Annotated in this window: 55 protein-coding genes, 1 tRNA gene and 6 pseudogenes; 39 read left to right on the forward strand and 23 right to left on the reverse strand. The window is 43.5% G+C overall.

What is annotated here, in order from left to right; translation table 11 throughout:
• Positions 1–103: 103 nt before the first annotated feature.
• The 9 genes from rpmH to F6K38_RS01765 all read left to right on the forward strand — a co-directional run bounded on the left by rpmH (position 104) and on the right by F6K38_RS01765 (position 7,211).
• Positions 104–241 (forward strand): 50S ribosomal protein L34, encoded by a 138-nt coding sequence (rpmH, locus tag F6K38_RS01725; RefSeq protein ID WP_044494288.1) that lies wholly within the window; start codon positions 104–106, stop codon positions 239–241.
• 127 nt (positions 242–368) lie between these two features.
• A complete protein-coding gene (gene rnpA / locus F6K38_RS01730) occupies positions 369–776 on the forward strand; it encodes a ribonuclease P protein component (RefSeq protein ID WP_009148776.1) in 408 nt (135 codons plus the stop codon).
• Positions 766–1,161 (forward strand): PH domain-containing protein, encoded by a 396-nt coding sequence (locus F6K38_RS01735; RefSeq protein WP_009148774.1) that lies wholly within the window; start codon positions 766–768, stop codon positions 1,159–1,161. Before rnpA ends, F6K38_RS01735 begins: the two co-directional genes overlap by 11 nt.
• Before the next feature lie 208 nt (positions 1,162–1,369).
• The gene (yidC, locus tag F6K38_RS01740; protein WP_009148772.1) at positions 1,370–2,539 is read left to right on the forward strand and encodes a membrane protein insertase YidC; all 1,170 of its coding nucleotides are present in this window, start codon (positions 1,370–1,372) and stop codon (positions 2,537–2,539) included.
• 12 nt (positions 2,540–2,551) lie between these two features.
• Positions 2,552–3,046, forward strand: coding sequence for a Jag family protein (locus F6K38_RS01745; RefSeq protein ID WP_009148770.1), 495 nt, complete (start codon positions 2,552–2,554; stop codon positions 3,044–3,046).
• 316 nt (positions 3,047–3,362) lie between these two features.
• Positions 3,363–3,878 carry a YceD family protein gene (locus F6K38_RS01750; protein ID WP_009148766.1) on the forward strand — a complete coding sequence of 172 codons (516 nt, stop codon included), beginning with the start codon at positions 3,363–3,365 and terminating at the stop codon, positions 3,876–3,878.
• 447 nt (positions 3,879–4,325) lie between these two features.
• Positions 4,326–5,840, forward strand: coding sequence for a Ycf46 family AAA ATPase (locus tag F6K38_RS01755; RefSeq protein WP_009148765.1), 1,515 nt, complete (start codon positions 4,326–4,328; stop codon positions 5,838–5,840).
• Positions 5,841–6,366: 526 nt separating this feature from the next.
• Positions 6,367–6,834: an SH3 domain-containing protein gene (locus F6K38_RS01760; RefSeq protein ID WP_009148763.1), complete on the forward strand. Its 468-nt coding sequence runs from the start codon at positions 6,367–6,369 to the stop codon at positions 6,832–6,834.
• A gap of 200 nt (positions 6,835–7,034) precedes the next feature.
• Positions 7,035–7,211: a hypothetical protein gene (locus F6K38_RS01765; protein ID WP_009148761.1), complete on the forward strand. Its 177-nt coding sequence runs from the start codon at positions 7,035–7,037 to the stop codon at positions 7,209–7,211.
• 56 nt (positions 7,212–7,267) lie between these two features.
• Here the strand turns inward: F6K38_RS01765 and F6K38_RS01770 are convergent, their stop codons facing one another.
• Complete coding sequence (locus F6K38_RS01770; protein ID WP_009148759.1) at positions 7,268–8,149, reverse strand: SH3 domain-containing protein; 882 nt, start codon at positions 8,147–8,149, stop codon at positions 7,268–7,270.
• 183 nt (positions 8,150–8,332) lie between these two features.
• Here F6K38_RS01770 and F6K38_RS01775 point away from each other — a divergent pair, with 183 nt between their 5' ends.
• Positions 8,333–9,514 carry a peptidoglycan-binding domain-containing protein gene (locus tag F6K38_RS01775; protein WP_009148757.1) on the forward strand — a complete coding sequence of 394 codons (1,182 nt, stop codon included), beginning with the start codon at positions 8,333–8,335 and terminating at the stop codon, positions 9,512–9,514.
• 213 nt (positions 9,515–9,727) lie between these two features.
• Here F6K38_RS01775 and sigC read toward each other — a convergent pair whose 3' ends face one another.
• Positions 9,728–10,981 (reverse strand): RNA polymerase sigma factor SigC, encoded by a 1,254-nt coding sequence (gene sigC, locus F6K38_RS01780; RefSeq protein ID WP_009148755.1) that lies wholly within the window; start codon positions 10,979–10,981, stop codon positions 9,728–9,730.
• Positions 10,982–11,698: 717 nt separating this feature from the next.
• Between sigC and F6K38_RS01785 the strand changes: the two genes are divergently transcribed.
• Positions 11,699–11,914 carry a hypothetical protein gene (locus tag F6K38_RS01785; RefSeq protein ID WP_044494286.1) on the forward strand — a complete coding sequence of 72 codons (216 nt, stop codon included), beginning with the start codon at positions 11,699–11,701 and terminating at the stop codon, positions 11,912–11,914.
• Here F6K38_RS01785 and F6K38_RS01790 read toward each other — a convergent pair.
• Both F6K38_RS01790 and lipA read right to left on the reverse strand, forming a co-directional pair.
• The gene (locus F6K38_RS01790) at positions 11,891–12,802 is read right to left on the reverse strand and encodes an NAD(P)H-dependent glycerol-3-phosphate dehydrogenase (RefSeq protein WP_009148753.1); all 912 of its coding nucleotides are present in this window, start codon (positions 12,800–12,802) and stop codon (positions 11,891–11,893) included. The two genes, F6K38_RS01785 and F6K38_RS01790, sit on opposite strands and share 24 nt — an antisense overlap.
• Positions 12,803–12,850: 48 nt before the next feature.
• On the reverse strand, positions 12,851–13,720 hold the full coding sequence (gene lipA / locus F6K38_RS01795) for a lipoyl synthase (RefSeq protein WP_287249877.1): 870 nt from the start codon (positions 13,718–13,720) through the stop codon (positions 12,851–12,853).
• A gap of 131 nt (positions 13,721–13,851) precedes the next feature.
• On the opposite strand from lipA, the gene F6K38_RS01800 reads away from it, so the two are divergent.
• Positions 13,852–13,925, forward strand: a tRNA-Pro gene (locus F6K38_RS01800).
• 182 nt (positions 13,926–14,107) lie between these two features.
• On the opposite strand, the gene tsaD is transcribed toward F6K38_RS01800, so the two are convergent.
• Positions 14,108–15,169, reverse strand: coding sequence for a tRNA (adenosine(37)-N6)-threonylcarbamoyltransferase complex transferase subunit TsaD (tsaD, locus tag F6K38_RS01805; RefSeq protein WP_009148750.1), 1,062 nt, complete (start codon positions 15,167–15,169; stop codon positions 14,108–14,110).
• Positions 15,170–15,320: 151 nt separating this feature from the next.
• On the opposite strand from tsaD, the gene F6K38_RS01810 reads away from it, so the two are divergent.
• The 4 genes from F6K38_RS01810 (at position 15,321) to F6K38_RS01825 (ending at position 19,855) form a co-directional block, all read left to right on the forward strand.
• Entirely contained in the window at positions 15,321–15,815 is a 495-nt protein-coding gene (locus tag F6K38_RS01810) for a photosystem I reaction centre subunit III (protein WP_009148748.1), read from the forward strand.
• Between the two features lie 162 nt (positions 15,816–15,977).
• Positions 15,978–16,103, forward strand: a complete 126-nt coding sequence (psaJ, locus tag F6K38_RS01815) for a photosystem I reaction center subunit IX (protein ID WP_009148746.1) — start codon at positions 15,978–15,980, stop codon at positions 16,101–16,103.
• A gap of 1,184 nt (positions 16,104–17,287) precedes the next feature.
• A complete protein-coding gene (purH, locus tag F6K38_RS01820; protein ID WP_287249894.1) occupies positions 17,288–18,829 on the forward strand; it encodes a bifunctional phosphoribosylaminoimidazolecarboxamide formyltransferase/IMP cyclohydrolase in 1,542 nt (513 codons plus the stop codon).
• Between the two features lie 207 nt (positions 18,830–19,036).
• Positions 19,037–19,855, forward strand: a complete 819-nt coding sequence (locus tag F6K38_RS01825) for a squalene/phytoene synthase family protein (protein ID WP_009148740.1) — start codon at positions 19,037–19,039, stop codon at positions 19,853–19,855.
• 243 nt (positions 19,856–20,098) lie between these two features.
• Here F6K38_RS01825 and F6K38_RS01830 read toward each other — a convergent pair whose 3' ends face one another.
• Positions 20,099–20,245, reverse strand: a complete 147-nt coding sequence (locus tag F6K38_RS01830) for a CAB/ELIP/HLIP family chlorophyll-binding protein (protein ID WP_287249872.1) — start codon at positions 20,243–20,245, stop codon at positions 20,099–20,101.
• Positions 20,246–20,317: 72 nt separating this feature from the next.
• Positions 20,318–20,632, reverse strand: a complete 315-nt coding sequence (locus F6K38_RS01835; RefSeq protein ID WP_287249870.1) for a hypothetical protein — start codon at positions 20,630–20,632, stop codon at positions 20,318–20,320.
• A 121-nt stretch (positions 20,633–20,753) separates the two neighbouring features.
• On the opposite strand from F6K38_RS01835, the pseudogene F6K38_RS43980 reads away from it, so the two are divergent.
• Both F6K38_RS43980 and F6K38_RS01845 read left to right on the forward strand, forming a co-directional pair.
• Positions 20,754–20,933 (forward strand): annotated as a pseudogene (locus F6K38_RS43980) (PQQ-dependent sugar dehydrogenase); the annotation flags it as partial.
• Positions 20,934–21,304: 371 nt separating this feature from the next.
• The gene (locus F6K38_RS01845) at positions 21,305–22,318 is read left to right on the forward strand and encodes an IS701 family transposase (RefSeq protein ID WP_287355963.1); all 1,014 of its coding nucleotides are present in this window, start codon (positions 21,305–21,307) and stop codon (positions 22,316–22,318) included.
• 33 nt (positions 22,319–22,351) lie between these two features.
• Here the strand turns inward: F6K38_RS01845 and F6K38_RS01850 are convergent, their stop codons facing one another.
• The 6 genes from F6K38_RS01850 to F6K38_RS01875 all read right to left on the reverse strand — a co-directional run bounded on the left by F6K38_RS01850 (position 22,352) and on the right by F6K38_RS01875 (position 27,049).
• Positions 22,352–22,636, reverse strand: coding sequence for a hypothetical protein (locus F6K38_RS01850; RefSeq protein ID WP_287249866.1), 285 nt, complete (start codon positions 22,634–22,636; stop codon positions 22,352–22,354).
• Between the two features lie 368 nt (positions 22,637–23,004).
• Positions 23,005–23,202 (reverse strand): hypothetical protein, encoded by a 198-nt coding sequence (locus F6K38_RS01855; RefSeq protein ID WP_287255437.1) that lies wholly within the window; start codon positions 23,200–23,202, stop codon positions 23,005–23,007.
• Positions 23,203–23,334: 132 nt separating this feature from the next.
• On the reverse strand, positions 23,335–23,838 hold the full coding sequence (locus tag F6K38_RS01860; protein WP_287255435.1) for a hypothetical protein: 504 nt from the start codon (positions 23,836–23,838) through the stop codon (positions 23,335–23,337).
• 14 nt (positions 23,839–23,852) lie between these two features.
• A complete protein-coding gene (locus F6K38_RS01865) occupies positions 23,853–24,851 on the reverse strand; it encodes a multicopper oxidase domain-containing protein (protein ID WP_287355965.1) in 999 nt (332 codons plus the stop codon).
• A 298-nt stretch (positions 24,852–25,149) separates the two neighbouring features.
• Complete coding sequence (locus tag F6K38_RS01870) at positions 25,150–26,496, reverse strand: tetratricopeptide repeat protein (RefSeq protein ID WP_287355967.1); 1,347 nt, start codon at positions 26,494–26,496, stop codon at positions 25,150–25,152.
• 271 nt (positions 26,497–26,767) lie between these two features.
• A complete protein-coding gene (locus F6K38_RS01875) occupies positions 26,768–27,049 on the reverse strand; it encodes a hypothetical protein (RefSeq protein ID WP_287267792.1) in 282 nt (93 codons plus the stop codon).
• 644 nt (positions 27,050–27,693) lie between these two features.
• On the opposite strand from F6K38_RS01875, the gene F6K38_RS01880 reads away from it, so the two are divergent.
• Together F6K38_RS01880 and pyk are read left to right on the forward strand one after the other, a co-directional pair.
• On the forward strand, positions 27,694–29,070 hold the full coding sequence (locus F6K38_RS01880; RefSeq protein WP_008184685.1) for a PQQ-dependent sugar dehydrogenase: 1,377 nt from the start codon (positions 27,694–27,696) through the stop codon (positions 29,068–29,070).
• A gap of 276 nt (positions 29,071–29,346) precedes the next feature.
• On the forward strand, positions 29,347–31,128 hold the full coding sequence (gene pyk / locus F6K38_RS01885) for a pyruvate kinase (RefSeq protein ID WP_008184687.1): 1,782 nt from the start codon (positions 29,347–29,349) through the stop codon (positions 31,126–31,128).
• Positions 31,129–31,527: 399 nt separating this feature from the next.
• Here the strand turns inward: pyk and F6K38_RS01890 are convergent, their stop codons facing one another.
• A complete protein-coding gene (locus F6K38_RS01890) occupies positions 31,528–32,193 on the reverse strand; it encodes a hypothetical protein (RefSeq protein WP_008184689.1) in 666 nt (221 codons plus the stop codon).
• 1,295 nt (positions 32,194–33,488) lie between these two features.
• Here F6K38_RS01890 and acpP point away from each other — a divergent pair.
• The 3 genes from acpP to tkt all read left to right on the forward strand — a co-directional run bounded on the left by acpP (position 33,489) and on the right by tkt (position 37,452).
• The gene (gene acpP, locus F6K38_RS01895) at positions 33,489–33,752 is read left to right on the forward strand and encodes an acyl carrier protein (RefSeq protein WP_131827125.1); all 264 of its coding nucleotides are present in this window, start codon (positions 33,489–33,491) and stop codon (positions 33,750–33,752) included.
• Positions 33,753–33,815: 63 nt separating this feature from the next.
• Positions 33,816–35,066, forward strand: coding sequence for a beta-ketoacyl-ACP synthase II (gene fabF, locus F6K38_RS01900; RefSeq protein ID WP_044493297.1), 1,251 nt, complete (start codon positions 33,816–33,818; stop codon positions 35,064–35,066).
• 379 nt (positions 35,067–35,445) lie between these two features.
• On the forward strand, positions 35,446–37,452 hold the full coding sequence (gene tkt / locus F6K38_RS01905; protein ID WP_008184696.1) for a transketolase: 2,007 nt from the start codon (positions 35,446–35,448) through the stop codon (positions 37,450–37,452).
• Positions 37,453–37,509: 57 nt separating this feature from the next.
• Here the strand turns inward: tkt and F6K38_RS01910 are convergent, their stop codons facing one another.
• Both F6K38_RS01910 and F6K38_RS01915 read right to left on the reverse strand, forming a co-directional pair.
• The gene (locus F6K38_RS01910; RefSeq protein ID WP_287355969.1) at positions 37,510–37,635 is read right to left on the reverse strand and encodes a hypothetical protein; all 126 of its coding nucleotides are present in this window, start codon (positions 37,633–37,635) and stop codon (positions 37,510–37,512) included.
• A gap of 281 nt (positions 37,636–37,916) precedes the next feature.
• On the reverse strand, positions 37,917–38,144 hold the full coding sequence (locus F6K38_RS01915) for a hypothetical protein (RefSeq protein WP_131827124.1): 228 nt from the start codon (positions 38,142–38,144) through the stop codon (positions 37,917–37,919).
• A 601-nt stretch (positions 38,145–38,745) separates the two neighbouring features.
• Between F6K38_RS01915 and sds the strand changes: the two genes are divergently transcribed.
• The 3 genes and pseudogenes from sds to F6K38_RS01930 form a co-directional block, all read left to right on the forward strand.
• On the forward strand, positions 38,746–39,717 hold the full coding sequence (sds, locus tag F6K38_RS01920) for a solanesyl diphosphate synthase (protein ID WP_008184698.1): 972 nt from the start codon (positions 38,746–38,748) through the stop codon (positions 39,715–39,717).
• A 1,033-nt stretch (positions 39,718–40,750) separates the two neighbouring features.
• A pseudogene (locus F6K38_RS01925) lies at positions 40,751–41,299 on the forward strand (reverse transcriptase N-terminal domain-containing protein); the annotation flags it as partial.
• Between the two features lie 429 nt (positions 41,300–41,728).
• Positions 41,729–42,091: pseudogene (locus tag F6K38_RS01930) on the forward strand (hypothetical protein); the annotation flags it as partial.
• 24 nt (positions 42,092–42,115) lie between these two features.
• Here F6K38_RS01930 and F6K38_RS01935 read toward each other — a convergent pair.
• Positions 42,116–42,277: a hypothetical protein gene (locus tag F6K38_RS01935; protein WP_267872037.1), complete on the reverse strand. Its 162-nt coding sequence runs from the start codon at positions 42,275–42,277 to the stop codon at positions 42,116–42,118.
• Positions 42,278–42,679: 402 nt separating this feature from the next.
• Positions 42,680–42,769: pseudogene (locus F6K38_RS01940) on the reverse strand (transposase-like zinc-binding domain-containing protein); the annotation flags it as partial.
• Positions 42,770–43,903: 1,134 nt separating this feature from the next.
• Between F6K38_RS01940 and F6K38_RS01945 the strand changes: the two are divergent.
• The 5 genes from F6K38_RS01945 to F6K38_RS01965 all read left to right on the forward strand — a co-directional run bounded on the left by F6K38_RS01945 (position 43,904) and on the right by F6K38_RS01965 (position 48,281).
• Positions 43,904–45,271, forward strand: a complete 1,368-nt coding sequence (locus tag F6K38_RS01945; protein WP_008184713.1) for a hypothetical protein — start codon at positions 43,904–43,906, stop codon at positions 45,269–45,271.
• 607 nt (positions 45,272–45,878) lie between these two features.
• Positions 45,879–46,169: a DUF2499 domain-containing protein gene (locus F6K38_RS01950; protein WP_008184715.1), complete on the forward strand. Its 291-nt coding sequence runs from the start codon at positions 45,879–45,881 to the stop codon at positions 46,167–46,169.
• A gap of 196 nt (positions 46,170–46,365) precedes the next feature.
• Entirely contained in the window at positions 46,366–46,695 is a 330-nt protein-coding gene (locus tag F6K38_RS01955; protein WP_008184717.1) for a DUF3593 domain-containing protein, read from the forward strand.
• Between the two features lie 19 nt (positions 46,696–46,714).
• Positions 46,715–46,891 (forward strand): hypothetical protein, encoded by a 177-nt coding sequence (locus F6K38_RS01960; RefSeq protein ID WP_154659801.1) that lies wholly within the window; start codon positions 46,715–46,717, stop codon positions 46,889–46,891.
• A gap of 160 nt (positions 46,892–47,051) precedes the next feature.
• Complete coding sequence (locus tag F6K38_RS01965; RefSeq protein ID WP_008184719.1) at positions 47,052–48,281, forward strand: serine/threonine-protein kinase; 1,230 nt, start codon at positions 47,052–47,054, stop codon at positions 48,279–48,281.
• Between the two features lie 314 nt (positions 48,282–48,595).
• Here the strand turns inward: F6K38_RS01965 and F6K38_RS01970 are convergent, their stop codons facing one another.
• Positions 48,596–49,555: an OB-fold nucleic acid binding domain-containing protein gene (locus tag F6K38_RS01970; protein ID WP_287355970.1), complete on the reverse strand. Its 960-nt coding sequence runs from the start codon at positions 49,553–49,555 to the stop codon at positions 48,596–48,598.
• 600 nt (positions 49,556–50,155) lie between these two features.
• Between F6K38_RS01970 and F6K38_RS43985 the strand changes: the two are divergent.
• Both F6K38_RS43985 and F6K38_RS43990 read left to right on the forward strand, forming a co-directional pair.
• Positions 50,156–50,455 (forward strand): annotated as a pseudogene (locus F6K38_RS43985) (IS701 family transposase); the annotation flags it as partial.
• Positions 50,456–50,858: 403 nt separating this feature from the next.
• Positions 50,859–51,138, forward strand: a pseudogene (locus tag F6K38_RS43990) (IS701 family transposase); the annotation flags it as partial.
• A 289-nt stretch (positions 51,139–51,427) separates the two neighbouring features.
• On the opposite strand, the gene F6K38_RS01980 reads toward F6K38_RS43990, so the two are convergent.
• Positions 51,428–51,682, reverse strand: coding sequence for a hypothetical protein (locus F6K38_RS01980; protein WP_287314589.1), 255 nt, complete (start codon positions 51,680–51,682; stop codon positions 51,428–51,430).
• 259 nt (positions 51,683–51,941) lie between these two features.
• Positions 51,942–52,202, reverse strand: coding sequence for a hypothetical protein (locus F6K38_RS01985; protein WP_287298616.1), 261 nt, complete (start codon positions 52,200–52,202; stop codon positions 51,942–51,944).
• 1,073 nt (positions 52,203–53,275) lie between these two features.
• On the opposite strand from F6K38_RS01985, the gene F6K38_RS43180 reads away from it, so the two are divergent.
• The 5 genes from F6K38_RS43180 (at position 53,276) to F6K38_RS43185 (ending at position 54,610) form a co-directional block, all read left to right on the forward strand.
• Complete coding sequence (locus F6K38_RS43180; protein ID WP_161603132.1) at positions 53,276–53,458, forward strand: transposase DNA-binding-containing protein; 183 nt, start codon at positions 53,276–53,278, stop codon at positions 53,456–53,458.
• Between the two features lie 138 nt (positions 53,459–53,596).
• Positions 53,597–53,845 (forward strand): hypothetical protein, encoded by a 249-nt coding sequence (locus F6K38_RS01990; protein ID WP_008180813.1) that lies wholly within the window; start codon positions 53,597–53,599, stop codon positions 53,843–53,845.
• Between the two features lie 134 nt (positions 53,846–53,979).
• Positions 53,980–54,303 (forward strand): hypothetical protein, encoded by a 324-nt coding sequence (locus tag F6K38_RS01995; RefSeq protein ID WP_287296002.1) that lies wholly within the window; start codon positions 53,980–53,982, stop codon positions 54,301–54,303.
• Complete coding sequence (locus F6K38_RS02000) at positions 54,303–54,506, forward strand: hypothetical protein (RefSeq protein ID WP_287296000.1); 204 nt, start codon at positions 54,303–54,305, stop codon at positions 54,504–54,506. The genes F6K38_RS01995 and F6K38_RS02000 overlap by 1 nt, the downstream gene beginning before the upstream one ends.
• Positions 54,503–54,610 carry a hypothetical protein gene (locus tag F6K38_RS43185; protein WP_353737160.1) on the forward strand — a complete coding sequence of 36 codons (108 nt, stop codon included), beginning with the start codon at positions 54,503–54,505 and terminating at the stop codon, positions 54,608–54,610. Before F6K38_RS02000 ends, F6K38_RS43185 begins: the two co-directional genes overlap by 4 nt.
• A gap of 392 nt (positions 54,611–55,002) precedes the next feature.
• Here the strand turns inward: F6K38_RS43185 and F6K38_RS02005 are convergent, their stop codons facing one another.
• Positions 55,003–55,191, reverse strand: a complete 189-nt coding sequence (locus F6K38_RS02005; RefSeq protein WP_008180807.1) for a CAB/ELIP/HLIP family chlorophyll-binding protein — start codon at positions 55,189–55,191, stop codon at positions 55,003–55,005.
• Positions 55,188–56,189: a succinate dehydrogenase/fumarate reductase iron-sulfur subunit gene (locus F6K38_RS02010; protein WP_044492440.1), complete on the reverse strand. Its 1,002-nt coding sequence runs from the start codon at positions 56,187–56,189 to the stop codon at positions 55,188–55,190. Before F6K38_RS02010 ends, F6K38_RS02005 begins: the two co-directional genes overlap by 4 nt.
• 408 nt (positions 56,190–56,597) lie before the next feature.
• Here F6K38_RS02010 and F6K38_RS02015 point away from each other — a divergent pair, with 408 nt between their 5' ends.
• Positions 56,598–57,017 carry an AbrB family transcriptional regulator gene (locus tag F6K38_RS02015; protein ID WP_008180804.1) on the forward strand — a complete coding sequence of 140 codons (420 nt, stop codon included), beginning with the start codon at positions 56,598–56,600 and terminating at the stop codon, positions 57,015–57,017.
• Positions 57,018–57,671 lie beyond the last annotated feature (654 nt).

Consider the following 57,671-nt stretch of genomic DNA (forward strand, 5'->3'; position numbering starts at 1 on the left):
TTGCCTTGATAGATCACCCCTTGACATGGTATGATCAACAATCAGCTATAGTTGGCAATCAATCCTTTATAGTATTCGTACATAGTATTCCTCCAGCAAACCCATGACTCAACGCACTCTAGGCGGGACCAACCGTAAGCAAAAAAGAAAATCCGGTTTTCGTGCCCGGATGCGCACCAAAGATGGTCGCAATGTGATTAGAGCTCGCAGAAGCAAGGGACGGCGTCGTCTCTCGGTCTAGTCATCTAAGCATTGATGCCGACCTGCTGCAAGTGAAAGGTAAAAGGTTAAGAAACAGCCATTTCCCGTGGCTCTTCTGCCTTTATCCTGCTCAAGGAATTGACAAAATCAAGGATTAAAGTTAAGTATTGGGATTGCCTCAAGCCAATCGACTTAAGCACTGGCGAGATTTTAAGACAGTTTATCGCTGGGGTATTCGTCGTTCAGGGCGTTACCTAACATTACGGGGTTTACAACAGAGTACTATTGCCCCGATTGCCAAAGAAACCATTGCGCCAGAAAAATCCCTACCAGACAATCCCCCTCCCTCTCGTCTTGGCATCTCCATCAGCCAAAAAGTCAGTAAGAAAGCAGTTGTTAGAAATCGGATTAAGCGGCAAATTCGATCCGCCCTCAGGCAATTATTACCACGCCTATCCCCCGGTTGGAAACTAGTATTTATAGTAAAACCAGAAGCCAGAGAGTGCGAATATGCACAACTTTTGAGAGAATTAGAAAAGTTGTTGGTAAAAGCAGAGGTGTTGGATGGGCATTAGAGAAGATGTATTTTATGAGGGTGGTCCTCACCGGGGAGATCTGATCATTAGCATATTGTTGGCATTTACGATTATATTCATACCTCTAACCGTAGCTGCTATTGTCCGGGCTCTATGGCTACGGTATCGGATTACCAGCCGCCGGATATCAATAACTGGGGGTTGGCGGGGACGCGATCGCTCAGATGTGATCTATTCTGAAGTTTCAAAGATTGCCACAGTTCCCCGTGGTATAGGAACTTGGGGAGATATTGTCGTTACCCTAAAAGATGGTAGCCGTTTGGAAATGCGGGCAATACCCCGCTTTAGAGAAATTTACGACTACATTGCCGAACGAGCAGCAGACAAAACAGGCAAAGCGGTTAGTGCCATCAAAATGATGTAGACAGAACATTGAAAAGAAAACCTTGACATCGGTCACTTGCCCTGATCTAGTCTTCCCTTTCCTACATCTGGCCACCTAAATCGGCTAAACTGCTTGATGTAATTAGATCTACCTGATAAATGTCGGAAACCCGAACCGCATAGGGACGGAGATTAGTTACATTAGACACAGAAAACTTTACAATAGCGCCTAGGTTAACGTCAAACGAATGGACTTTGGTATCGGATTTATCTCCAACAACATCATGCTGCCAATCCTGGATTTCTTTTACGGGATTGTGCCTAGCTATGGTTTAGCCATAATAGCCTTGACCCTGGTAATTCGCTTTGCCCTCTTCCCTCTTAATGCTGGCTCCATTCGCAACATGAGGCGCATGAAAGTCACCCAACCCCTGATGAAGAAGGAGCAAGAAGCAATAAAAGAGCGCTACAAGGATGACCCGGCTAAACAGCAGGAAGAAATGAGTAAGCTGTTCCAAAAGTTTGGCAACCCCCTAGCCGGTTGTTTGCCACTGTTGGTACAAATGCCGGTTCTGTTTGCCCTATTTGCGACCTTGCGGGGATCACCTTTTGCAAACATTAACTACGACGTCAACTTACAAATTTTTCCCCAAGAACAGCTGGAATATATCCAGCCTAAAGTCTTTACCACCAAACCCCAAAATATTTACATTACCGATGGCTTACATGAACCAGTCATCGCCCTACTTCCGGCAGGAAATAAGCTGGTAGTTGGGGAAAAAACCAGAGTAGAGTTTCAAACTGTTGAAGGTCAACCCTTAAACCAACTAATTGCTCAGCATCCAGAAACCGATATCAGTCCCACTTGGCAAATAGTCAACGGAGAGGACCGCTTACGTATTCTTGAGGACGGTACACTAGAAGCCCTGATGCCTGGAGAGGTAAAGCTTCAGGGAACCTTACCGGGAATAGCTGCAAACAAAGGCTTTCTATTTATTGATGCTTTAGGAAGAGTGGGTGCTTTTGATGACGATGGCACTATCCACTGGGATATCGTAGGGATGATTCTCTTCTTTGGGATCAGTTTGTACGTCAACCAGCTGTTGTCTGGTTCAGGTGCAGGTTCCGGGCAAGCCGGTGACCAGCAAAAGGCAGTGAATCAGATTACTCCAGTATTGTTTTCTGGCATGTTCTTATTCTTTCCCCTGCCAGCTGGGGTATTGATGTATATTGTTGTAGCTAATATATTTCAAACTATCCAGACTTTCATTCTATCGAGAGAACCTCTGCCAGAGAATTTGCAAGAAATAGTTGAGCAGCAGGAAAAAGAGGCAAAAAGACAAGCAGCTAAGTCTGGAGAGGGTCGAGAGGCATTACCTTTTGAGCCCAAGCGTTCAAAGAAAAAGGCATCAAGTTAGCATCAAGTTAGTATGATAAATCAACATCAGGAGCGTGGTAAAGAGTGGTTAGAAGAACTCCTGCGATTATCTCGATTGCCCGCCAGTATAGAGGTAGCTGATGGTGAAGCTCCTCTAGGAGAGCGACCCAGCTACTGGTTGACAATCGATAATAGTCAACTGACCTCGAAAGACACTCAAACTTTAATTGGTCGGGAAGGGGAAGTTATCGATTCTATCCAGTACTTAGCAAATTCCCTCCTTAACTTGGGTCATGATGAGCAGGAACAAGCCGTTTACGTCATCGATATAGATAGCTATCGAGCCAGACGGCAAGTGGAACTTCAAGCGATCGCTGAACACGCTGCGATGAAAGTCCGTCAGACCGGGAAAGAATTTGAATTGAAATCCCTATCGGCAGCAGAGCGGCGTCAAGTCCATACCCTATTCAAGGCTTTTGAGGATCTAGAAACTCTGAGTCGAGGGCAAGAGCCAGACCGACGACTGGTGGTGCGTCGCAGGTATTGACAGATTCAGGATTTTCACCCTCTCACGGCTGATTGTACTTGGGATTATTCCCACCACCTGGCTAACATAATGCATTAACTCTATATAACAATTTAAGTCTATAAATGGTCGCTTTTTGCTGAGTCAGGACTTACGCGCTTAAGTGGATTTAGCCCCCCTAGCCCCCCAATATTGGGGGGTAATGATGTCAAAGTCCCCCGAGCGAGGGATTGCTCGCTCGGGGGATTTAGGGGGCAAATGGGTAAGTCCTATGAGTGTTTGAGAAGCTCAAGGTTAACCATCAACGCTTAACAGTCAACTGCAAAGGATAAGCATTATGGAGGCTATATATATTCCTGAGTTGCTCAAATTACCAGAGCAAAGAGAAGTAACTCCGGTCAATCAATTCTTGGTGGATTTACCGACACTGACCCCAGTTCGAGGTCAAGTGCAAGTGGCTCATCAAGGCAATTACCTGGAGGTCTGTGCTCAAGCAGAAACGATCATTACCTTGACTTGTCACCGCTGCTTAAAACAGTACAACCACCGCCTAAGCATCGATACATCCGAATTAGTTTGGTTAGCTTCCTCAGCTGACCAACTCTCGGATGAATCCCTAGAGCAGGAGATAACGTGGGATGATTTACAAGAAACCCTTCCAGCTCAGGGGTATTTTTATCCAGACACTTGGTTATACGAACAACTATGTCTGGCAATTCCGCCACGGCAGCTGTGTGACCAAGAATGTATAGGTATCCAGATTAACGATAACAGTGAAGCACAGTTACGGGATCAACTACGGGATCAACGTTGGGGCGCTCTAGAATCCCTGAAGAGAAAACTTCCTGGATAGTGAGTTGCCTGGTAGTATAATGCTGAAGGGGAAATCGGTCAGAGAGTTACTAGCAGCAGAGCCGTTATCCAAGTTTCTTGGAAATAAAAATGCTATGTTCAAAGTTTAATTATTTTTTTATAGTATTTATTGTTTGAGTAATTGGCTCTTATATAAAAATCCGTGTAGGAATTGTCATAATTTTTGACGCTATATTCCCGTCTTGATGCAGTCGCTCATGGGGGGAACCACGGCAGTCGCTCATGGTTTGAAGTTACCGTAAGACAGTTGAGCCTTAATCAATAAGTTTTAACCCTTTTTTGCATAACCTACCAACCATAAAGGCTCAACTGTCTAAGGTTTCGTCTCCGGGGGACCCCCAAGACCGCGCTGCCTCCCCAAGACCGCGCTGCATCGCTACTCCCTGCTCCCTGTTCCCTATTCCCTGTTCCCTGTTCCCTTTGCTATATGAATTTCAATGACGAGTTTGAGCTTCTGCTACGTGCTCGCTATCCTTTGTTATATATTCCCACTCTAGAAGAAGAGCGAGTAGAAACAGCGATCAAGCAATCAGCTAAACGTTTGGGTAATCGTGGTGTCTATATCTGGGATTTTGTAGATGGTTACCAGGGAAACCCTAATGATATCGGCTTTGGACGCCGCAACCCCTTACAAGCCTTAGAATTTGTAGATAGAATTGGCGAAAGTGCTGCTGCCATCTTTGTATTAAGAGATTTTCACCGATTCTTAGAAGATGTATCAGTTGCTCGTAAACTCAGAAATCTGGCACGTACCCTCAAATCCCAGCCTAAGAATATAGTTATCGTTACCCCCCAAGTGTCGGTTCCCTCGGATTTAACCGAAGTCCTGACAGTGCTCGAATTCCCCTTACCAACCGCATCGGAAATTAAAGCTGAGGTGAAACGTTTGTTGGGGGCAACCGGACAAACCCTAACTGAAAAAATCATTGATGAGCTGGTGCGGTCGGCTCTTGGTCTTTCCTTAGAAAGGATTCGTCGGGTCCTAGCTCGTGGGATTGCCTCTAATAATGCCATCCAACCTTCAGATGTGGAACTAATTTTAGAAGAAAAGCGTCAATCCATTAGGCAAACCCAGATCCTAGAGTTCTACCCAACCCAAGAAAAAATTTCCGACATCGGTGGCTTAGACAACCTTAAAGACTGGCTACTGCGACGGGGTGGAGCATTTACAGAACAGGCGCGACAATACGGGTTACCTCATCCTCGAGGATTACTATTAGCGGGGATTCAAGGAACTGGGAAATCCTTAACTGCAAAAGCGATCGCAAACCACTGGCACCTACCCCTGCTACGTTTAGATGTCGGTCGTCTATTTGGTGGCTTAGTAGGGGAATCAGAATCCCGTACTAGGCAGATGATTCAGCTAGCCGAAGCTCTCGCGCCCTGCATCCTCTGGATTGATGAAATTGACAAAGCCTTCTCTGGTTTATCCTCTAAAGGGGATGCTGGCACAACCAGTCGTGTCTTTGGTACCTTTATTAGCTGGTTAGCTGAGAAAAAATCCCCAGTGTTTGTGGTCGCTACTGCCAACAATATCCAAGCCTTACCCCCAGAAATGCTTCGTAAGGGTCGATTTGACGAAATCTTTTTTGTTGGTTTGCCCAACCAGGAAGAACGTCGTGCTATTTTTGACCTACACCTATCCCGGCTGCGACCTCATAATCTTAATAGTTACGCTTTAGACCGATTAGCCTACGAAACCCCTGATTTTTCTGGGGCAGAAATTGAGCAGACCCTGATCGAAGCCATGCACATCGGCTTTAGCCAAAACCGAGACTTCACCACAGATGATATTCTCGAAGCCGCTAGCCAAATTATCCCCTTAGCACGCACAGCCCAAGAGCAAATCCAATTCTTACAGGATTGGGCAGCTGCCGGAAAAGCTCGCATGGCTTCTCGCAATAGCCCCTTAAATGATCGCATTCAGCGCCAACTCCAGTAAGTAATCATATATAGTAGTAGTTCTCAATTGGGTGAGCTACTTCATCCTGGGTTAATGGGAGTAGGGAGTAGGGAGTAGGGAGTAGGGAGTAGGGAGTAGGGAGTAGGGAGTAGGGAGTAGCGCTAATAAAATTGACTTGACCTAATAAGTATCAGAAACCCTATAGATTATTTAGATTAATTGAAACTAGATTAATTGTAAATTATATCATGAACTTTTGCTAGAACACCCTAACAACCTGTTAACCTTGGCCAATAGGCACGCGCGTCGCGTTCAACCTTTAACCTGTTAACCTTGACCTTTCGGTCACGCGATCGCGTTCAACCTGTTAACCTTGGCCAATAGGCACGCGCGTCGCGTTCAACCTTGGCCAATAGGCACGCGCGTCGCGTTCAACCTGTTAACCTTCAACCTTTCAACCTAACAACCTCCAACCTTCAGCGTTCAACCTGTTAACCTTCAACCTTTCAACCTTGACCTTTCGGTCACGCGATCGCGTTCAACCTTTATCTTTGAATACTTTCCCATGAATCTTTCCAAGATAGCTCAGTTTATCATTGGTTTTATTCTCGGCATTGGCATCTTAGCAGGTGCTGCTGTTGGTACAGTTTATTACTTCTTTACTAAACTAGCAGTTGAGCCTGAAAAACCAGTTTTTGCTGAGGAGCGACCCAAGAAGTCACCATCACCAAAAGCTCAACCGACCAGTTCATCTGGGCAGTCTAAACCAGCAACTACTCCCAAACCCATTCCTAGTCCTAGTCCTTTACCAAAACTGGAACCGGGTGCTTATCGAGCCAGTGTTACCTGGCCACAGGGGTTGATTCTTCGGGACTCCCCTAGCCTGAACGCTCAACGCATAGGTGGTATTGGCTACAATCAGACCCTGATCATCCTCGGATACAGTGATGATAAGCGATGGCAGAGAGTACGCTTGCCTGGTAGTGACCAAAAAGGTTGGGTTAAAGCAGGTAATGTCAAAAAAATAAACTAATAGTTTCGAGCAACACTCAACACTCAATACTTAACAAGTATTGTTTTTGTTAAGAAAAATAGCTAAATATTAATCTTGATTGCAATATTGCCGATCTAGCTTTAATGCCAGAATCCAGAATGATAGGGTGATGAAACTAACTTTTAACACCATCAAAAAAGTTAAATTTCTGGTTAACTTAATTTCTGGCTAACACGTTTATGTACAACAAAAATACCAATAAAGATCTTTTGGGTGCTGCTGTGACTGCTGCTTTGGGTGCCGGGATTGTCACCTCTTTTGCTGTCAGCCAAGGTCAACACCCAATGATTGCTATAGGAATTACTGCTATGGCTGGCTTAGTTGGTGCCTTGTTACATCAGGCTGACTTAGTATAAATAAAAGTCCTATGATAAGTAATTAACAACTTGCTAGTTATGTGTTTTCTGGTGGGCTAATTGGAACAAACCACAAGATTCTGATCACCCGTAGCAGGAAACCCGTTAGACATCCATCCATTAACAGGATAAGTTATTCTTGCCCACTCGCGCCCTTGGGAGTCCTTGCGAAATTGGTCTTGACGGGAACCGTTGATCAGTTGTACTTCCACTCCATAGGAGACAAGACCTAGTCGAGAAGAGTTAATATTCGGTCCTCTACGGACAGCTATACCATCATTACCTTTATATATAACTTCGCGACAGAGAGATGGTGTTGGATTAGAGCGTACTATTACTCTGTCCTGACAGAACTTTAGATCTTTGGCTCGGACAAATCCAGGAACGGGGGAGTTGATCGCGATCCAACCATTTTTCCTAACCTTGTTTTCGGCCAGAATAACTTCTTCATTAGGCTCTAAGGTTCTGATTGGTTCGATTGATGGCTGTTTGTAGATAAACATTGACTTAGCAGCTTGGCGGCAGAGAGATAGTGTTTGAGTAGGGGTTACTCCTCCTATCCCCGGCGGACAGAACTTGAGATTTTGGGCTTGGACAAATCCACTAATGGGGAAGTTGATCGCAATCCAACCATCTTGGCTAACCTTGTTTTCGGCCAGAATAACTTGTTCATCAGCCTCTAAGGCTCTCATTAGGTTAGAGGTTGATCGCTGTTTGTAGATAAACGTTGACTCAGCAGCGGCGCGACATTTACCCATCAATCCCTGAGCCAGTTGAAATTTCCCTTGAGTCTGAGCTTGGGTTGGTTTGGCCGAGGGGATGCTGTTGGCGGAATTGGTGCTCGGAATTACGGTAGCCCTAGCCCCTACTCCCCCTAAATTGCTCAAGACTAAAGCTAGGAGGGGGACAAATGTACTCCAGTGACGAATAGTGCTCATGATTTAAAACTATTGCGTTATGGTTAGAGAGGAGAATTGCTCTGTTTTGATAAGAGTCTTGCTCTATAACTACATGCTTTAATATCCGATTACGTAAAATTTCTGAGATTATGTTGTCCGAAACATTACCAATGCTCTACTGTCATTTGTTAAACTAACGGTAACAGTTTCCTTGGAAAAATCATGGAGACCCTTGCCTATCTTCATCTTGCCTTAAGCGAAGAAGAACTAGCAGATACTCCTGCAGTTTTGAAGGAGTCAATTCAAAAATTGTTTCAGTGGCTCAAGGAGTATAAGCTAGTTGCTTACCATCGGATTTATTTACTGTTGCTAATTGCCATACTTAGCATTGTGGGGATGGCAGAAGAAGCCCTAGCCCAAAGGGTGCTGCGGGAAGGTCGTAGGGGAGCTGATGTAACAGAGGTTCAGCGTCGTTTGCGAGAACTCGGGTATTTCAATCGGCAACCAACTGGCTATTTTGGTTCAATTACTAAAAATGCTGTGATTCGGTTCCAACGAAAAAAGGGGCTTCCTGCTGATGGGGAAGTCGGACCACGAACCAGAGCAAAACTCTTTCCATCACAAACCAGAGCAGCACCATCCCGTAGGAATGTTACTCAATCTGGACTCAGACGAGGGTCTCGTGGATCAGCGGTTACGGAAGTGCAGCGACAGTTGAGACAACTGGGGTATTTCAATGCCGACCCAACCGGTTACTTTGGTCCAGTTACAGAACAAGCAGTGATTGAATTCCAAACAGACTATGGTCTCAGGGCGGATGGGATTGTGGGATCACAAACTAGAGCAGAACTATCTAATGCTTTAGTTACTCAATCACAACCGTTTGGATTACCGCCTGATCAGATCCCTCTTCCTCCTGCTGACTTTAACAGTCAACAACCCATAGCATTTGGTACTCCTATTCGTCGCAGTGAACTACGACCAGGCGATCGCGGCCCAGAGGTTAGACGGCTTCAGGAAGAGTTGAGATCTCGAGGGTTTAATCCTGGTGCTATTGATGGGAGATATGGCGAAGAAACTGAGGATGCAGTGTTTAAATTTCAGATACGTAATAATAATCTACTTCCAACCGGGATAGCTGATTTACAAACCCTGCAAGCATTGGGACTTATTAATATAAATCCTGAAGCTGAGAAGAATCGCTATGTGGTGGTGATCCCCATTCCTAATGATAATGTGCTAAGTGAAGTGCGAAATCAGATGAAGCTGACTGGTGGTATTATATCTGACGATGATCGAGGCCGTTATTTTAATGCTGGAGCTTTTTCTAGCCGTAGTGAAGCGGAAAGTCGTTCCCATGAATTGCGATCGCAAGGATTTGATGCCCGGGTAGCCTATTTTTAAGTAAGCTCAAGTCTACTAACAAATAAAAAGTCTACTAACAAATAAATAAATCGGGGTGCTCCCTCAGGTATTGATAAATTCAATAAATTTTGAACAACTAGAACCCTAGGACAAGGGATAGCTAGGGTGATAGCTAGGATAGGATTGGCAAGAAGCCCACACTTCCCTAATCGGTAAGTTAATCGGAAAGTGTGGGAATATGTCACCAAGGGATTAGCTCAAAGCTTCCAGGTAATCCCGAACTCGGTTACGGCGCTTGGGTTGCCGCAACTTTTGTAAAGCTTTAGCTTCGATTTGGCGTACCCGCTCGCGAGATAAATCCAAAGCGCGACCAATCTCAGCTAGAGAGTAAGGCTGGTTATCTCCCAAGCCAAACCGCATCCGAATCACATCCCGTTCACGGTTGGTTAGATCGGCTAGGAGTTGCTGTAAATCCCGTTGTAAGGCTTCTCGCATCAACACTTCTTCTGGAGAAGTTTCCTCAGTTTCGAGTAAATCTCCTAGTTCGGTGTCTCGTTCCTTACCAACTTTAATTTCCAAAGAAACAGAGCGGGGTACTCGTAGTAATACTTCTCGTACCTGAGCCGCAGTCATTTCTAATTCCACAGCAATATCGTCAATGGTTGCTGTGCGCCCACGTTCTTGGGAAATCTTCCGTTGGGCTTTTTTGATTTTATTGAGCTTCTCAGTAATGTGAACTGGCAGGCGAATGGTACGGCTTTGGGTAGCGATCGCCCGGGTGATTCCTTGACGGATCCACCAGTAAGCATAGGTGCTAAATCGGTAGCCTTTGGTCGGGTCAAATTTCTCAACCGCTCGCTCTAATCCCAGAGTTCCTTCCTGGATTAAGTCTAGGAGTTCCAAGCCACGGTTTTGATACTTCTTCGCTACTGACACTACCAGACGTAGGTTAGCTTTGATCATGTGTTCCTTAGCTTGGAGCCCTTCAGCTTGTACCTGCTCTAGCTCTTTGGATGTTAGTTCGGCTAACTCTGCCCAACGCAGTTTTCCAGCTGACATACTCGGCTTCAGTTGAGAAACGTCAATTCCTGCAGCCGTTGCCCACCGTTCCAAGGAAGGACGGTGACCTAACTGGGACGCTAGACGATCATGGATTTCAATCAGGTGGACAAAGCGCTCCATGACTTTATCCTCAGATATAGCCGACTTATTATTGCGCAGCCGTAGTAGTTTCATGTAGCGCTGAACTTTTTGAGCTTCCGAGACTTCCTCATCTCGCCTCAGTAGACGAACCCGACCAATTTCCTGGAGATATAACCGAACTAGGTCGGTGGTGCGACGGGTGCTATTTTTAGTTAAGCTAGCCGCGTCTGCACCCTCAATCTCCACATCAACTAAGTCATCCACTGATCCTTCCCCATCGTCCCTTGGGCCATTAAGCTCAAAGCTATAGGCAGAAGTCTCGTGATCTAATTCTGTGTCGGCATAGAAAGGAGTGGCTGGCATAATGATCTCTCGATTACAACCAGTGACAACACGGAATTGTGTTTGTCACACTTAGTACTAGAATTCCCACCCATGATGATCGGAGAAACAGCTACTTAATTTTTTCTCCCGGCAAGACTTACCGGTTATCCCTGGTAGCCTTTATTAATATTGGTAGCTAACGGTTCACCCGATCTATCCACCCTACCTTGCCGCATTCAGCTAAAGGTCTATAGATGGCAAAAGGAACAGGATCTCCTGATTTCAGCTATTGTATAAGTAACTCTATAGTCAAATAGAGACCTTGGTCAAAAGCTGTATTAATCTACAGTGCGCATCATGGGGATTCCAGAAAGATTCTCGCTAATTCAAGAAAAAATTTTATTTATGGGTATCAGGGACTAATATCAAGGACTAAGCAGTAGGGAAGCTACTTGCGGATATCCTGTGCTCGAATGGGTTTGAAGAAACAACGAACTTATGAATAAGTGCATACACATAGTTTAAAATTGCCAAATTATTGCCGAATTACCAGAGTAATCAAATATCAGTGCCACCTAGCTATGTTGCTAGATTGGCACTGATATTACGAAACTTGATAAAACATTACCAAAGTTTGCAATGTCTTGATGTAGTCGCTTTATCTCAAGCAGTGGCATGTCCCTAAAGATTTTATATTTTCAGGATGCCTGATAGACAACAGCAAAATGTCTCAGTTTTTTGTCTCAGTTTTTTTGTATGAGTTTGAAAGCAGGGGAGCTTCCGGAGCAGGAGAGCTTTCGCAGTCAGGCAGCAAGGGATACTAGCTGGTTTGGTAAATTTTTCATGATCATTGCGATACTCTTAAGGCCAAAGGCCACCCTACGCGAACAGAGCCGCTACGCGATTGACCGTAGGTCACGCTACGCGAACGCACTCGAGATCAGACCATCATTCTGGCTTAGTATCTCGTAGCATTAGAGCTTCAACAGCCGCTTGGGGGGTTATCTCCCCTTGGAGCAATCGATGGACTTGATAAGTAATGGGTACTGAAATTCTTTTGAGCTTAGCTCGTTCCATCACAACCTTTGTAGTGTTGACCCCTTCTGCTGTTCCCTCCAAGTTGGCCAGAATATCTGCAAGTTTCTGACCAACAGCCAGCTGATAACCAACTTGATAATTGCGACTGAGGCGACTACTACAGGTTGCGAGTAAATCTCCTAGTCCCGACAAACCGTAAAATGTTTCTACCTTAGCACCCCAATCTTTACCAATACGGATCATTTCTGTAAGCCCACGGGTTAGCAAAGCTGCTTTGGCATTTGTTCCTAGTTGTAAACCATCACAGGTTCCAGATGCGATCGCCATCACATTTTTCAGGGTACCCCCTAGTTCTACACCGAGGGGGTCTCGATTGGTGTAAACCCGGAAATTTGGCGAAGAAAACACCTGTTGTAGTATCTCAGTTGCTTTTACATCTGTGCTAGCTACTACTGTAGCGGCTGGGAGTTCTTGTTTAATTTCTTTGGAAAGATTGGGACCCGATAGCACCACTACAGGATTGTTGGGAAATTCAGCTTGCCAGATTTGAGAGGGAGTACGGGTGGTTTGCAAATCTAACCCCTTAGTCGCTGTGACCAAGATCACGTCAGAAGATACTGATAAACACTTTAGCTGTTGCGCTACAGCATTTACCCCCGACATGGAAACAGCAGACAAGATAATACTGCTAGATTTTATAGCATCTGCTAATTTTGTCTGACTCCGACGGGACCACAAACAAACCTGATCACCGTTTTTAGAGGCTAGGCTATTGAGGGCTGTACCCCAAACACCTGCTCCGATTATAGTGATGTTGGTCATTATGATTGTTAGTTGTTACTTTCCATTTTCTTGCAACCATGCAACCGTTCATCGGGGATAGCGCTGCATTAATTCTCGAACTTGCTCGGCATGATAGGAACTGCGGGTAAGGGGAGATGAAACAACTTGTAGGAAACCGAGGGATTCACCATACTCTTTCCAGCTATCAAATTGTTTAGGGGTTATGAATTCAGAAATTTTTAGGTGTTTTTGAGTGGGTTGAAGATACTGACCAATAGTTAAGATGTCGCAGTCTACTTGCCTTAAATCCGTCATGACTTGCCGGACTTCTGCATCAGTTTCTCCTAAACCTACCATTATACCAGATTTGCTGTAAACCGATGGAGCCAAGTTTCGCGTCCGCATCAGTAATTCGAGGGAGCGCTGATAATCCCCTTGAGGCCGTACTTTCCGATAGATTCGGGGTACTGTTTCTGTATTGTGATTGAGGACTTCGGATTTAGCTTGAAGAATCGTTTCGAGGGCATCCCAGTTCCCGCACAAGTCTGGGATTAAAACCTCAATAGTGGTATCAGGTGAGACCAGGCGAATGGCTTCAATGCACTGTACAAACTGGGAAGCTCCACCATCGGGTAAATCATCCCGGTTGACAGAGGTAATAACCACATGATTTAGACCCATGCGCTGCACGGCTTCCGCTAGCCGTGTGGGTTCAGTGGAGTCAAGAGCTTTGGGTTTTTTCTCAAAGTCAATATCGCAGTAGGGACAAGCACGGGTGCAGGCTGGTCCCATAATTAAAAAGGTGGCAGTACCAGCATTGAAGCACTCTCCGATATTGGGACAAGAGGCTTCTTCACAGACAGTATTGAGTGCTAAATCTCTTAAGGTTTCTTTAATATTGCCGACACGCTGCCATTGGGGCGCTTTGACTCGCAACCATTCTGGTTTAACTACCACTCTTGGTTATACTCCAACTATATATATATATAAATTTAAGTTACGTAACTTTAATCTTGATCCTAGCAAGCTAGGGGCCGATTGCCCCTAAGGCATGATAAAATAGATGAAATCTTAAATTATGGCTTTATCGGGATGTAGCGCAGTTTGGTAGCGCACTTCGTTCGGGACGAAGGGGTCGCAGGTTCAAATCCTGTCATCCCGATTGTACTTTTGGACTAACTTGAAAAGTTAGCAGGTTACAGGTTAGCAGGTTACAGGTTAGCAGGTTAGCAGGTTACAGGTTAGCAGGTTACAGGTTAGCAGGTTACAGGTTAGAGGTTCTTAAACCTTCAACCTCTGAAACTTTCAACCTTCAACCTCTGAAACCTTCAACCTCTGAAACCTTCAACCTCTGAAACCTTCAACCTCTGAGTAAAGTTCCATCACCTTAGTGATAGGCATTCGCGATCGCACTCCCAAAGTCAAAGGGGAAGTATGTCCTTGATTTAAATGGTCAGTTGCGGCACAGCCAATCATTGCGGCATTATCGGTACAAAACTTCAGGGGAGGGAAAATAACTCGCAAATTATGCTCAGTTGCTGCAGCTTGTAACTGTTGTCTCAAGCCACTATTGGCAGCCACCCCACCCCCAACCACAATCGTGTCCAGACCATAGTCGAGAGCACAAGCAATGGTACGCTTGGTAAGCGATCGCACTACAGTTTCCTGAAAGCTGGCAGCAATGTCGGTCACTGGAATTTCTGAGTGTTCCTGTTCCAGTTTTTGCACCAGCCTTAGCACCGCTGTCTTCAAGCCACTAAAACTGGAGTCATAGGGATGATAACCGCCACTAGCAAGGGAAATCTTACCTTCTGGCAATGGAAAGGCTTTGGGGTTACCCTCTCGTGCTAACTTATCTATAACTGGTCCTCCGGGATAGCCTAACTTTAATAATCGTGCTACCTTATCAAAGGCTTCACCAGCAGCATCGTCACGGGTTGCGCCCAGTATCTCATAGCTACCACAGGTTTTGACATAAATTAAGCTAGTGTGACCGCCAGACACCAACAGACTCAAAAATGGTGGTTCTAGTTCTGGCTCACTGAGATAGGTGGCGTAAATATGACCTTCTAGATGATGGACACCTACAAAGGGCTTGTTGTGGACAATGGCCAGGGTTTTGGCAGCTGTGACCCCCACTAGTAGAGAGCCCACTAAGCCGGGAGCGCAGGTAGCAGCAATGCCGTCAATTGCTCCCCAGTCCAGTTGAGCTGCTTCTAGGGCTTGCGCGATCGCATTATTGATGGTTTCCAGATGGCTACGGGATGCTACCTCTGGCACCACACCCCCATACTGCCGATGCATAGGAATTTGGGAGGCAACAATATTGCTACAACATTTACGATTGTTAACAATCGCCACAGCTGTTTCATCACAACTGGTTTCTATTGCTAAAACACAAGCCATTCACCAATGACCTTTATTGAAACACTACTTTTAGTTAATTAAACTTTACTAGATACACGCCTCAGAGTAAGATTGCCTGAGTGTACAAATAATTTGATCTCTTGGTTTGTACAAAAAACTTTTTGTTTCTTAACAAAAGGAGACACTTTCTATGCGACGATTGTTAGCTTTAATTTTTGCCGTCTCTGTGTGGCTTTGCGCCATCAGCCCAGCCTCTGCTTCTTTGGATCATCTCACCCCTTGTAGTGAGTCTGCTGCATTTCAAGCCCGGAAGGCTCAGTTCCTAAATACTACAGGTGACCCCAATTCCGGTGCGAACCGATTTGAGCGGTATTCTCAAGCACTTTGTGGTGATGAGGGATATCCTCACTTGATTGTGGATGGTCGTTTCTCCCATATGGGTGACTTCCTCATTCCTAGCTTACTCTTCCTCTATATCACTGGCTGGATTGGCTGGGCAGGTCGCAGCTATCTACAAGCGATTCAAAAGGGTAAGAACCCAGAAGAAAAAGAAGTCATCATTGATGTCCCCGTGGCATTTAGTAAGATGCTAATGGCTGCCTCATGGCCTTTGTTAGCATTCAAAGAAATCACTACTGGTGAAATGTTTGCTAAAGATGATGAGATTCCTGTCTCACCACGCTAGCAATCATACTTAGACTCGCTGGCGGGAACGCTTTTAGCACTGAAAAGTTAGCTAAAAACTAGTGCCGTTCTCGCTAATCAAGTTTTCACGCTTTATAGACAGGGCATGATATTGATGTGCCAAGATGTCTTGAAATAGTTATCGATTTTAGGAGAATGTTCCATGCAGGATTTACTCAAGTATTTGTCCCTAGCACCAGTGTTGTTGGCTGTTTGGATGACCATTACGGCTGGAATTTTGATTGAATTTAACCGCTTTTTCCCTGATCTACTTTTCCATCCGTTGTAATTAGGAAAAATGGGGAAAAGATTTAAATAATTCATTCCGGATTGGTAGGTAAGCTAATTAATATACAGCTCCTACCTTAGTTCGCTGAATTATTTAAATTTACCCTAAAAAACCTATTCACAATTTAAAAAAATAATTCAGAGTGCAGAATCCATAATCCAGAAGTAAAGTTGAATATTTCTGAATTAATTATTTCTGAATTATTAAGTTGCTGAATCCTGAATTTAGCAACTAATAATTCTGCATTCTGAATTGATAATTGTAAGCATTCAGCTATCAGCTATCAGCTATTAGCCTATGGGCTACAGATGGTGCTACTTGAGGTGCTATCAGCGATCAGCTTTGGGCTTGTGGGCACGCTACTGTTCGCGCAGCGTGCGTGTAGCGCAATCGGTGCTTATGGGGAAACTCACAGGGTCGAAGCCTGTGCGACGCTACTGTTCGCGCAGCACCTCAAGTAGCGCAATCGGTGCTTTTGAATAAAATAAGCTGACGGCTGACGGCTGACGGCACCTCAAGTAGCACCATCTGTAGCGCATATGCTTACGATAATTCAGAATTCGGTTGACCAAAAGTCTGGGTTTCAAGCCTGGCCAAAGGCCACGCTACTTGAGTTTCCCTTCTAGGGCGACTTTTTCCGAAATAAGGTATATTATATTTAAATGTGTAGCCTAGCACAGGCAGGATTCGTCGGTACTGCCCTATTTAACAACGAGCGTTTTGCGATGCTAGTACACGAGGCGCGAAAAACCTCACGGTGTGCTTACAGTCGTCGAATTAAATTCGCCACGGGTCGCACCGCTAAAACGCATGGGTCTTAACAGATACCGAAAACCAGTAAAATAACAACTTCAAAATATATAACGTACCGTGGGGTTAGAAGTTACCGTAAGAAGAGTGGAGCCTTAATCAACAAGTTTTAACCCTTTTACGCATAGCCGACTAACCATAAAGGCGACCCTCTGATAAGGTTTCGTCTCCGGCACACGGGAACAAGGAAATTCCCAACGCTTAGGAAGACAAGCCCACTGGGGTTAGTTAAATTAGGCTCGATATTTGGTTTTTAAACGGGTATTTGGCTTAAGTATTGCCTTTCAGGATAGCTAATTTTAAGGCATGTCCTAGAACTAAGAATCCCCGCTCTTTTAGGGCGGGGAGTGTCAACTTTTGTAAAATTGTTTGAAATGGCAAATCTGGCACTGCTGAGTGTATCTGACAAAACTGGGCTAATCGACTTTGCCCGTCAGCTAGTAGAAGAATTTGAATTTGATTTAATCAGCAGTGGTGGAACGGCTAAAGCCTTGCAATCAGAGGGTTTGCCGGTAACGAAAGTGTCTGATTACACTGGCTTTCCAGAAATTTTAGGTGGCAGGGTGAAAACCCTACATCCACGAATTCATGGTGGAATTTTGGGAAGGCGAGATTTCCCCGAAGATGTGGCAGAAATGGAGACAAACCAGATTCGTCCCATTGATTTGGTGGTGGTGAATCTCTATCCATTTGAACAGACTGTTGCTAAACCGGACGTGAGTTTAGCAGAAGCAATTGAAACTATCGATATCGGTGGTCCAACACTGCTGAGGGCAGCTGCGAAAAACTATGCTCATCTGACAGTGCTGTGTAATCCTAGTCAGTATCAGGATTATTTAGAGGAGTTGCGCCAGAATGGAAATCAACCATCAACTGAATTCCGTCAGGCTTGCGCTATAGAGGTTTTTGGTCATACCGCTGCCTATGACCATGCGATCGCATCCTACCTGATCGGGTACAAAGATCCAGTTTCCCTACCAAAACGATTTACCTTGTCTGGACAACAGCGCCAATCTCTACGCTATGGCGAGAATCCCCATCAACCGGCATCGTGGTATCAATCCGGAACGGTTCCCACAGGTTGGGCTGCAGCCACTAAACTTCAGGGTAAGGAACTCAGTTACAACAACCTGGTGGATTTAGAAGCTGCACGGCGGATCATTAATGAATTTACTGACACTCCAGCCGCAGCAATTCTCAAGCACACCAATCCTTGTGGGGTAGCCTTGGCAGAAACCCTCTCGCAAGCCTATCAGAAGGCATTCAATGCTGACTCTATTTCTGCCTTCGGTGGAATTGTGGCATTAAATCAACCCATTGATGCTGCTACAGCTGTTGCGTTAAAGAAAACTTTCTTAGAATGTGTAGTCGCACCAGGATGTGAACCAGAAGCTCAAGAAATTCTCAGTGCTAAGTCGAAGCTAAGGGTGTTGCTATTACCAGACTTACAGACCGGAGCAAAGCAAACTGTGAAAGCTATTGCAGGGGGGTTTCTGGTACAAGCTGCGGATGATGCCATGGATAATCCTGAGAATTGGCAAGTGGTAAGCCAAAAGCAACCTACTCCTGACCAAATGGCAGAATTATTATTTGCTTGGAAGGTGTGTAAGCATGTAAAGTCTAATGCCATCGTCGTGACGCGCGATCGCACAACCTTAGGTGTGGGTGCGGGTCAAATGAATCGGGTAGGTGCAGTCAATATAGCATTAGAACAGGCTGGGGAAAATAGCAAAAACGCTATCCTTGCTAGTGATGGATTCTTCCCGTTCGATGACTCAGTGCGGACAGCTGCTAAAGCAGGGATTGAGGCAATTGTGCAACCGGGTGGGAGTTTACGAGATCAAGACTCGATTCAGGCAGCAGATGAACTGGGATTAGTAATGGTGCTCACCGGTATGCGCCACTTTTTACATTAGTTATTTAAATTATCCAGAAGAAAATGAAAGTAAGTACTTGCCCCTATGTTTAAAAAACTACCCTTGTTAGAGGGGGTTAGGGGAGCCAAACCAACTAAACTTTGTAAGTCCTCTTGACAAAAAATACATATAAATTCAATATTTATGAGTATTTATCGTTTAAAATTTATTAATATCATATAAAGCGACGATGAGAATGGTAAAGTCATGCAACTGTGTAAAGATGCCTTAGGAATTCTCAAAGAAACTAGTCGAACTTTCTATATTCCAATTAGTTGTTTACCAGGAGGGTTACAAGAATCTGTTGCTTCTGCATACTTATGTATGCGTGCAATTGACGAAATTGAAGATGATTTTGAGCTTGATAACCCTACCAAGGCTTCACTGTTGCGAAAAATTAGTTTCGGTCTACAAGGTATAGGTAATGGATTCAGTGCCTCGGAATTATCTTTAGCCTTGAGTAAGCACGAACAGCCACTTCCAGAAGTAACCATTCGGATTGGTGAATGGGCAATGCTAGCACCGGAAACCATTGCACCTCGCATTTGGGAAGCTAGCGCAGCTATGGCAGATAGAATGGCAGCTTGGGCTGAATGCGGTTGGGAAATTAATACAGAAATGGATTTGGATGCTTATACTTATAGCGTTGCCGGCTCTGTAGGATTGTTACTTTCTGATTTATGGGCTTGGTATGATGGTACCCAAACTAACCGTAGTTATGCAGTTGGTTTTGGTCGGGGTTTACAAGCAGTCAACATTCTACGTAACCGGTCTGAAGATTTGACAAGGCAAGTGGATTTTTTTCCCAACGGCTGGGGCGAAGAAGAGCTACATAAATATGCTCGGAGAAATCTCTCTTTAGCTGATGCTTACACCAATGCTCTACTGAAGAATAGTCCAGCCAGAAATTTTTGCCAAATTCCCCTGGCTTTAGCTCATGCAACCCTTGATGTTTTAGCTCTCGGACAATCTAAACTAACCCGCAGTGCAGTGATGGGTATTGTTGAGGAATTAACAACTAAGTAGATCGGTATAAAAGTGTTCTATTTTATTAGGAATAGTTAAGCGATCGCTTAAGAACAACACACTGTCGTTTTTTTGCTGAGCTTCAATCGGGGTCAACCCTAGATTGCGTAAGGCTTTCAGCGACTGCGATCGCCATCTCTGTCAGAAATGCAGGTATAGCAATTCCAATATTGCTTCCAATATTGAGTAGAACACAAATCAACTGTAGGGGCGCACACCGTGCGCCCAATTGCTTATGGTAGATTAAATCAGACCTAGTTGTTCCAGAATTCCGTTACCAGTAAGCAACTCGGTAGCCAAGCCAATGGCGAAACCAAGCATTGCCAAACGGCCATTCCAGGTTTCAGCAAAGTTGGTGAAACCGAACTTAGATTCTTGCTCTTGAGTCATTGTTATAGATCTCCTAGGGTTTTGTTAGCTTCTGTAATATAAGTTAACCTATTTTGGGGATATTTGCAACATTTATTTATATTTTTCTAACCAAAATATGGTATATGCGGATACGCTTTGCCTGAAGTAGGGATAACTGGAGGCTATAGGGAGATAGGGTTGAACGCGCAGCGTGGCCTTTTGGCCAAGGTTAACAGGTTGATGGTTAACTGGTTGATGGTTAACTGGTTGGAGGTTAACCGGTTGAAGGTTAACTGGTTGAAGGTTAACTGGTTGAAGGTTAACTGGTTGAAGGTTAACTGGTTGAAGGTTAACTGGTTGAAGGTTGTTCGCGTAGCGTGGCCTTTTGGCCAAGGTTGTTGAAGGTTGTTCGCGTAGGGTGGCCAATAGGCCAAGGTACTAACCTTCAACCGACAACACCTACTAACCTTCAACCGACAACACCTACTAACCAGCAACACCTACTAACCAGCAACACCTACTAAGGGGCAACCTACTAACCTTCAACTCTATGGGTTCACAGTCTAATGTCGATCGGGAACCCTTACCCCCAGCATCGGTACAGGTGATGAACCTGGACGGCTCAAACCAACAGACCTTTGCCTATGGCTGAGGTAATCTTGTCGGTCTCGACTGTCATCCAATTACTGGTGAACTTTACACTACTGTCAATAGACCTGATGACTTGTTTAACCTTAAATAAAGTAGCTGCTAGCTTTCCCGAGCCAAGGCAGAAGCTTAGTGATAATAAGCTGAACTGTTTCCCATAAGTTTTTTCCTGCTTCAACCGTTTCACCAGCTTCTTTTAAACCTTTGAGAGCTGTACAAGCCTTTTGCAAATTCTTAGCAGCAAAATCCTTATCCGGCTCTTCTCCTTGTGCTTCTTCAGGACTTACGCAACTGGCACAGTGGGGAGCTTGACTATAGTACTAAAGTACTATAGTCAAGCTCCGTCTGTGATCAGCCCTTTTTCAGATTAGTAATAGTAATTAATGGTCGTTCGTTTTTTAAATTTTCTGATCAAATCAGAGGAGGGTGCTTTAAAAAATTCAGTTAGTGATGAAATTTACTAAACTTAACTATTGTCAATACTTATTAAGTAGCCACCTCAATTATACTCTCACCAATTTAGCCGAACATTTAGAGCAGATTAGCCATGATCAAATCAACCGTTATCTAAAAAATGATAAATTGACCCCACGCTTACTGTGGGATAATGTCAAAGACTTAATTGAAATAAATGAGCAAGCTTATCTAGTTTTTGATGACACAGTAATTGATAAACGATACTCTAGAAAAATAGAGATAAGCCAACGACAATATAGTGGTAATTCCCATGGTATAATTCAAGTAATTGGATTCATAAATTGCATATATGTCAATCACGAAACCAAAAAGTTTTGGGTAGTAGACTATCGTATTTATGACCCAGAACGGGATGGTAAGACAAAAATAGAACATGTTTTGGAGCATATCCAAAACCTTGTGTATTCTAAGGAGTTGCCATTTAGAACTGTATTGATGGACAGTTGGTATGCCACAAATAAATTAATGTTATATATCGAGGATTTGGGAAAATATTATTATTGTCCTCTCAAACGTAATCGACTTGTAGATGATACTGGCAATCAAAAAGATTATCAAAGAATTGAATCATTAGTTTGGGATGAAAAAGAGTTAAAATCCGGTAAATTAGTAAAAATAAAAAAATTTACCGCCTCCAAAAAAGTGAAACTTTTCCGGGTAAGTGTCTCCACCGACAAAACGGATTTTATCGCTACAAACGATTTATCTCAAAATTCTACGGACGTTGTACAAAAAGAGTGTAAGGTTCGATGGAAGGTTGAGGAGTTTCATCGAGAATTAAAACAATTGACTGGTATTGAATCATGTCAATGTCGCAAGGGTCGTATTCAAAGAAACCATATTGCTTGTGCTATTTTAGTTTGGCTCAGACTCAAAAATTTGGCTTATAAAAGTAGTCAAACAATTTATCAAATTAAGCATGGGCTCTTTTCCAATTACTTAATTAACCAACTAAAACGTCCTGACATTACTATGTCTATAGTTTAGTTATTAGACTCTCGCCGTAGTCTAGCCCCACCATTAGTTGTGCCAGTTGCGTAAGTCCTGTTCTTCTTTAGCAGCTTCTAAATACTTGATTGCTTTAGATGTCTCTGCCTCCGGTAACTGTGAGCTGCGAAACAGTTCTTCAAGCTTAGTAATCTCCTCAACCACATTGGCTTGAGTCAATGGCTGAGAAGATTCAATTTTACCAATTTGTTTATTTTGGGTCAGAGTTGTATCCTTCTCCGCATTTACTACAACTTGGCTATCATAAATTTGACCAACGTTGAAATTGACTTGTTGAGAAGACTTTTCTTCTGGCATGACTGTAGCACGAGTAAATTTTACGTTTAATCTTTAACGAAATACTAGCTAAATAATATGACTTTTACAATTGTCATAATTTCCACTAATCATCTAAGTAAAAAATTAGTGGTAGCTGAATAATTTGGGTGTATCTCATATTTTAAAATATTGCGTAGGGTGCGTTAGGGGCGGTTTGCCGTCATTTTCTACCTCGTAGCCACCGCTGGTAAAGCCGGCCCCGTAACGCACCACCGCATCAAACAGCAAAAGCGATGCACTCGAATAATTGAATATTTTCCTCTTCTATTCGAGTTTTGGCAACTCCGAAAACTGTTTTTGGAGTTGCCATTGAGTTACCAGACTTTATTGATGTCATAAAACATAGTTCACTTATAAATCTTGGCAATCTCCTCAGATAATTGAGCCGGGGTCATTACCGGATATTCAGGTGGATATACAGATTCAGTTTCTCCAGATGGAGAGAGTGCCTCAAGGCAATTAGGAGGTTGACTTACCTTTCCTTTAAAGGGTTTATCTTTATCTGGAGACCACGCTTTTAGAAGTTTTGTTACATCAGATTTCATCTTCCCTCGTGTTTGATCAGGAACCCAACTTTTTTGTGAAAGTTTGTTTTCTACATATTTAACAAAACCAAAGGAGTCTTGATACTCTATTGGAGCAACGATCTTACAGTTCCTTCCAATGGCGGCTTCGTATTATTCCGATGCTGTATTAAGAATACTAATAAGCACAATTTCAGCAAATTCCGGTGACTGAAGATTCTTATGATTTTCAAAAAAACTATCTATAGCTGATTTTATGTCTGCCACTGATACCTGAAGTTTTTTAGTTACTTCCTCACTATAAGGTTGATATTTAGCTGTGTCGTATAGATCTTCCAAATTCTGTTTGAAATCATCAACACCTTCCTCTTTTAATTTATCTTGAATTTCCCCGTAAAGTTCCTCAATAGGATGTTCTAAATGAGATTGTGCTTGATCTGGGGTTCCCCCTTCTAATAAATCTTTGGCTGCAATCAGATGACCTTGCATTAGACCAAGATTTTTGATATAATATTCATCTAATATTTTTTCATATTCGGAGTTAGAAAAAAGTTCACTAGTTTTAGTAGGAGTATTACTAGGTAGATAGTACCCAATTACTACCACTAAAAGGGCAACAACTAAAGTAATAAAAACGTATTTGAGTATATTTTTCATAACGTTTACTGTTCTCAAAATTTGTTACTAGGAATAACTGAAAATTGTCCCATGCAACCATTTTCAGCAATTTGGTCTTGATCAGGGTGAAACATATAGTTTCCTGGGAAAGCATACGCAAACTCTAAAATATGCCGTTCCGCTGTACCCATAGTAATGACATCGGTTTTTAGAGTTGGCTTGATAGTACAACCGGTTGGATAAACTTTAAACATGTTGGCATGAATATGAAAAGTAACAGCCACATCATACTCAATCATATTCACTATATATAATCTTATTAACTGATTTTGATAAATCGGAATAGGGTGTTTATGGTAAAAATCAGGTAAGCCATTAAACGCATAAAGTTCATTAGTTTTAATGTCTTCAGTTTTTATGTCTCCGTCAATGTCATAACCTGACATAACTAAAACCATTTCATCGGCGGAAGGGCGTTTTCTGGGAGGATCAATAATGAACATACCATACAGTCCTTTGCTAATGTGGCGAGTAACAGGACTAACATGGCAATGGTAAAGATGAACCCCATAGGGCTTAGCCTCAAATTCATAGACAGTTTCTTTACCTTTGCCTATGGGAGTCACTCCATCCATTTCAGCAGGATGAATACCATGAAAATGAATGCTATGACTACTAGCAGAATCCTGATTCCGAAAAATTACTCTAATCCGATCACCTTCTACCGCTCTTAATGTTGGACCGGGAACTCGATTATTAAAATTCCAGCTAACCCAACCTACCAATTTATTTAGCTGAGTCGAGGTATTATCTGCAACGATTTCAAACTCCCTGATCAGATGTCCATTTTCCTGCTTAACACGACCATAATCAAAACTTCGTAGACAATTTATAGGATCAAATCCAACATACTTTGCTGAGAGTTGCTCATCTGTGGTGAACCTAGGTACCTTAACAGTGGCAGTAGGTCGCGATTTAAGGAATTGGTAGACAGTCCCTGCGATCCCTAAACCTACAAAACTAGATTGTAATAGTTGGCGACGACTCCACATAATAGCAATATTAGGGATTACTAGTCTAAATATAGCGTTTATTGCAGTTATGAGGTAAGCTTATCAACTTCAAAGTCCTCCTTATTAAGGGGAATTTAGGGGGTTCGCTTGGGTGCATCGCTTTTGCTGTTTGACACGGTGGTGCGTTACGGGGCGGGCTATCCAAACCCTGGCTACGAGGCGGAAAATGAGGCTCCCCTAACGCACCCTACGCAACTTTTTTACAAATATGAGATGCACCCGATCGCTTTGTACTTCACAAGTCGTAGTAGAATTGCTATATCCTGGAATAAAAAAATTAAAATTCAGGATCATTTCGGCACTGATAAAATTTATCATGTTCAACATCAATAAATGGATCTGTTCCTCTTTTTTTGTCATGAACAGTAAAGATGCTCTGAAAAAATCCTGCGTCAAACAACTTGTCTTCAAGACTCTTTCGATCTTCAAGCTCACAACTATTGTTATCAGGATCTAGTTGATCACATTGACCATCCTTAATTTTTTTGAAATATTCTTCCATCAACTCCCTTCTTTCTTTCTCAGCTTGCGTTTTTGACACTTCCAGGTTAAGTGCTCTGTCCAATCTATCTTTAGCTTTATCATACTTAGAAGTCATATAGTACGCAAAACCAGAATCTCGCAATGCATAATAGTAAAGTTCAGTATCAGGATTTTCTGTAACTTTGTCATATTCTTTAATGGCCTGATCATACTGACCATTCTCTAAGATATATGAGTTCCCAATGTAGTACCTAATCTGATAAGCATCTGGCTCTTTCTGTAAAATTTTTTCAAAAGAATCTCGAGCTTTTTCATAATCCTTATTAAGTAGTTGAGCTTTAGCCTTGCTTAACAAAACTGTATGCTTTCCGTTCTGGTCAGATACTTGGAGCTTATTGTAAAGTTCTATCCCTTTCTTATATCCATTAAAGTTGTTCCACTTATCTTTCTTTAAATTTTTAGATGTCTTATTCCTGTCTCTGCTAACTAAGAAATGACCCAACTCAAGCAGTGCAAAAAAATTATTGTCTACAGTTTTAACTTTCTTAACATCTATATAAAGGTTAATTGCCTCTTCATAGCGTTGACTAGCAGGCAAACAGTCTAGACTCTCCGGATTCAGTACAAAATCCTTAAAATCTTCCATCAAAGCGATGTATAATTTTATCAGCGGATCTTCTGGATTATACTTTTCAGCACTCTTGAAATTTTCTTTCACTTGTTCGATTAACTGATCAACCGTTAATTGAGTGTTATTTATTGTTATTATTTTGGGTCCCTTATTTTTTTGCCAACTAGCATAGGAATAAACTAGTTTTGCTCTTCCCAGATTTTTATAGGCTAGATATAAAGCAAAATTATTGTTGGGATTGTTGGAAAATTTATTAATTATAGATTTACAATCTTCCATTATGCTATAGGATTTCTCTTGGCTATCGGATTCACTAATATCAATTAGATCTTGGTCACATTTATATTGAGCATACCCTAAATAAGGATTTTTAATAGGAAAACGTTCAACAATATATAACAACATAAAAATAAATAAAATCATTATGCCGATTGAACCGATTGAACGCAAATAAGGTTTAGATATAATATGTCTTAATTTCTTTTTAATTTGATGATACTTGTTTGCCATTTTAATGATCATACTCCCGTAAAATAAACCTTGTTGTAATTGTATGAGTTTGTGTATATTTTTGCTCTTACATTATCAACGTTATCTAGTAAGTTAGATATCTTTTCTGAGAGCTCGTATTCATGGTTAGCAAAGATTATTTCATGCAAATATTCCTTGCTCAATAACTTAATTCTTACCTAGCCTTCCACAATTGATTCAAATATCATAAATCAGATTTAAATACTCTTAGTTACAGACATAGATTAAGTACAGCTAAGATTAAGTACAGCTATGCTGCCTTAGGCTCTAATAGAACATCCCTCCAACCAGGTACGGCTGAGCCTGAAGGCTTAGAATTCACCCTACGCCTAGCATTTGAGTTAATAGGATTACCAATATGAATATGAATTGAAAATAGACTGTTTTGAATTTTTTGCTCAACACTACCAGAGCCACTATTTTGAACAGATATAATGTTCCCCCCAGCTTGTCCAACAATCTGACTATTATCAATACTTTCGGAAGTAAAATCCAAGCCTTGAGTTAAACTACTGCTCCTGTTATCATCCATGAAATTCTTTTTACTAGGTGTATCTCAGTTATTCGAGAAATGCTATATAGCACCCCAGGGTAAGGGCAAGAATCAGCAACCCTGTGATTTTTGATAAAAAAAAACCATCATTATCAACAACTTAACTCTATTGCGAGTACAGCTCTACGAGATTATAGGGGTTTCGAGGCAGGATCAACCGATATCCAACCAACCCACGTTGTTATGAGCGATTTTTTTTGGGCTTACCCCGTATAGCAACCAGGGTAAAGGCAAGAATCAATAAGGCGACATTCTTATCAACAATATTGAAAAAATTATGCAATAGTGCTGAGCAATCTTGGCTTAATATGCTCATAATTCTTGCCATATATCACATTTTGGCTCAACTTTTCTTGGGCTTACCCTGATGCACCCTAAGTAATCACTAGTATACCTGTGATTTTGCTAAATGATAAATACTTTTATTAAATAAATATTAACTCGCCTATGGGTATAGGAGTAATCGATTACTCTGAGTTGGATTGAGCCGAGATATTTATGCTGAAGTGCAATATATTCTCAACAATTGTTTAAAGTTTGTTACCTAGTCAAGAAATTCTACTAGGAGTTACGTCTTGACAAGGAGTTAAAATCAATCCCAATATCACCCTGTGCTCATGACCATGAATTCCCCACGTTTCCTGATCCTGCAACTGCTGATGACTACGGTAGTAGCCTGTGGTTCAACCAGCACTTCAACTCAAGCACCTGCGGCACCGATTGTACAAAAGTCCTCCTCTGAAGAATCTCCCCAAATTGCTCAGGCACCTACACAAACAAATGCTTTATCCACAAAAACCCTAATCGATACCAAAACCCTGACACCCCAACCGATTCAAATTACCCTGAATGATTTACCCCAACCTTTTGCTACTACTAGCGCCTCTCGACCTCCAAAAGTGGTAGCAATACCATCCAACCCAAGCCTAAAAGTACCAGCGGGTTTCCAAGTGAACGTATTTGCTGATGGTTTAGACCGTCCCCGCTGGCTAGCACTTACTCCAACTGGGGATATCTTGGTCACAGAAACTCGGGCAAATCGTATTCGTTTATTGCGTGACAGCAATGGTGATGGAGTTGCTGATCTCAAAAAAACCTTTGCTAGTGCTAGTAATGGGTTAAATATTCCCTTTGGCATGGCGTTTGCTGATCAATACTTCTTCTTGGGCAACACTAATGCTGTACTCCGGTTTCCCTACACTAAGGGTCAAGAGCAACTCACTGGCAAAGGTGAAAAAATTGCTGACCTCCCTGGCGGTGGCTACAACCAGCATTGGACACGCAATGTGGTAGTATCTCCCAACCGAAACAAAATCTACGTCTCTATTGGTTCACGGTCTAATGTCGATAGGGAACCCCTACCCCGAGCATCGGTACAGGTGATGAACCTGGACGGCTCAAACCAACAGACCTTTGCCTATGGCTTACGTAATCCTGTCGGCCTAGACTTTCACCCAATTACTGGTGAACTTTACACTACCGTCAATGAACGAGATCTAATCGGAGATGACCTAGTTCCTGATTACTTCACCCGTATTCGCCAAGGGGAATTCTATGGTTGGCCCTATGCCTATTTAGCCCCCCATCTCATCGATCCCCGTCAAACCCGCAATGGTCAAAGCATCAAACCTGAACTGGTTGCCCAAACCCGAACTCCCGATGTCTTGTTCCAATCGCACTCAGCAGCACTAGGATTACAATTTTATGATGGACGGACCTTTCCAGAAAAGTATCGTAACGGTGCCTTTGTAGCGTTTCGTGGCTCTTGGAATCGTAACCGAGGCACCGGTTACAAACTTGTCTTTGTTCCCTTTAAAACTGATAGACGACCATTAGGCTATTATGAAGATTTTCTGACTGGTTTTCTGATCGATTCCTCAGGACCAACCACCTGGGGACGTCCAGTTGGGTTGCTGGTGCTAAAAGATGGCAGTCTGCTCGTCACAGAAGAAGCCAACAACCGAATTTACCGGATCCAATACCGCAATAGTAACCCGTGAAGTACCCTCGACTAAGCCGGAATATCTTATTGATTACAACTTAATTAGGAGAAAAATTTTTTGACTGGCAATTCATCCCCCACTAACCGCACTTAGTGTAGATTAGGGAATGTTTACCGAATCTTGTTAAACCTGGCTTGGTACTAATGACTAATGACTAATGACTAATTAGAAGTCTTGGTAAAGATATTGAGGAAAACTTAATATCAAACAAATAACAATAATGTGCCATGCTAAGGTGTTGTTCGGGAAACCCACCTAATCCCTTTGACGTTTATGCAATCGCCAAATTCCCTACGTCGGACAAAGATTGTTGCCACAATTGGCCCTGCGAGCAATAGCCCAGATGTTCTCAAGGCACTAATTCAAGCTGGTGCCACCACTTTACGACTCAACTTTTCCCATGGCACCCATGAAGACCATCAGCGCAATATTCGCCTGATTCGCCAGACGGCCTTTGAACTCAATCAGCCTGTAGCGATCCTCCAAGACTTGCAAGGACCGAAAATTCGCTTGGGGCGGTTTGAAAACGGTTCCATTGTTGTCAACAATGGCGATCGCTTCACCTTAACCAGCAAATCGATGGTTGGTAAACAGGAAATCAGTTCAGTTACCTACGAACCCCTAGCGGACGAAGTGCCTGTGGGAGCCACCATCCTATTAGATGATGGCAAAGTTGAGATGCGGGTAGATAAGGTAGACCGAGAGGAACGAGCCTTGCACTGTACCGTTACCGTCGGTGGACCCCTCTCAAATAACAAAGGAGTTAACTTCCCTGGTGTCTACCTATCTATCAAAGCTCTGACCGATAAAGACCGACGAGATTTAATGTTTGGTTTGGATCAAGGTGTGGATTGGGTAGCACTCTCCTTTGTTCGTAATCCTCAGGACATCTTGGAAATCAAAGAACTGATTAACAGTGCTGGGAAGCAGGTACCCGTGGTTGCCAAAATTGAAAAGCATGAAGCCATTGAGCAAATGGAGGCAATTATCTCCCTGTGCGATGGAGTGATGGTTGCTCGGGGTGACTTAGGGGTAGAACTGCCAGCAGAGGATGTACCAATCTTACAAAAGCGACTGATTGCCTCAGCAAATCGACGGGGAATCCCAGTCATCACTGCCACTCAAATGTTGGACAGTATGGTTCACTCGCCCCGACCAACTCGTGCAGAAGTTTCTGATGTAGCTAATGCTATCCTTGATGGCACTGATGCAGTCATGCTCTCTAACGAAACAGCTGTTGGTAAATACCCAGTAGAAGCCGTAAAGACCATGGGCACGGTTGCGGTGCGCATTGAGCAAGAACAGATTATCGGTCATGCTCGTGACACCAGCCGCTCCATTCCCAATGCTATATCCCAAGCAGTTGGTCACATTGCCGAGCAGTTAGAGGCAGCAGCCATCATGACTCTGACTAAAACCGGTGCTACAGCGCGGAATGTTTCTAAATTCCGACCCCAAACTCCCATATTAGCAGTAACACCTCATGTAGATGTGGCTCGACAACTCCAGCTAGTTTGGGGGGTCAGACCTTTGTTAGTCCTGGATTTACCCTCAACTGGTCAGACCTTCCAAGCCGCAATGAGTGTGGCTCAGGAAAAACAGCTTCTAACAGAAAGAGATTTGGTCGTCATGACGGCTGGGACAATCCAAGGTGTGGCTGGGTCAACAGACTTAATTAAAGTAGAAGTAGTCAAAGCAGTTTTGGGTCAGGGAGTTGGTATTGGTCAGGGATCAGTAAGTGGTGTTGCTCGGGTGGCTGACACTGATGGTGATTTACCTAACTTCAACCACGGAGAAATCCTAGTGGCTCCTTCAACCAATGCCAAATTTGTGGAAGTCATTCGCAAGGCAGCAGGAATTATCACTGAGGAAGATAGTATAACTAGCCATGCAGCAGTGATTGGGTTACGCTTGGGTGTGCCAGTAATTGTGGGGGTGAATAATGCGACCCAATTGATTCGGGATGGGGCAATCTTGACTCTGGACACACAGCGGGGGTTAGTTTATTCTGGTACCCTTGGGGCTAGCCCCACTGACGGGTTACTAATGACTTGAATAAAATATACTATACCCATAACTATTGTCTATTTTGCTTTGGCTATTGCCTGGTTTGTATGTTCATGCTCAAGGGTCACTTAACTATCAAATAGTTTGTGGTAGTATTCGGCTACTAACTTAACCTGGTAGAGTCAATATTTGGAAATTAGTAAGTGGTAAGATCAAGTCCGGTTAATCACTTATAAAATGGTTAATACTATACTCATGAATTGTTAATTGTTAATTGTTAATTGTTAATTGTTAATTGTTAATTGTTGATTTGCCATTTTCAATTTTCAATTAACGAAAAACCCAGAATTATAAGTAGTCAACCGGACAGGATATTACTCATGACCGTAACTGTCCTGCTTTAAGCTTGTAGACTGATCAAAATTTATCATCAACACATCTTGGTTTTTACATCTTTAGTGCTTCGATTTCAGTGAGTAGGGATTGAGTTTCAATATGCTTCTGTCTCAGTTTCCCTGCCAAGATATTTTTTTGCTGATTTAGTTGTTGTTTTTCCATAGTCAGGCATTGATTTTCAGCCCTCTCCAACTCAAGTTGCCTTTCTAAGCATGCTTTATCCCATGCCAATTGTTTGTTTTGTCTTAGGAGTGATTTAACTTCCGTCTTGACTTGGTTTAGCTCCACAATTATTCCTTTGGTTTTCTGTACCATAAACTCCCAGGCTTGATAATCCCAATTTGAAGTTTCTGCTCCGCCATCAAGCTCTTCAAGAAAAGCCTGCTTTTCCAACTCCAGCCGTTCAACCCTCTCTTGCAGTGAGACATTTTTTTTATGCAACCTCCTTAAGGAGTTATTAACTACAATAAACTTATTGATTATCCCGATGATTTGCTGATGACTTTCTTTAAGTTCATAGTCCAGCCACTTGATTTTCTCATTAGCCAAATTTAGATCTTGTTCAATGGCTTCATAGTTATTGAAAATAAAAAAAAACCAATAAATTAATAAATTTTGGATTTGATTGCTATCTTTGATAGTATTGTTTTTGGGTTTATAATCATAAATTGCCAATAAAAACCAGCTGAATAACCAAAAAATGATACTTGAATTCATGAGACCTTCCTTGTCAAGTGATTACATCACTTTTAGCATCAACGTGACCTAGTACGACAACCGTGTAAATACATAATTGAGCTAACTGAGCTAACTCATTACAAAACTGATATTACGAGGAATTTAACCGAATTAGTGTATTTTGAAAAGCTCCTCTTGATAAAACAAAAATTTTTGACTGCTAGGCTTTTAGTCGGGATTGGTTAGTTAGCCCATCAACTAATACCAATTCTTCAAAGTAGAAGTTATAGATGCAGATGGTCAGATGGTCAGATGGTCAGAGGCTCAGATGCTCAGAGGCTTAGATGCTCAGATCAAACGAATGTGTAGCCATGTGAGCACTAAGAATTGGTATAACTTAAGAATTGGTATAACTTAAAAATTGGTAGAAGTACTGTATTAAAATTGGTAGAAGTACTGTATTAAGTATTCATACTGATACTAAGCTCGACTTAATGGATTTACGCACGATCCCTGGGATCGCAACTCCGTTAAACTCATAATCCTTAGGCTTTTTGACTCTTGCCAGGTTACTAAGACACCCGATATGGCAAGAGTCTAGTGCTCTGTTTAAGGAAGGCTTAAGAAGTCAGCTTCCCGTTACTCGGTTTTTTTTATAAAGTTTTGTTTAATTAGCTTGACAAAAATAAAAAACAGCTGAAACTTTCCAAGACCGACCATCGTGAATTAACAGGGTGAACTCAAGGAACGATGTTGAAATTCTGCCCATGAAACTCTAACGTTTGGCTGGCTCAAGCTTGGAAGGCAACCGTCATCTGCGCGGAAAAGGAGCGGTTTGGCGAGGTTTGGTGTACAATTCCCGAGGATGTCTCTTAGGTTACCATCAAAACGTTGTGCAAACTAAGCAGTGTTAGGGTCTTGAGGACACTAATATAGATAGATAACACTGGTAACAAAGGCACCAAAGCCTTTAAGGATTAACGAAAGTGGGATCAGGGTCTCAAACATTGGCTTTCAGATGCTGTCTTAAGATCGACAAGATATCCATAGTCTATTCAAAGGGAGGTTGCCAGGTAACGTGGGAAGGAGATTTATGTGGGGCTCGGCTGTGGTAAGTTTGACCAAAGTACTGCTTGATCTCATTGACGTAGTCTTGAATATCCTCAGGTGGCAAGAAGGCAGCGGCGTTTTGAATTATCCAAGGAATTGCTCAGGGTAATGGTCGTATATCTTCTTATCTACCTACAAGATGAGACCTCTTTCGGATAAGATCATAAAACCCCTAAAATCAGTAAGTACTGCTTGAGAGGTTCTAGCTAAAAAGGCTGAGGAATATTTATATGAGCGAAATTTTCACTAAAGTTCAAGGCATCGTTTCAGAACAGTTGGACGTTGAGGCGGACCAGGTTAAGCCAGAATCCAGCTTTGCCAATGATCTGAACGCTGACTCCCTAGACACAGTTGAACTGGTAATGGCGTTAGAAGAAGCTTTCGATATCGAAATCCCTGATGAAGCGGCGGAAAAGATCGACACTGTTCAAAAGGCTGTGGATTACATTACAGAAAAAGTAGGAGCAGGAGCAGAAACTCCAGCTTGATCAGCCTGATTCATTACCGCAAGTTCTGCGTTCACGGTCGATAAGCCTAGTTTTAATGGCATGATGACAAACTTTGAGAAAAAACGGGTCGTTGTTACAGGTCTCGGTGCAATTACGCCGATAGGCAACACTGTGGCTGAGTACTGGGAAGGGTTGTTAAACGGACGCAATGGTATTGGTTTAATTTCCTTATTTGATGCCTCCAAGCACGCTTGTCGTATTGCTGGCGAGGTTAAGGGCTTTGATCCCCATGACTACATGAAGGGTAAGGAAGCAAAGCGTATGGACCGCTTTGCTCAATTTGCGGTTTCTGCCAGTAAGCAAGCATTAGCTGATGCCCAGTTTGAGATCAATGACCTGAACGCAGAACAGGTCGGTGTAATGATTGGCACTGGCATCGGTGGTCTGAAGGTACTGGAAGACCAGCAAACAGTTCTTATTAAACGTGGACCTGACCGCTGTAGTCCGTTTATGATCCCGATGATGATTGCTAACATGGCAGCTGGTCAGACAGGAATTCATACGGGAGCCAAGGGACCCAATAGTTGCCCAGTTACTGCTTGTGCCGCAGGGTCTAATGCCGTAGGTGATGCGTTTCGCTTAATCCAGCGAGGCTATGCCCAAGCCATGATTTGTGGCGGTGCTGAAGCGGCGGTGACTCCCCTAGCAATGGCTGGTTTTGCATCAGCACGAGCTTTATCTACTCGTAACGATACTCCTGAGTCAGCTTGCTGTCCTTTTGATATCGCTCGCAATGGCTTCGTGATGGGAGAAGGTTCTGGGATTGTGATCCTAGAGGAACTAGAACACGCCCTCAGTCGTGGGGCAAAAATTTATGCCGAAATCGTCGGCTATGGCATGACCTGTGATGCCCATCACATGACATCCCCTGTACCAGGTGGCGAAGGAGCAGCCAGGGCTATAGCACTGACGATGAAGGATGCTGGTTTGACGGCCGAACAGGTTAGCTACATCAATGCCCACGGGACTAGTACAGTTGCCAATGATAAAACTGAAACAGCAGCGATTAAAAAAGCTTTAGGAGACCATGCCTATAAAGTAGCAATTAGCTCCACCAAATCCATGACAGGTCATTTGTTGGGAGGGTCTGGTGGCATTGAAGCAGTGGCTTCAGTGATGGCAATTGCCCATGACCAGATTCCACCAACGATAAATTTGAACAACCCAGACCCTGAATGCGATTTGGATTACGTACCCAATTATAGTCGCCAGCAGATGGTAGAAGTAGTGCTATCCAATTCCTTTGGGTTCGGCGGTCATAATGTAACCCTAGCCTTCAAAAAATACCGGTAAAGTGGGAATAAAGTTTGAATGGTTAACGGCTTACTCCGTAGGAGAACCAAAAGGGTAGCCTTTATATTATGGTAGGCATTGGGTGAAGGTAGCTCAAGGAAAAAACTAGTAGTTACAACTACTAGTTAATGATACTTACTGAGTAACCCATATTCCCACGCTTTATGGATTGTTTTCATCCTTGATGCTTCATCTTACACTACCAGAGACGCTATCAGGCGAACATCCTTCATGCTTAGCCAATCCCTATCTCTTGCTGATTGATCCCGGTAATGGGATTATGAGAAAGTACCTTTGGGTCAACCGAGAGCCACCCTTGTTTGAACTCAGACAAATTATTGTTAGACCATAGTACACACATATCCATTAAACAGAAATTATGGCCGTTGCAACCCAGTCTCTCGAAGAACTTTGCATCAATTCCATCCGCTTCTTGGCGATTGATGCTGTAGAAAAGGCCAAGTCTGGTCATCCTGGGCTGCCCATGGGGGCGGCTCCTATGGCATTCGTGCTTTGGGACCGTTTTATGCGGTATAACCCCAAAAATCCCAATTGGTTCAACCGCGATCGCTTCGTCTTGTCGGCTGGTCATGGCTGTATGTTGCAATACGCCTTACTTTACCTAACTGGCTATGATGGTGTAACCATAGACGATCTTCAGCAGTTCCGCCAGTGGGAATCGGTTACACCTGGACACCCAGAAAACTTTGAAACCGATGGGGTTGAAGTAACTACTGGTCCATTGGGACAGGGAATTGCCAATGGTGTGGGTTTGGCAATGGCAGAAGCTCACTTAGCTGCTAGGTTCAACAAACCGGATGCTACCATTGTCGATCATTACACCTACGTCATCCTTGGTGATGGTTGCAACATGGAAGGGGTGTCTGGTGAAGCCTGTTCTTTAGCGGGTCACCTAGGACTTGGTAAACTCATCGCTCTCTACGATGACAACCATATTTCCATCGACGGCTCTACGGACTTAGCCTTTACTGAAGATGTGGGTAAGCGCTTTGAAGCGTATGGCTGGCACGTCCAACATGTAGAAAGTGGTAACACTGATCTCGAAGCTATCAATGATGCCATAGCAGCAGCCAAAGCCGTAACAGATAAGCCGTCTTTGATTAAGGTAACCACCACCATTGGCTATGGTTCTCCTAACAAAGCCAATTCACATGCTGTCCATGGTGCAGCTTTAGGTGGGGATGAAGTGGAGGCCACTCGCCAACACCTGGGATGGGAATATGAACCCTTTGTAGTTCCAGATGATGCTCTCAACCATTTACGGAAAGCTGTGGAACGGGGTACGGAAGCGGAAGCTGCCTGGAATCAAACCCTAGCTGATTACAAAACAAAGTATCCTGAACAAGCAGCAGAATTTGAGCAAATTACCAGTGGCCAACTCCCGGAAGGATGGGAAAAAGCCCTGCCCACCTACACGCCGGAAGACAAGGGAGTAGCAACCCGTAAACATTCTCAAGCCACTCTCAATGCACTCGCTCCCGTACTGCCTCAATTGATTGGTGGTTCCGCTGACCTTGCTCCCTCCAATCTCACTTTATTGAACATATCTGGGGATTTCCAGAAAGGGCAATATGAAAACCGGAACCTGCGCTTTGGCGTCCGGGAACATGGGATGGGGGCGATTTGCAATGGCATTGCCCTTCACAACTCTGGTTTGATTCCCTATGGAGCCACCTTCCTCATTTTCACCGACTATATGCGGGCAGCAATTCGCCTGTCGGCTCTATCAGAAGCTGGTGTAATTTGGGTAATGACCCACGACTCGGTAGCCTTAGGTGAAGATGGTCCGACACACCAACCTGTGGAAACCATTGCTTCCCTAAGGACTATACCAAATCTGGTAGTCCTTCGACCTGCTGATGGCAACGAAACCTCTGGGGCTTATAAGGTAGCTATTGAGCGTCGTAATGCTCCAACTCTCATCGCCTTTACCCGACAAGGTCTACCTAACCTAGCTGGTAGTTCCATTGAAGCCGCGACCAAAGGGGCTTACGTCCTCTCGGACAGCGATGGCACTCCTGACATTATCCTGATTGGTACTGGTAGCGAAGTGTCACTGTGTGTCCAAGGGGCTGAGAAGTTGCGAGAGGAAGGTAAGAAAGTCCGTGTTGTCTCCATGCCAAGCTGGGAACTTTTTGAAGCCCAGGATGAAGCCTATCGGGAATCCGTCTTGCCCAAAGCAGTGACTAAGCGCCTCGGGGTCGAAGCTGGTGTCAGCTTTGGTTGGTGCCGTTACTTGGGTACCGAGGGTGATATGATTAGCATTGATCGCTTTGGTGTTTCTGCTCCCGGTGGCGTCGCTATGGCGAAGTTTGGTTACACGGTTGAAAATGTAGTCGCTAAAGCCAAAGCATTGTTGGGATAATTAACCCAATATAATCCCTAATTCTACCTAACTCAGCTAGGGGCAACATTTCCCTGGTCATGGCAAGGCAAGACTAATCCTTGTTCTAGTGCCAGAGGGAACAAGGGAGAGGAGAAACTCTCCCTTACCTCGACCACCACCAGGGCTGTTTGGTTTTCCGTTACCCCTTAGGCCATTAGCCAAAAGGGGTAAAGCCTGACTTCACCCTTTTGGCAACGTCAGTCCTGATCACGGCAACCTTGTATATTGGAGTATCGCTAAGATATACTTGGATATACTTGATCATGAGCCAGTAGACCATGACCTGTCAAAATCTCATAGCCAAACAGATCAACACAGACAGTGGTCAGAACTATTTGCGTCTATCTGTTTTTGGGAAAACTCAAAATCTATTTAGACAATCTGGTACTCATTGCGCCAGGTTTCAAGACTCTTCCTACCCAAGCAGATGAATAGGCCATGGGTTATGCTGGAGGAGATTCACTTTGAGACCTTTGAGACCATCCCTTAACCTGGTTGACCTGGGATGCCGACTCAGTTGGCACACGAGTAGCCAAGGCGTTTTTAATGGGATTAGCAAAGTACCTTGGAGAACGTTGAACACGCTGGGCTAGTGTTAACAGCACATAGATGGTGATTAAGTAGCCAGTAGCTAGCAGGGGGATCATTAACGACATATCAATGTATAACATAAGAGTGAACAAGAGACAGATAGATGCAACGTTCTATAGAAATCTGCGGCAAAGCCATCCTAAAACCATATAGTTCTAGGATCTGGTTGCGGATAATCAGGTATGGGATACAGGTGTTTACTGCAGTTGACCGTAACCACCCTCGCCTAGCTAACTCCTGATCTTAAGGTGAGAATCATCTCAACTCAGGCTCCCGATTAGGCAACTTTTGGTGGTTATGTCTGGTTTACAACAAGTTGACTCAGTAGAGATACTGAGAGATATCAGTAGAGATCCTGAGACATAGATGGGATAGAGAGGCTTGTCTTGCCTAAGCCTACTTCTTGGCTATGGTGGGATCACCGAATTTAACTCTCCCCTTACCACGTTTGTTTGGAATTCAGTATGTTAAATCTTTAAAACCCTCAATTATCAGGATAGCACAAAAATCCTGGGTAGCCATACCGAGATCGGTACAGACTTAACAAGTCTATACAATTCCTCAAATTTCCTTCCAGTTATGCCATAAACTCAACAAAATTTTCCTATCGGGGACGGTTAGCTTAGAATTAAGAAAGAAATATGTAAACTTTCGTAACTAACTTCTGAGTCGGCTGATCACATGACCTCAGTGACCTCCCTTTTTGCTTCGGTAGAAGCAGATCTGTATCTATTGAGTGAAAACTTAAAAAACCTGATTGGTGCCAGTCACCCAATCTTATACGCTGCAGCTGAACACTTATTCGGAGCTGGGGGAAAGCGGTTACGACCAGCCATTGTATTGTTGGTCTCACGGGCAACGATAACCAACTCCAAGATTACTCCACGTCATCGCCGTCTAGCAGAAATTACTGAGATGATTCACACGGCTTCTCTGGTGCATGATGACGTGATAGACGAGTCAGATGTACGCCGGACGGTGCCCACTGTTAATAGCTTGTTCAATAACCGAATCGCTGTGCTAGCTGGTGACTTTCTGTTTGGTCAATCGGCTTGGTATCTGGCTAATCTGGATAACTTAGAGGTAGTTAAGCTGCTCTCTGAAGTGATTAAAGATATGGCAGAGGGAGAAATCCAACAAGGACTGAGTCGATTTGACACCACGACAACTATAGAAGGCTACTTGGCAAAGACTTATAACAAGACAGCTTCACTGATGGCTAATAGTGCTAAAGCAGCGGGATGCCTAAGTGGTGTTTCAGATCAGGTAGCCGAAAATTTATATCACTATGGACGTAATTTGGGGTTGGCGTTTCAGATTGTAGATGATATTCTAGACTTTACAGCTTCCACAGATGTGTTAGGTAAGCCCGCAGGGTCAGATTTAGTAAGTGGAAACCTCACAGCACCAGTTTTATTTGCCCTCGAAGAAAAACCCTACCTAGAGGTGCTCATAGAGCGAGAGTTTGCCCAGCCGGAGGATAAAGAACAAGCCTTGGCACTGGTCAGGGATAGTAAAGGAATTCAGCGATCGCGGGAAATGGCTGCCAAATATGCTCAGGCAGCAGTTAAAAATATATCAGTGTTGAAACCCTCAGAATCCAAACAAGCTCTGATTGATCTGAGCGACTATGTCTTGAGTCGCTTATACTAGAACCTTGGGTATACTAGAACATTGGAGATTGTACTCTAAGCATGGTTTGGCATGGGTAATCGGTAATGGATAATCGGTAATGGCTCAGGAGTAATGACAATTACCAATTATCTTTTTCCTGATTACCAAAGCCTTAAAATACTAATGCTGAAAATACTGATGCTGTGTAGGTACGCAGTTTTAGTGCATTACTCCAGATCAACCTGATTTATCGAATTGGGGAGTTTGAGGGGAAAGTGCGATTCGTTGGCTATAAACCTTATCCCACAAGGATTTGGGGGAATAGTCGCTAGGTCAGGAAACTGAACCATGACAACTTGATAACCATGATGGTGAAAATCCATCCGGAGGCGAAACCTTAGAATAGTGGTTTGAAGTTACCGTAAGAATTTTGAAGCCTTATTCCATGAGTTTTATCCCTTTTACCCATAGCCTGTCGCCTATAAAGGCTTCAAAATTCTAAGGTTTCATCTCCGGCCTTATTTCATATAACTTAAACTCATAACTCACAGACTGTCGCGCATTTCGGCGACCCTATTCTTACGGTAACTTCAAACCCTCGCGAAATCCGAGTGACAGCCCTACCCTGATTCATAGGAAGTAACACACCTATGGATTAATGCAAGGGTCGAACAGTGAAGCACTGCAAGCCAAAAAATGGTGTTAGTAACAGGCAAGGGACTCATGGGTACGAATAGGAAGATACGTTTAAATCATCGTTACAAACACGTAGCGAAATAAGGCTGATACGCTACCGACAAAACGTCAATGGAATAAAGATTATAGATTTTTCCCTCTATAACGATTTACCACAATATTCCCGGTGAATAGTATCGCCCTAAAAGTCCGCAGAATGGTTATCAGGAACGAATTAACCCTCACATGTACTCTCAGGAAGGTCGAATATTCTGAGTAGGTAGTTAGCCGCAAGTCATGTGGGGGCGAGATTGAGCTCAGTTGCCAATGCTTAGAGTAATATCTAGGATATGCTGACGGACTCACGTTATAGGAAATGGTGTAGTTGTAAGTAGTAATGAAAATGCCCAATACTCGGGGTTTTTCCCCAAAGTCGGAATGGAATAAGGTTAACTGGCGAAAGCTAGAAAAGACTTTATTTAAGTTACAAAAACGAATATACCGAGCCTCACAACGTGGTGATGTCCGCGTGGTTAGAAAGCTGCAAAAGACTCTGATGAAATCCTGGGACGAAACCTTAGAGAGGGTCGCCTTAATTCATATAACTTAAAACTATTACCTATAACCTGTCGCGCTCAATGGCGACCCTCTCTTACGGTAACTTCAAGGACAGCCAAAATGATTGCGGTCAGGCGAGTTACCCAGGAGAACAAAGGTAAAAAGACTGCCGGAATAGACGGGATTAAAACTTTAACCAATAAGCAGCGTCTCGCCTTAGTAGCCAAAATTAAAGTCTCCACAAAGGCACAACCCACCAGAAGAGTATGGATTCCCAAACCCGGACGGACGGAAAAACGCCCATTAGGTATCCCAACCATATATGACCGTGCTCTACAGGCACGCGGCCATTCAGGCTCTTGAACCTGAATGGGAAGCAAAATTTGAACAAGACCGTGAGACGCATTCCCCCACCTGGCCGCAGGCCACGCTACGCGAACGCTCAGGTTTTGAAGTTACCGTAAGATAGGGTCGCCTTATTAAAAAAGATTTAAACCTTTTCTGCATAGCCTGCTGACTATAAAGGCGACCCTATCTAAGAGGATATCTCCCAAGTTTTTTGATACTGAATTTTGCCCCCCTGACCCCCCAACTTTGGGGGGAACAAGAGTCAATTTGCTTCTAAAAGTCCCCCAGAATTGGGGGACCAACGGGGGCTTGGATGTAGCAAATGAGACTTCTCAGACAACCTCTAAGGTTTCGTCTCCGTGGTTAGTCCACGCCAACAACAATTACTAAAAACCTGGAACATTCATTAATCTCTTGTCGTCTAATCTTTTGTAGACTAAAAATTAACTAAGGATATTTTATTAGACCAGTGAAAGCGCCAGCAAAAGTCATACGAACTGACAAATGGAAACTTAATCCGTCCCCCGAACAGAAAGTGTTATTCGGGGAGACGGTCAAAGTTTATCGTCAGGCTTGTAGGTACTTAGTTGGTATTATTTATACTCATTGGTCTGAACTTGGCGAGTTAACAGCAGATCAGTTAACTCCTGCTGTCGAAAAGTTGATGCATAAAACAGCCAAGCGACCTAATGTAAAATATCCTCAGTTCAATAAGGCTTTTCATAAATTTCCTAGCTATTACCGTCGAGCAGCAATCGCATTTGCAGCTGGGCAGGTTAGCAGTTATGTTACCAGATACCGTGAATGGCAGTCTGGTGTCCGAAAAAGGAAAGGCGTTGCTGAATAACGAAATGGTTTAACTATAAAGGGGGATTTTTTGATATTTTAAATAATAAATAAGAAGTCTAATTGATAACTCCAACATTGGTGATGATTTAGAATAGCAAAGAGTTCGCTGATGTAGTCTGGCTAAATAATGTCTCAATCTGGTATTTTCATTTTCTATGTCTTGATGCAGTCGCTCATGGTTTGTTCGCGTTCGCCTTTGGCGTGGCCTACGGCCAAGCGTCGGCAGGCCTTGAAGTTACCGTAAGACAGGCTTGCCTTAATCAATGGAGGCGCGCTTTCCGCGTGAAGAATTAAATTACGGGGTCGCGCCTCAAGTTTTAACCATGCATCTGCATAGCCTACCAACCATAAAGGCTCCCCTGTCTAAGGTTTCGTCTCCGGGGGAAACCACGGCAATAGCGAGTGGGGGGAACCCCCAAGACCGTAATGGTGCGTTTGACCCGTAATTAAATTCGCCACGGGTCGCACCTCTGCCTCCCCAAGACCGCGCTGCATCGCTTAGATACATTTTTAGGCAAAGCAATTTAGTTTTTTCATCGTAACCACGCTCAGTTTTAACCTCTATAAATTGTCGCCCACATTCGTTGCATTTATATCTTTGTTTTCCTCTTTGATGACCATATTTATGAGTTTTATGGCTATGATATTTAGGGCATTCCATGGTTTTCTTTTTAGAATACCATTTTTTGATTCAGCAACGCCGAAATCCTTTCAAGAATATGGATTGCGGTTTGATATCGAGGAAAATTTCTGGGCGTTGCTGATTATGGGTATGGTTCCGCCCCCCTAGCCCCCCAAGCGAGGGATTGCTCGCTTGGGGGGAACAAAACTCTTAAAGTCCCCCAAGCGAGGGATTGCTCGCTTGGGGGATTTAGGGGGCTTTCATAAAATCAGATAATCGCGCATTCATTCCTTAATTCAGCAACGCCAATTTCTGGGATGACCAGTCCAATGGGAGCGAATGTGCAAAAATCCCAAATTCGCTCAGTTCCTGCTTGATCAAGGGCTTAGGTTCATCCTGGCAGTTGCTACGTTATATGTCACAGCCCCTTGGGGTTGAGGTCGTTGAAACCGGTTTTCGTCGATGGGTAGACACACACTGGCCCAGGAGGAAACAGCTATTTTCGGTAGGGTTTGGAGTGGGTCAAAGCCTCCGAGCGAAAATGGCTGGAGACTGATTCGTCGGGTTCGTTTTACATAGGTGCCCTTGACCTTGGCGAATTAAATTCGCCACGGGTCGCACCTGAGTAATCATGATCCTGACCCAGTGATGGCTTCACGAACACAACATGATAAACGACGGTATCGACTGGAATTCAAAATACAAACGTACGAGTACGTGGTTGATTAGTTTTGTCAGTCAACCAGCCCATCAGGTTCTTGCTTGTATCTGTTCCCGTTCTAAAACCAAACACCAAACACCAAACACTTAACACCTAATTATGATCAGAAAATGTTAAAAAAATCAGTCGAAATTTCATTGTTATAGCAGTTCAAGTTATAGGATTACGATCGAATAGCCTGTAGGAGCGCTTAAGCGTACTTGGCAATTACCGCTAATTTTGTGTCGATAACCCCTCATCACAACAGGGTGTATTTAGGATATCCTATGACTAACACTTATGGGATAGGGTCTTGACTCGGGAGCAGTTATTATGGTTAACTGCTAACAGTTAAGCATGAGGGTAGCAGCGGGCAAGCTTTGTCCTACTCCTAGACGGAGATAGGTTAATTTTTAATGTCGCTCTTTTGTGATTTGTAATAAGTCGTAGTTTGGTCTGTATGGAGTAAGCAGATGGATGGTGCTTTTGGGAGCAAAAGGTTAATTGGTAATCACGCCCATCAAGAGGATGAATTGAACTCAAGGGTAAACTCAAATGCGATCGCAAAATCAAGCTCTATTCTGGACTTGATTTCCTCAAATTCCGATCAAGTCAGGGTGTTTGCCTTCGATATCCGAAGCCAACCTCACTTTCAGGGCAAGAATACACTCCAACCTTGGGCGTCACGAGCCCTAGCTGTAGCTGGTTCAGACGATGTCGTGATGATTCCTGGAAATCTGGATGCAGAGTACTACGACTGGCTGAAAAATCTTGGCTTAGGACCCCAGAAAGTCTTTGCCTTCAACCGTGAAAATGAACCAGCACTGCTCTCAGAGCTGATAATGCAAAAAGCGGATGAAGTAAGAGCATTTCTTGCATCGATTGGAAAACCCTTGGTGTTTGTTCCTTATTATTCGGCAGATCTAGATAAACAGGCGGCGTCAACCATTGATGCCGTTTTTTTTGGCTGTGATCAGTCTATTACCTTAAAGTATTTTGACAAGTCCACCTTTAAGGACCTGTGTCAGTCTCTTGGTATTCCCACAGTACCAGGAACTATCCTGAGTAAATCATCAGACTCTGAGGATTTTGAGACAAAACTGCGACAGGAAATCTTAGGTTGGCTTAAGGATTATGAGACGTTACTGATCCGGGGCGCACAAGGGTCTGTAGGCTCATCACTTTATAAAGTTAACAGCAGTAACCTCGACACTGAGATGCCAAAAATGCTGGCATCGGGAGAGAGTTGTTTTTTAATTGAGCCATTCCTTAAAGTCATTACATCCCCCAATGACCAGTGGATGATTGGCAGCAATGGAGAAATTGCTCATCTGGGAGTGACATGCCAGCTATTTAGTGGGTTAAAACATATCGGTAACGTGAAAGGAAAACCCTATTCAAGACGGATAGAAGGGTTAATTCGCGATTACTCCTTCAAAATCGCCCAGCAGATGCGGGATGATGGCTATCTTGGCATCTTAGGCATCGATTATATTGTCACAGATCAAGGAATATTTCCCATCGAAAATAACGCCCGATTGAACGGATCGTCCTTTGCGTTTTTTATTCTTGACAATTTGTTTGGTTCTAGTGACTACGATGGATGCTGGAAGGTGTTGAGACTTGAAATCGAACCCTGTAGTTTTAGCACCCTCCGGGAAAAGATTGGTTCCTTAATTTACCAGGGTAATGGTAATCCGAATTTTGTCTTTCCTTATGAATTTGACACCTTACGAACTCAAGGGGATGTCACTATACTAATTGTAGCTGAGGATTTACATCACCTGGAATACGTTGAGAAAGAACTATTATCTAAGCTAGAGATAGCAGCTCTTAATTAAAGTATGTCAGCTAATAGCTCACAGCTGAAGGCTCATATATAATTATTTTCTCATTAAACAGTACTACACCAGGCCAATTTGTCTTCATAACTAGAAAGTTATGGTCTACTTTATCCTGATCAACCTCACAAATATAGCTTACCTTAGCTATATTTGTGACTTCGCCTAGGGTAGTAGGGCAATTGCAATGGTATTTCCTAGTTCAGAGTACTATTGTATGAAAACTGGGTACCTGTTAAGCAAAAACTAGTACTAGTTTCTGGTTAACCAGTACTGTTGTGTAACAAACGGGTACCCGTTTATCATTAAGCAGTACTGTTGTGTAACAAACTAGTACTGTTGTGTAATAAACGGGTACCTGTTTCTGGTTAACCAGTACTGTTGTATAACAAACGGGTACCCATTTTTCCTTAACGGGTACTCGTTTCTCGTTAACTAGTACTGGTTTGTAACAAAACAGTACCCATTTCTCATTAACGGGTACTGTTTCTCATTAATGGGTACCCGTTTCTCGTTAACGGGTACTGATTTGTGAGTACGGTAGACTTAATAGCAAGGGAAATGTAGTTTAGCCTCTACTATTAGGTTTTTTCTGACGTTTTTTCTTATGCATGCTCTATCAATTCCAACTTGGATTATTCACATTTCCAGTGTTATCGAGTGGATCGCTGCAATTTGGCTAATCTGGACCTATGGTGAAATTACTGGTAATCGTGCTTGGTGGGCATTGTCTTTTGCCATGTTACCAGCATTGGTCAGTGCTATGTGTGCTATCACCTGGCACTTTTTTGACAACCAACAATCCCTGGAGTGGATGGTTACACTCCAAGCAGCGATGACAGTTGTCGGTAACTGTACCCTTTGTGGAGCAGCTTGGTGGATTTGGCGTTCAGCCTAAGGTTGCTACCAATGCCAGGGATAAGTTGTACGGTAAGCTATCAGCTATCAGCTATCAGCTATCAGCTATCAGCTATCAGCTATCAGCTATCAGCTATCAGCTGACGGCTGACGGCTGACGGCTGACAGCTGACGGCTGACAGCTGACGGCTGACGTTTTACGAATCATTTTGACAACCGTTTTTGCTGATCTTCAGATGATTTCTAAAGAGACATTATTTGCCATTTCCCTATTTCCTTACCTAGGATTCTTGTGGTTTCTCACTCGTTCTGGACAAACACCCCGTTTAGCGCTAATCGGATTTTACGTCCTCTTGGTGTTTGTTTTTGTTACCATCCCAGCTGGGATTTATTCCAAGGTAGCTTATCAGGAAGCATTAGCTGATGTGGATTGGCTACATGGCAGTGCTGAGTTTTTTTTAACCCTTTCCAATACTTTAGTAGTACTGGGCTTCCGACAAGCAATTATGGAACATATCGCAAAGGGAACAGGGAACAGGGAACAGGGAACAGGAAACAGGGAGTAGCGATGCAGAGGTGCGACCCGTGGCGAATTTAATTACGGGTCAAACGCACCATTACGGTCTTGGGGAGGCAGTGAGGCCAAAGGGGGTTCCCCCCATGAGCAACTGCCGTGGTTTCCCCCATGAGCGACTGCATCAAGACGGGAATATGGCATTAAAAATTATCACAATTCCTACACGGATTGCTATAAGGGTTTGAAGTAATCAGGTAATTAGATAATGAGGGGATAGGCAGATAAGCTACATAATCTCAAAAAATTCCCTACTGTCACCATCAGTCCTGATCACATCATTGTTTATCTGTTCGTAGATAGGGCAATATATAATTATAGATAAAAGCCCGACTGCTGACCAGTATAATGAGCTACTGTCTCAATCCCACTTGCCCCAATCCCAAAAATCGAGAAGGAACTAAATTTTGCATTGCCTGTGGCTCGAAGTTACTGCTCAAAGAGCGATACCGAGGGATTAAACCTATAGGTCAGGGTGGATTTGGTAAAACCTTCTTGGCTGTGGATGAAGATAAACCTTCTAAGCCTCCCTGCGTGATCAAGCAGTTTTTTCCCCAAGCCCAGGGAACCAATACGGTTCAAAAGGCCGCTGAGTTATTCACCCTCGAAGCGGTACGGCTGGATGAGTTGGGCAAACATCCTCAAATTCCGGAACTGCTGGCGTATTTTTGTCAAGATAGCCAACAGTATTTAGTCCAAGAGTTTATCGATGGACAAAACTTAGTCCAAGAACTGGCAAGTCGGGGTGGATTTAATGAAGCACAAATTCGGGCGCTACTGGATGATTTGCTGCCATTGCTGCAATTTGTTCATCAACATCATGTCATCCATCGGGACATCAAGCCAGAAAACATTATTCGCCGCAGGGGTTCAAGGTCTTCTGTTGTGGGGGGAGCAACTCAGGTCGCTGGTCAACTGGTTCTGGTTGATTTTGGAGCATCGAAAGCTGCTACTGGCACTAGTCTAGGCAAAACTGGGACAGCGATTGGCTCATTTGGTTATGTATCACCAGAGCAAAGTATTGGTAGAGCAGTTTTTGCCAGTGACATCTATAGTCTTGGTATCACTTGTATTCATTTATTGACCGATAGGCACCCCTGTGATTTATTTGATGTCAGGGAGGGTGTCTGGATATGGCGGAACTTTTTGAGTCATCCTATTAGTGATCAGCTTGGTCGCATCATCGACAAGATGATAGCGGGGGCTATTAACCGACGTTATCAATCAGCGACTGAGGTAAGTAAAGATTTGCATCTTCAGACAACTCCCCCAACAGCTCTAAGGCAACAAAAACCAGTTACACCTCTAAGGCAACGAAAACCAGTTACACCAGTCAAATCTACTGTACCATCAAAGCCTGCAGTCGGGGGATTGAATAAAAGGATTGCTCAAGAATTAGAAGAATTAAAGTCTGAAATTATGGGTAATCCGACAACTAAATCAACCCATCAAACCCTTGGTTCTCAGGTGGCTGGTTCTAGTAGTTTACCGAAAACTAAAACTAAACTTGATCGGGAATTGGAGGAGATTCAATCTGAATTTCTTGACTCTTCTAATCCTCAGCAAAATCCTGGTTAAGATTGATAAAGAAGGGAGTAGGGAGTAGGGAGCAGGGAACAGGGCATAGGGCATAGTAAAAAAGAGCTCCGAAGAGTTTTTGATGTTATTAGAAATCAGCAAGATTGTTGGCGTTGCTGAATCTTTGAATAAATAGGAGTAGAGTGGGCATCCTGCCAGCCCCACAATATCGCCGAACAGGCAAGATGCCTATTCCACCTCACTCTTAAAATCATTCTATTATTAACCAACGCCAGATTGTTCATGAACTATTTGTAAATGCTATAGTTTTAGTAAATTGCTGAGAATAGAAGAGCAAAGACTAAACTCCTTATTCAACTCCTGATTACTGGAGCAGTACGGGCATCAAATCCGCTAGCTTTGAGAGCATTAACGGTTACTTGGTGATCTTGGACCCAGTATTTAGAATCAAAACGGACAAATTGATACTGCTGGGGTGCAGCAATAGTTGCTAGTACGGGGAATTTTGCCTGATGTTTTTTACCGGAATGTTTTTGCAGAATCGATTTTAATTGGTTAAGGTTGTTTGTCGTAACTTCCTGAGGGGTAAGTTCTACTACTACTGTTCGTAAACTTTCAATTAGCTCAGCATCTTCAATAATCAGTTGAATTTTCTCATCTCGCTCATCCACCTTCGCCCAAATAATTAAACGGGAATCGGCTTGCAGTAATGAACTAATTTTTTCGTAAGTTTTCGGGAATACAACTCCTTCAGCTTGACCGGTCAGATCTTCCATCTGCACAAAGGCCATGCGTTCATTATTTTTTTTGGTGAGGTGAGGCTTAACTTCGGTGAGCATTACAATAGCACTCAAAGTTGTCCCCTTCTTTTGCTCTGCTAACTCCGCCAAACTGACAGGAGAAAGAACTTGAGCTACTGGACGGGCTGATTTTAAAGGATGGTCAGACACATAAAAACCAAGCAATTCTTTTTCCCAATTTAATTTTTCTTGGCGTGAAAAATCAGACACTGCTGGAGCGCTTGGAGCAGATTCCCAAGCATTATTGTTCTGATCTGGCTCAGAATTAGTGTTGCCAAACAGATCAAAAATGTTCAGCTGACCACTTTCTCGGTCTTTGGCACGGTCTTGCGCCCAACTAATCAATGGCTCCAGGTCTTTGATAAGTTGCTGGCGGTTGGGCTGAATGCTATCAAAGGCACCACAGTAAATCAATGCTTCCAAACCACGGCGGTTAAGGGTGCGCAAATCCACGCGATCGCATAAATCTGCCAAAGCCTTAAACTCACCACCAGATGCGTTCCCACTGGTCATTCCGCAAAGCATAGCGGCGCGTCATTGTACCACTCCTGAAATTACTCAACTCGCCAAGAATTTATCTATTTTAAACTGGATTGACACCTATTTGATGACACGCCCTAGGGCAGATTAGCCATGATCAAATCAACGGTTATCTAAAAAATGATAAGTTGACCCCACGCTTACTGTGGGATAATGTCAAATACTTAATTGAAATAAATGAGCAAGCCGATCTAGTTTTTGATGACACAGTAATTGAGAAACTATACTCTATAAAAATCGAGATAATTAAACGACAATATAGTGGTAATTTCCAGGGTATAATCGAGGCGCGACCCAAGGGCAGTTTACCTGCCCATTGGAATGCGCGCCTCCAAGTAATTTGATTAATAAATTGCCTATAGGTCAATCACGAAACCCAAAAGTTTTGGGTAGTATACTATCGGATTTATGACCCATAACGGTGAAGTTACCGTAAGAATAGGGTCGCCTTAATCAATGGAGGCGCGCTTTCCTATGGCGAATTAAATTACGGGGTCGCGCCTCAAGTTTTAACCCTTCTATGCATAGCTTGTCAACCATAAAGGCGACCCTATTCTAAGGTTTCGTCTCTAGGATGGTAAGACAAAAATAGAACAGGTTTTGGATAGGCTCCAAAACCTTGTCTATTCTAAGGAGTTGCCATTTAGAACTGTATTGATGGACAGTTGGTATGCCAAAAATAAATTAATGTTATATATCGATGGTTTGGGATAATATTATTATTGTCCTCTCAAACGGAATCGACTTGTGGATGAGACTGGCAATCAAAAAGATTATCAAAGAATTGAATCATTAGTTTGGGATGAAAAAGAGTTAAAATCCGGTAAATTAGTAAAAATTAACAAATTTACCTGCTCCAAAAAAGTGAAACTTTGACCGGTAAGTGTCTCCACCGACAAAACGGATTTTATCGCTGTCTTGATGCAGTCGCTCATGGTTTGAATTTACCGTAAGATAGGGTTGCCTTGTCTTGATGCAATAGCGAGTGGGGGAAACCACGGCAGTCGCTCATGGGGGAGACCCCCAAGACCGCGCTGCCTCCCCAAGACCGCGCTGCATCGCTATTAAAAAATATTTAACCCTTTTCTGCATAACCTGCTAACTATAAAGGCGACCCTATCTAAGGTTTTGTCTCCGGGGGAAACCACGGCAGTCGCTCATGGGGGAGACCCCCAAGACCGCGCTGCCTCCCCAAGACCGCGCTGCATCGCTACAAACGATTTATCTCAGAATTATGAGGCGCGACCCAAGGGCAGTTTACCTGCCCATTGGAATGCGCGCCTCCAGGGACGTTGTACAAAAAGAGTGTAAGGTTCGATGTCAGGTTGAGGAGTTTCATCTTAAATTAAAACAATTGACTGGTATTGAATCATGTCAAGGTCGCAAGGGTCGTATTCAAAGAAACCATATTGCTTGTGCTATTTTAGTTTGGCTCTTTCCTTAAAAATTTGGCTTATAAAAGTGGTCAAACAATTTATCAAATTAAGCATGGGCTCAAATCCAATTACTTAATTAACCAACTAAAACGTCCCGACATTACTATGTCTATAGTTTAGTTATTAGACTCTCGCCGTGGTCTAGCCCCCTGGTTGACTGACAAAACTCAACAAGCATAGTCAAAAGACCTTACTGTAAACTAAGCGCCGATACCTCTTCTGCTCGTCCTGTTTTCGGGAAGCCATCGCTGGTGATGGGTCGGGTTTCCCACTTAAAATTAGGGTTTCAAACAACTCCCAACCAAGAGTAGCGTGCAGTCAATACCCATGCCCAACCAATGCATGAGATAACTGTTACCGCGCGCACCAGTGAGGGTCTACAAAACGGCGTAATCCTCGGGCTACGACCTTAGTTCCTTGGGCAGTGAGATAAAGAGTAGCGATCCCCAAGACGAAACACAATCGCGATCAGGCGCTTTGCATTCCGAATCTCACAGCTTTCCAACTCAAAACCATTGGACTTGTCATCAAGAAAGCTCTCTTCAATATCAAAGCGTAAGCCATATTCCCGAAATGTCAGCAAGGGTGGTCGGTTCGTCGCTGACGATGTACCAAAGTTCTCCGCTAATTCCATCATTTGCCAGACCCAGATTAACTGCACCATGCATATTCGGTTTTGTGAATCCAGACATTTTGGAGTAAAAGAGCTTCACCCCGTAGAACATGAAAATCTCGTACTTGAGACCAACCTAACCCATGTCGCCAGAGCCAGAAATCACAGACCAATGCGGATGCGATAATGCGTTCCCCAGTTCAGCCAAGGCATACAACATTCACCTGAGTATTGATGAATCCTCTGTCTGCTAGCAGTACAACTTGAACTCTATCTGGGATTAATCGCGACACTGTCAAGAGCTTTGTCATTATAGCTGCCTATCAAGACGCTGCATTAAGAATGCTCCAGTACTCGCGCTCGCCACTGGCACTGCTCTTCCTCGATATACCACAGCTACCCTAATCAGACAATATTGATTCCACAGCATGGAAGTATCCAAGCTTAGATACAATAGTTCATTTTCCCATCTATTCTTCGCTTCCTGAATCAGTGGGCTATATAACCGTTGTGGATTAATCCGGGGACCGAAGCAACCATCGACTGAATCGACGTTGCGTGACTGTCGCAAACACAGCACTTGAGTGGATGTACATAGTCCATTTTGTCAGATTTACGCTACCTGAGTGAATTAGTCCAACTACCATCCAGACGCCTTGTATGTAGATGCCTGATATCAGCCCATTGTTTGGATTGACCCAATAACGTAACTTCGGCATTATAGAGACGGGAGGTGTTTTCGCTTGTCATCCTGTCTGAGTTTAGTCACCCAGTCAGAATATGGCATTTGTAGCCAATTTGAGAAGGTAACACCTTCCATCACTGGGAAAGGATGAGTCTTCCGTTGGGTAGCGCGCCGCTACACCGATTGCTGCACCGTACGCGCTATGTGAACTTTTGTCAGTCAACCAGGTCTAGCCCCACCATTAGTTGTGCCAGTTGCGTAAGTCCTATATTAAATTCGCTCAAGGTGCGCGCCTCCAAGGGCGAGTAAATCGCCCTTGGGTCGCACCTTCGGGTCGCACCGCCAGGAACGGGCAAGATGCCCATTCCACCTCACTCTTAAAATCATTCCATTATTAAGCAATGCCATCTAATTGGCACAACTGATCCCCAATCCGGGTGCAATACTCCGGTTTAATTCAGTCCCCAGAGGCTTGTAAAGACCTAGCATGCTAGGTCTTTACATTTGTGTAGCCGCAACAATCACCTCGTCAGGGCAAAGAGGAAATACCAGGCAGAGGTAGTATATAGCGCTACGGGCAAGGCCAGAGGAATCCCCCCTACCTTAATACTATCCATTAGGCAAAAGTAGTCGAAACAGTGATAGAGACGTTTGATGTAGGCAAGGATGGGGAGAGGAGTGGTGAGCGTAATTATTAACTGGAGTATAGACTAACAGGGGTTTCCCAAGACTGTGATCGCTAATCTTGAAGTGCGATCGCTAATCTTGAAGTGCGATCGCTAATCTTGAAGTGCGATCGCGCTTAATTCGGTGCAGCAAAGCTGGAGTGGACAGTGAGGCGGAGGTTGTGAGAGTATGAAAGGAAAAAGCCAATCAGGGGATGAAGAGGAACAAATGAAGGATTGGATAAGCCAGGAGATAAATCCGAAATTTTTCAGGACATACGCCACGCAAAAAGATTGAGAAAGACACTTCTGGTCTTAAGTGAGCATCCAGGAGAAACAGTACCAAAAGCGAGTGGAAATGCCAGCGAGAGTCAAAGTATCTACAGATTTTGGTCAAATAAGACAGTGAAAGGGACCGACTTATTGGCTTCACACAGGGAAGGCGTAGTGAGGAGGTGTGTCGGTCGCCGTGAGTAGTGCTGGCAATACAGGACACGACCGACTTGGAGTATAGGACACATCAAGCCACGAAGGGTTTGGGATATATCAATCAGACCAAGCAACTTCGAATCAAAGTTCATAGCTGTATAGCGGTGAGTGCGCGCTTGAGAGCCATTGGGACTGCTACATCAGCAGAGTTGGACAAGAAAGCACAGGAGTGGAAAGAAAAAAGAACGCAAGAAAAAAGCGATTCAAGAAAAAGAAAGCTATCGATGGTTAGAGACTCTTACAGGAGCCGAGGAAGGACTAGCCGAAAAAGCGAAGCTCATACATGTTGCTGATCGCGAGGCCGATATCTTTGAGTTGTTCGCCCAAAAGCGCTCTGCCAAAGCGCGAATTACTGATTCTTCGAGAGCAGTATAACCCCAGGGTGAAAGAGGAGATGGGATATCTTTTGCCGACGATTGAACAAAGGCCAATCTTAGGTAAAATGACCATCAACTTAGAGCGTAATCCCAAACGTCCAGCTCGCCCGCGCACTATTACAAATCCGAGGGATGAGAGTCACTCTGGAAGTGCCTCAACATCACCCCAAACCCCACAATCTCCAGCCAGTGGAAATCAATGTACTACTCGTAGAAGAAACTGAGAAACCTGCTGATGGTAGTCCACCCATTCGTTGGTTATTGCTCACCACTCTACCCATTGACAACTTTACTCAAGCTTGGCAATGGGTGCAGTGGTATAGCTATCGGTGGCTGATCGAACCCTTTCACAAAACCGCTCAAAAGTGGCTGACGCGCGCGAAAAACTTCAACTTCAAACCCGAGAGCGTTTACTCAAAGCACTGGCTACTTATAATATTGTTGCTTGGCGATTAATGTGGTTAACTTATCAAGCTCGACTTAATCCCGATGCTTCTTGCCAAGTTGTTTTCTCTCCACCGGAATGGAAGCTCAAGCGACTTCAATTTCAATCCAAAAACCCCTCGAAAAAACCTCCTACTCTTGCGTTTTGCTCTGACGCGGGATTGCACGCTTGGGTGGATTTTTGGCTCGTACTGGAGATGGCGAACCTGGCTTGAAAACTCTCTGGCGAGGGCTTTCTACCTTCTACCATTTGCTTGAAGGTTCACAACTTGCTTCTACATCAAACGTCTCTATCACTGTTTCGACTACTTTTGCCTAATGGATAGACCTTAATAAGGGGGGCGGACAATAGGCAAAGGTGCGCTTTCCGGAGACGAAACCTTGAAGAGGGTCCCCTTATTACAAAAGTTTTAACCCTTTTACGTATAGCCAGTAACCCATAAAGGCGACCCTCTGAATACGGTAACTTCATTCCTGCATCTAATTATTAAATTAGCCACGAGTCGCACCTAAAAGTTGACTACAACAGCGTAGGTGCGCTTGACCTTGGCGAATTAAATTAGCCACGGGTCGCACCTTTTGCTGCTTGTATCAATGTCAAACACCTTAATGGGTAGTGCTATAACCGTCAACCCTCAACCCTCAACAACCGTGATGGTAAGAGCAAAGAAATCTCAAGCTCCCGATCATTATATAGTGGTTGGAAATTCCTTAGAGTAGACCCAGCCAAGTCAACAAACCTTGACCAGTGAGCAATTCCAGTAACAGGATACAAACTAAGGCAACCATCGCAAACCTGCCGTTGATTTGCTCAGCATAGGGAGTCCAACCAAAAGCTGGTTCAGGTTGGTTAAAAGACTCCTCAGATGATTCACTAGAATTGGGTGTTTCAGAACTCATGGCTGCTCAGATCCTTCAGACTCCAAATTTTTTACCGATTCAATTAGCGATCGCACTTGTGATGTCCCTGCTGATGGAGAAAAGCTCAAGGGAAACTTACCTCGAACTAGCATTCGTAATCCCAGTGGTCCTAGGCTCGCCAAACCTTGGATATCTCGAAATGAGTTACCAACCACCTGCAAGCCAAACTTACGCTCATCAATCCAACCTCCCTCTTTCACTAAATCAATTAGGACTTTGCGGTGGCGGATTGGACGACTATCTTGGTCATCAATACCTTCAAGAATATCCTGTTTAATCTTACCGATTTGATCCATAGGAGCCACACCCATCGGGCAAACGGCATTACACATCATACAGCGGGTACAACCCCAGACTCCTTTTGTTCCTTCGTTATATTTCTCCAAACGATTTTCCGTGGTATTATCACGGGAATCTACCACCAGACGCTGTGCTTTAGCCAAGGCATGAGGACCGACAAAATCTCGATTAACTTCTTTGGCATTACACTCAGAATAACAGGCACCACACATGATACAATTACCTGCCTGAGCCAAATGCGATCGCTCTTCAGGACTCTGTAAAAATTCCCGTTCGGGAATCTTCCTAGCAGCAGTGCTGACGTAGGGATCAACAGCTTCTAAGTTATCCCAGAAGCTGCTCATCTCAACGACTAAATCCTTGATTACTGGCATATTCCCCAGAGGTGCTATAGTAATCTCCGGAATTTTAGATTCATCTGGCAGCTGTTGGTTCCCCAATTCATTGCCCACATTTTCCTTACAGGCCAAAGCCGACCGACCATTAATTCGTATGCCACAGCTACCACAAATCGTGTTGCGACAATTTTTGCGAAAAGCTAAAGTACCATCTTGTTCCCACTTAATACGATTCAAGCATTCGAGAATCGTGTTTCCTTTCTCGACATCCAGCTTATAAGTCTGGAGTAGTGGGGCAGTGTTTTGAGTCTGTCGAATGATTTTGAAATCAACTTGCATAAAACTAAGCTCTTGAATATTCCAACATATACAAGGATAATCGGTAAGGTTAAGGGCTAGGGTCAACAGGACTCCTATTCCGGTGAGTAGTTCCTCTTGATAATTAGGCCATACTTGTTTGAGTAGTCCCTCCCGAAGCAATACCGCTCGCTAGTTGACTTCTGGTGTAAGAGTGCTTTCCTTTTGGTATGTTTCCTGGATTATTTCCATAGTTATCATGTTACTGCCCCTAAAGGCTTAGGCAGGGATTGTCTGATCTGTTATTATTGAAATACGTAAAGATTTAAACAAATGATCCAAAATATCTTGTCAACTGAGATAGATTTAACGATATATTTTTAATAGAGCCAAAGTTTGGCGATTAATGATCTTGACCACTCTGAAGTTTAAAGGATATCTCGTGAGATTATGCCAGAGATTTCAAGTACTCCCCTAACTGGTAAAGCATTACTTCAAAAAGTAAAAGAGCTATCACACTTGCCTCGCCGAGAGACAGCCAAGCGTTGCGGCTATTACACTATAACTAAAACAGACCAGACCCGCGTTAATTTAACAGATTTTTATGATGCGGTTTTAGGAGCCAAGGGTGTTCCCCTGGATCCAGAAGGCACAAAAGATGGTCGGGGGCGTGAACCGACTTATCGTGTGAGTGTCCATAAGAATGGTCAAATTGTTATTGGTTCAACCTACACTCATGCCATGGGATTAGAGCCTGGTGATGAATTTGAAATTAAACTAGGCTACAAACATATCCATCTCAAGCAGGTGGATAACGATTTTGAATCTGAAGAGGTATCTACTCAAAAAGCAAAGAAAGCCACCTCTTAGTGCGTGTTCCCTAGCGCTCTCTTGGTGCGCGTTACCTAGCGCTTTGAAAAAGTGCGGGGTGGCACCGCTTTGAAAAAGCTCGGGGTGGCACCGCTTTGAAGTAATCCTTCTTACAGAAAATCCTGCGAGTTTGAAACCCCCGTCTCTCAGCGAGCGGGGATGAAAAACGACCATGTGGGGCTAGCGTTGCCTCGCCGTGAATATTTTTTGGGCACGTGAGCTTTTAAGAATCTGTTACCGACGTGATGGGTAAAGCCCCCGTGATTTATCCGGGGGATAAAACAGAAATTGACGAATAAATTCGTCAATGGATATTTTTTTATTCTGTTGTCGGTAATCCCTAAACTAGCGCTGTCCTATATAATAGGAAGTGAGACAACCAACTTGCCTGAATATAAATAGACAACGTAAAAACCTGTTCAAAGTAATGATACGTGCACCTCGGTTTCGTCTAAGGATCTGGAAGTCTATGAAACGAATAAGGTAGATATTGTATTAAAGTTGATTGTCTCCCATTCTAAAAAGGTAGGGTGGGGCACACCACAACCTGGATCTTAAATCCAAACCCTGGGTTTGAAGTTACCGTTAGAGAGGGTCGCCTTATTAAAAAAGATTTAACCCTTTTCTGCATAACCTGCCGACGATAAAGGCGAC

The sequence above is a fragment of the Moorena sp. SIO3B2 genome, from assembly GCF_010692525.1.
GTDB lineage: Bacteria > Cyanobacteriota > Cyanobacteriia > Cyanobacteriales > Coleofasciculaceae > Moorena > Moorena producens.

Bases quoted from the DNA above. Each gene is read 5' to 3' on its own strand.
- rpmH (WP_044494288.1), top strand. From the start codon at position 104: ATGACTCAACGCACTCTAGGCGGGACCAACCGTAAGCAAAAAAGAAAA.
- F6K38_RS01735 (WP_009148774.1), top strand. From the start codon at position 766: ATGGGCATTAGAGAAGATGTATTTTATGAGGGTGGTCCTCACCGGGGA.
- yidC (WP_009148772.1), top strand. From the start codon at position 1,370: ATGGACTTTGGTATCGGATTTATCTCCAACAACATCATGCTGCCAATC.
- F6K38_RS01745 (WP_009148770.1), top strand. From the start codon at position 2,552: ATGATAAATCAACATCAGGAGCGTGGTAAAGAGTGGTTAGAAGAACTC.
- F6K38_RS01750 (WP_009148766.1), top strand. From the start codon at position 3,363: ATGGAGGCTATATATATTCCTGAGTTGCTCAAATTACCAGAGCAAAGA.
- F6K38_RS01755 (WP_009148765.1), top strand. From the start codon at position 4,326: ATGAATTTCAATGACGAGTTTGAGCTTCTGCTACGTGCTCGCTATCCT.
- F6K38_RS01760 (WP_009148763.1), top strand. From the start codon at position 6,367: ATGAATCTTTCCAAGATAGCTCAGTTTATCATTGGTTTTATTCTCGGC.
- F6K38_RS01765 (WP_009148761.1), top strand. From the start codon at position 7,035: ATGTACAACAAAAATACCAATAAAGATCTTTTGGGTGCTGCTGTGACT.
- F6K38_RS01770 (WP_009148759.1), bottom strand. From the start codon at position 8,149: ATGAGCACTATTCGTCACTGGAGTACATTTGTCCCCCTCCTAGCTTTA.
- F6K38_RS01775 (WP_009148757.1), top strand. From the start codon at position 8,333: ATGGAGACCCTTGCCTATCTTCATCTTGCCTTAAGCGAAGAAGAACTA.
- sigC (WP_009148755.1), bottom strand. From the start codon at position 10,981: ATGCCAGCCACTCCTTTCTATGCCGACACAGAATTAGATCACGAGACT.
- F6K38_RS01785 (WP_044494286.1), top strand. From the start codon at position 11,699: ATGAGTTTGAAAGCAGGGGAGCTTCCGGAGCAGGAGAGCTTTCGCAGT.
- F6K38_RS01790 (WP_009148753.1), bottom strand. From the start codon at position 12,802: ATGACCAACATCACTATAATCGGAGCAGGTGTTTGGGGTACAGCCCTC.
- tsaD (WP_009148750.1), bottom strand. From the start codon at position 15,169: ATGGCTTGTGTTTTAGCAATAGAAACCAGTTGTGATGAAACAGCTGTG.
- F6K38_RS01810 (WP_009148748.1), top strand. From the start codon at position 15,321: ATGCGACGATTGTTAGCTTTAATTTTTGCCGTCTCTGTGTGGCTTTGC.
- psaJ (WP_009148746.1), top strand. From the start codon at position 15,978: ATGCAGGATTTACTCAAGTATTTGTCCCTAGCACCAGTGTTGTTGGCT.
- purH (WP_287249894.1), top strand. From the start codon at position 17,288: ATGGCAAATCTGGCACTGCTGAGTGTATCTGACAAAACTGGGCTAATC.
- F6K38_RS01825 (WP_009148740.1), top strand. From the start codon at position 19,037: ATGCAACTGTGTAAAGATGCCTTAGGAATTCTCAAAGAAACTAGTCGA.
- F6K38_RS01830 (WP_287249872.1), bottom strand. From the start codon at position 20,245: ATGACTCAAGAGCAAGAATCTAAGTTCGGTTTCACCAACTTTGCTGAA.
- F6K38_RS01845 (WP_287355963.1), top strand. From the start codon at position 21,305: ATGAAATTTACTAAACTTAACTATTGTCAATACTTATTAAGTAGCCAC.
- F6K38_RS01850 (WP_287249866.1), bottom strand. From the start codon at position 22,636: ATGCCAGAAGAAAAGTCTTCTCAACAAGTCAATTTCAACGTTGGTCAA.
- F6K38_RS01855 (WP_287255437.1), bottom strand. From the start codon at position 23,202: ATGAAATCTGATGTAACAAAACTTCTAAAAGCGTGGTCTCCAGATAAA.
- F6K38_RS01860 (WP_287255435.1), bottom strand. From the start codon at position 23,838: ATGAAAAATATACTCAAATACGTTTTTATTACTTTAGTTGTTGCCCTT.
- F6K38_RS01865 (WP_287355965.1), bottom strand. From the start codon at position 24,851: ATGTGGAGTCGTCGCCAACTATTACAATCTAGTTTTGTAGGTTTAGGG.
- F6K38_RS01870 (WP_287355967.1), bottom strand. From the start codon at position 26,496: ATGGCAAACAAGTATCATCAAATTAAAAAGAAATTAAGACATATTATA.
- F6K38_RS01875 (WP_287267792.1), bottom strand. From the start codon at position 27,049: ATGGATGATAACAGGAGCAGTAGTTTAACTCAAGGCTTGGATTTTACT.
- F6K38_RS01880 (WP_008184685.1), top strand. From the start codon at position 27,694: ATGAATTCCCCACGTTTCCTGATCCTGCAACTGCTGATGACTACGGTA.
- pyk (WP_008184687.1), top strand. From the start codon at position 29,347: ATGCAATCGCCAAATTCCCTACGTCGGACAAAGATTGTTGCCACAATT.
- F6K38_RS01890 (WP_008184689.1), bottom strand. From the start codon at position 32,193: ATGAATTCAAGTATCATTTTTTGGTTATTCAGCTGGTTTTTATTGGCA.
- fabF (WP_044493297.1), top strand. From the start codon at position 33,816: ATGACAAACTTTGAGAAAAAACGGGTCGTTGTTACAGGTCTCGGTGCA.
- tkt (WP_008184696.1), top strand. From the start codon at position 35,446: ATGGCCGTTGCAACCCAGTCTCTCGAAGAACTTTGCATCAATTCCATC.
- F6K38_RS01915 (WP_131827124.1), bottom strand. From the start codon at position 38,144: ATGTTATACATTGATATGTCGTTAATGATCCCCCTGCTAGCTACTGGC.
- sds (WP_008184698.1), top strand. From the start codon at position 38,746: ATGACCTCAGTGACCTCCCTTTTTGCTTCGGTAGAAGCAGATCTGTAT.
- F6K38_RS01945 (WP_008184713.1), top strand. From the start codon at position 43,904: ATGGATGGTGCTTTTGGGAGCAAAAGGTTAATTGGTAATCACGCCCAT.
- F6K38_RS01950 (WP_008184715.1), top strand. From the start codon at position 45,879: ATGCATGCTCTATCAATTCCAACTTGGATTATTCACATTTCCAGTGTT.
- F6K38_RS01955 (WP_008184717.1), top strand. From the start codon at position 46,366: ATGATTTCTAAAGAGACATTATTTGCCATTTCCCTATTTCCTTACCTA.
- F6K38_RS01965 (WP_008184719.1), top strand. From the start codon at position 47,052: ATGAGCTACTGTCTCAATCCCACTTGCCCCAATCCCAAAAATCGAGAA.
- F6K38_RS01970 (WP_287355970.1), bottom strand. From the start codon at position 49,555: ATGACCAGTGGGAACGCATCTGGTGGTGAGTTTAAGGCTTTGGCAGAT.
- F6K38_RS01980 (WP_287314589.1), bottom strand. From the start codon at position 51,682: ATGGTGCAGTTAATCTGGGTCTGGCAAATGATGGAATTAGCGGAGAAC.
- F6K38_RS01995 (WP_287296002.1), top strand. From the start codon at position 53,980: ATGAGAGTCACTCTGGAAGTGCCTCAACATCACCCCAAACCCCACAAT.
- F6K38_RS02000 (WP_287296000.1), top strand. From the start codon at position 54,303: ATGTGGTTAACTTATCAAGCTCGACTTAATCCCGATGCTTCTTGCCAA.
- F6K38_RS02005 (WP_008180807.1), bottom strand. From the start codon at position 55,191: ATGAGTTCTGAAACACCCAATTCTAGTGAATCATCTGAGGAGTCTTTT.
- F6K38_RS02010 (WP_044492440.1), bottom strand. From the start codon at position 56,189: ATGCAAGTTGATTTCAAAATCATTCGACAGACTCAAAACACTGCCCCA.
- F6K38_RS02015 (WP_008180804.1), top strand. From the start codon at position 56,598: ATGCCAGAGATTTCAAGTACTCCCCTAACTGGTAAAGCATTACTTCAA.